The following is a 55,085-nucleotide window of genomic DNA, read 5'->3' on the forward strand; positions in this document are numbered from 1 at the left end:
CGAAATTCACACCGTAATCGGCGCTGGAGCGACTTCGGGTGGAGCCATGGATGCATCGAACCTGCTGAAGCCGGCGCTTCAGGGCGGCAAACTGCGCACCATGGGCTCGACCACTTACAAGGAGTTCCGTCAGCATTTCGAAAAAGACCGTGCGCTTAGCCGCCGGTTCCAGAAGATTGATGTGAACGAGCCTTCGGTCGAAGACAGCGTGAAGATTCTGCGTGGTCTGAAACCGTATTTTGAAGAGCATCACTCGATCAAGTACACGGCGGATGCGATCAAGACGGCTGTCGAACTGTCGGCCCGCTACATCAATGACCGCAAACTGCCCGACAAGGCCATCGACGTGATCGATGAGGCCGGGGCGGCACAGCATCTACTGGCCGAAAGCAAGCGGCGCAAAACCATTGGTGTCAAAGAGATCGAGGCGGTGGTTGCGAAGATTGCGCGCATCCCACCCAAGAACGTTACCAAGGACGATGCCGAAGTTCTGAAAGATCTCGAAACCTCGCTGAAACGCGTGGTGTTTGGTCAGGATGAAGCCATCGAAGCGCTGTCCAGCGCCATCAAACTGGCCCGTGCCGGTCTGCGGGAACCAGAGAAACCCATCGGCAACTATCTGTTTGCTGGTCCAACCGGTGTGGGTAAAACCGAGGTGGCGAAACAACTGGCGGATACGCTGGGTGTGGAACTGCTGCGCTTTGACATGTCGGAATACATGGAGAAGCACGCGGTCAGCCGCCTGATTGGTGCGCCTCCGGGCTATGTCGGGTTTGATCAGGGTGGTCTGCTGACCGATGGCGTCGACCAGCATCCGCATTGTGTGCTGTTGCTTGATGAAATCGAAAAGGCACACCCGGATGTGTTCAATATCCTGCTGCAGGTGATGGATCATGGCGAGTTGACCGATCACAACGGTCGTACGGTGAACTTCCGCAACGTCGTGCTGATCATGACCTCGAATGCTGGGGCTCAGGAACAAGCCAAGGCCGCCATCGGCTTTGCCCGCGACCGTCGTGAAGGCGAGGACACTGCAGCGATCGAACGCATGTTCACGCCGGAATTCCGCAACCGCCTAGACGCCGTGATCTCATTTGCGCCGCTGCCTAAAGAGGTCATCTTGCAAGTCGTCGAAAAGTTCGTCTTGCAGCTTGAAGCTCAATTGCTGGATCGTGGCGTGACCATCGATCTGACCCCCCGTGCTGCCGAATGGCTGGCCGACAAGGGCTATGATGACAAGATGGGCGCACGTCCGCTGGGACGTGTCATTCAGGAGCACATCAAGAAGCCTCTGGCCGAGGAGCTGCTGTTCGGTAAATTGGCCAAAGGTGGCGTGGTCCGTGTTTCGGTCAAAAAAAGCGAATTGAGCCTTGAAATCCTGGGGCCCGATCAGCCACGTATACCCGGTGACAAGCCCCCGCTGCTGACAGCAGACTGACCTTAATCTTGAAACCTGCTTGAACGCCTGCCAACTTCATTTGGCAGGCGTTTTTCATCTGCATAAGTCGGCTGAGAACAGGTGCAGAATTGCGTAGAATCGGTGCGTTGATATTTCCCGGGTTTGAATTGCTGGATGTCTTTGGCCCGATGGAGATGTTCGGTCTTCTGGAGGACGATTTCCAATTGGAACTTGTCGCTGAAACCCCAGGGCCAATTCAAAGCAACCAAAAGCTGAAAGCGATCGCCGAACACTCGATCAGCGACGATACTCACTATGATATCCTCTTCGTCCCCGGTGGTGCCGGAACGCGCCGCGAGGTAGGGAATCACCGCCTGCTGGACTGGATCTCGACCAGCGCCGAGAAGGTGGAGTTCACCCTGAGTGTTTGCACCGGCAGCGCTCTTCTTGCCAAAGCTGGTGTTTTGGACAATCGGCGCGCCACCACGAATAAGGCTGCGTATTCGTGGGTCCGCACGCAGGGGCCAAATGTCAACTGGGTGCCTCAGGCGCGATGGGTCGAAGATGGCCCCTTCCTGACGTCATCCGGAGTTTCTGCCGGTATGGACATGACGCTGGGCGCTATCGCCTTGATGCACGGAGAAGACAGAGCCGAGGAAGTTGCCAAGTGGTGCGAGTATTCGTGGCACAAGGACAAGAGCCACGATCCCTTTGCCCGAATTCACGGGTTGGTCTGATACTCGTTTGCTGCTTACCGCTCAGTCAGTTTCAACTCGATCCGACGATTCTGCGCACGGGCCTCGGGGGTGTCCGCTGGGTTAACGGGCTGGAATTCCCCGAACCCATTTGCTGCAAGCCGATCCGGAGGAATACCCAGCGCATCAACCATATAGCGCACCACAGACAAAGCGCGGCCCTGGCTGAGTTCCCAATTGTCGCGATACCGTCCAGTGCTCACAAGCGGTACATTGTCGGTATGCCCATCGACCCGGATGACCCAATTCAATCCATCAGGGATTTCTGCGGCGACACTACGCAGAATATTGGCGACCTTGGCGACCTCTTGGCGACCTTCGACGGACAACTCAGCCGAGCCTGTGGCAAAAAGAACCTCGGACGAGAATACGAATCTGTCACCCTCGATCCGAACACCTTCCTGATCGCCCAGCACATCCCGCAATCGCCCGAAGAACTCCGAGCGGTAACGTTGCAGATCTTCCGCCTGTGCTGTCAGCTCCTGGTTTTGACCGGCGAGTTCCTCGGCTTCGGCCTCAAGACGGATACGCTCGGCCTCTTCCAGCAACCTTCGGCGGCGCTCTTCCGAGGCGGCACGCGCGAGGGCCGCATTCAAATCCTGTCCCAGCGTCTGAATCTGAATTTCGGCTGCCGCATTTCGATCTTCATAATCATCCAAAAGCGCCTGCAATGATCCGAGCTGGCTGCGCAACGCCGACATCTGCTGATTCAACAAGGCGGTCTGCCGCTGTGCCTCTGCCGATATCTCTTTCTCAGACGCAAGTGTATCTTGTGCCAAAGCCAAGAGCGCAGCACGCTCGTCTGCGAGTGACTTTTGTTCGTCGACCTGTGCCTGAGCTCGCGTTTGTGCCTCTAGCGCAGCCTGAAGCTGAGCTCTTAACTCTTCGGCATTGATTTCGCCAAATTTCTGCTCCAACTCTGCCTGTGCGGCCCGCGCTGCGGCCAGCAAGGTCAGTGTTTCTTCGGCTTCCTTGCGTTGTGCTTCTAATGCGAGTGTCATCGCCGTCAGCTCGGCATCTGCATCCTGCAAACGATTGCGCAAGGTTTCCGCCGCAGCCGCCTCGGCAAGACGCGCGGCTTCTTCTTCGGTCAGTTGTTGCTCAAGCTCAGTGATTTGAAGGGCTTGAGCATCTTTGTTGGTTTCAAGGTCGGCAATCAAGGCCTCAAGCGCTTCGCGCCGTGCAGCGGCCAGACGCGCGGCTTCGGCTTGCGCGTCGATTTCCTGCCGACTTTGGGCAAGCGCCAGATTGAGGGCCTCTTGTTCAGTCAGCAGTTCATCGCGCTGAGTTTCCAGCGCCGTAATATCTCCCTGTGCCCGTTCCTGATCAGCAAGCAATGCGGCGACCTGCGCCTCGAAGTCGGTGATGCGTCCTTGTGCTTGCGCCAAATCATCTTCGACCCGGTTCAGGGTCGTGTTCAGCGTCCCCAACCGAGCTTGAAGGCGGCTGTTTTCCCGCTCTTCCAGCCCCAACGCCCCAGCCAGTGCTGCGATTTCGTCGGACAGCGCGGTCAGTTCATCCTCTTGGCCTGAAATGGTCTCGCGCAACACAAACTGGACTACCATGAAGATGGTCAACACAAAGGTCAAAACCATCAGCAAGCCGGTCATTGCGTCCACGAAACCGGGCCAGACCGAGCCCGAGAACCGTTGACCTGTGCGGCGAGACAGCGCCATCCGTTACTCTCCTTCCGGAGAGCTACGCACTGCGCCGCGTGGAAGAGTGAGTGCTTTGACCAGTAGCTCGAAGTCCTTGCGCAGCTCGTTCATGCTGTCCTGACGACCGGCGGAAATCTCTTCGAGAATACGCAGTAGCTGTACATCCATCGATCGCAGGCGCATCCGGCTTTCGGCATCGATCCCCTCACCCGCGCCGTGTTCGCGCATATGATCCAGCAGTGCATCTTGCCCCAGCGCCACACGTTCCAATGCCGCCGTAACACCTTCGGTCTGGGCCTGCCGTTGGTTCATTTCCCCGATCACATCAACCAATTGACCCAGTTTGGTTGAGACATTGATCCGGTCAACTTCTTGCGCCGAGAACATATCCTGCAGGGCATCCATCTGCTCGGACATCGCATCAAGAATCGGTGTCAGTACGGCCAATTCGGCGCCCCCTTCATCACCCGCCGCAAATCCGACGCGGGTAATTGATGACAGCCATTCCTCCAACTCACGGTAAAAGCGGTTCTGGCCATGACCTGCAAATAATTCCAGCAAGCCGACGATAAGTGATCCAGCCAGGCCCAGCAGAGACGAGCCAAAGGCAACACCCATTCCCTGCAGCTGTGATTCCAGTCCCGTCATCAGACGATTGAAGACGGCCAAGCCCTCCTCGCCTTCCTGAGGGTTCAGGCTGCGGATTGTGTCGACGATGGCCGGAACCGTTGTAGCCAGTCCAAAGAAGGTACCCAAAAGACCAAGGTAGATCAGCACGTTGGTGATATAACGCGTGATCTCACGCTCCTCCTCCACCCGTTCGGCGACGGAATCGAGGATTGACCGGGTTGAGCTGGAACTGATCTGAGACCGCGCACCCCGTTCACGTAGAAGCGACGCCAGTGGAGCCAACAATTGCGGCGGGCGCACATCGTCCCGCTCGACCCCACCGATGAAAGCTTCAATCCAACGAACCGAGCCGATCAACTGCGTAACTTGCAGAAAACAGGCGGCAACACCGATGACAAAGACGAGCAGGATGAACCCGTTAAGATACAGATTGGCTTGAACGACGGGCAGCACATAGGGCAGCGCCATGAACACGCCTAGCCCCGACAGCCCGATTGCAATCAGCATCATTAAGATTTGACGGATCGGTTGTGAGAAATGCGGTCTCACGCCCTGATGTGCCTGCGCCATGCGCGTGGCTCCTGGTATTGTCTGCTCTGGGCTGAACCTAACGAAGTTCGTCCCGCGACGCCAAGAGTTTATGCACTGATTGTCCGCACCCGTTGCGACAACCACTCAAGGTCCGGGTCGTGCAGTCCAATATCTGTCAGATGCGACGCGGTATTATAGAGATACTCGGTATTCGGTCCACGCCCGCCAACCGCATGGGCGATGATCTGGGCTTGCTCTTCCAATGGCAGGCCACCGCAATATTGAACATGATGCGCGTCGATTACGTAAGTCACTGCGTTCACGATCGTCCCGCAGTCCAGATGCACATCAAGCATTCGTTCAAGATATGCTGACGAGATCAGCTCGCGCTCGCGCAGCTCCGCCAAGGTGCGATCTTCATGTCCTGCTTCGACGGCCAGAGCCAATCCAGTGCAGAGCGCGTCGGGCTGCTCGTCTAGCGCCAGCACCAGGCCAGGATCTTCCTCGGTGCCGCGATGGTGGATCGAACGCATACAAAACGACCGGGCGTAGCCATGCAAAGTGGCACGTTCACTGTGGGCTACCGGGAAACCCGGATTCCACAGCAACGACCCATATCCGAATACCCACATCGTCATTGCACTGGTCCTTGCCTGTTTGGCCCTATAAACATCAAATCCGAGGCAGGAAAAAGGGCCATTCATCATGCGTCGCCTGATACGCGTTTTTGTATTTATCGCCCTTGCGTGGAGCGCGTATTGGTTTGTGGCCGGTTACGGGCTGCGCAACGCACTGACCGGTTGGTTTGACAGGCAGCAAGAACTGGGCTGGCAGGCTGACTTCTCAGACGTGACAACGGCCGGATATCCGTTTCAACACATCACGCGCCTAGACAACCCCGCTTTGGCCGATCCAGTTAACGGAACGGCATGGAGCGCGGATTGGATCGAATTCCAAAGCCCAGCAATCTGGCCTGGCCGTCAGATGCTGCGCTTTGCTAGCACACCACAGCGCCTGTCCTATTTCGACCAGACCACAACCGTTCAGGCTGAGGAGCTACAAGCCGAACTGCACCTCCAACCTGGCGTCGCACTGGTGCTTGAGAAAATGGCGCTGACTTCTGAACGCTGGTTGCTGACCACCGAAGGTGATCCGCAGGCTGGTGGTCAAACGCTGGGTCTTGTGATGGAACAATCCGGAGCACCCGAAAGCTATGGGATTACGGCAAATGTCGACGGATTTACACCCGGTGATGATCTGAGGCGTCTGATGCGTTCAGCCTCGACCCTACCGCAATCGTTCGAAACACTTGAGCTGGATATGTTTGTCACTTTCGACAAACCTTGGGATCGCTCGGCGCTTGAGCAGCGTCGCCCTCAACCCGTCGAGATCGACCTGCGTTTGGCAGAGGTGAAATGGGGAGAGTTGCGCCTGTTCGCCACCGGAGAATTGGATGTAGACGAACAAGGCATCCCAACCGGTGAAATCGCGATGAAGGCGGAAAACTGGCGCGATATGATCGCGATGGCAAATGCTGCAGGCGCACTTCCTGATCAGGCAGTTGATGCGGTGACCCGCGCTTTGGGGTTCATGGCCGGTTTGGGCGGCAATCCGAATGCGCTGGATTTACAACTGAATTTTCGCGACGGGTTCGTCGCCTTGGGGCCTTTGCCACTGGGCCCTGCACCCCGGCTGGTTCTCCGTTAACGGCAATAAGTACCGTTGCGATACCGCGCAGTATCAAGGTGGAAATGATCCCGATGATAGCGATCCGAGTTTGGCCCCAGAACCGTGCCAAACGGCCCACAAGCGCCGCGCCAGACTTTGGTTAGTTGTTTCTTGGACGGATTCTTGCGCCAACCATCCAGGACTGTCACCACCTCACCATCCGCCATCTTGAAACCCGATATGTCGATGGCGCGCCCCTTGCCGTGTTCGGATATTCGCGCCCCTTTGCGGTTGTTCCGCGTTCGACAAGCGTAGTGCGCGGCGACCTGCAGTTCGACCACCGGACCACGTCGTTTGAATGTGGGTATAACGGCTTTGTCGACCCATTTGTTCAGAGCCTGCGCTGTTCCGCAATCCATCGTTGAAGGGCGGCTTAATTTGACCCCTGAAACCGACGTGATCTGAACCGCGTCTTTGATCCCACAGGCTTTGATCTTGCCATTAACACGCCCGACCGCCTTGCCCTGTATGTCGATGTCACCGCACACCGAGGTTTTGCGCAGCTTGCGTTTCTTGAAGAGAACTTGCTGTTCCAATTGTTCTGGTCGAACAAATGGCCGGATCGAATTCTCTGGCCCCAAAAATGGGAGATCAACGGGTCGGGCCGCCGCGGCTGTTACCTGAGGTGAAGAAGGCCTTAGGATGGGACGGATGTTGGAAGTGACAACGGTTTTAACCACCTCGGAGTTCACTGGGCGTGTCAGCGGAACAAGAGAGGCTTCAGGCGCAGCGGAATGTGAAGTCGTTGCCGTCAATACGACGAAACCTATCAATAAGCTGCTGCTCAAGCCTCTCATGTCGATGTCTTTCCCCGCCCAAAATCTGGTGCATCCGTGTCCTGCCCAGCATCGATAATGCCTCGGCGGATTGCCCGAGTGCGCGTAAAGTAGTCGAACAATTGCTCTCCGTCACCTGTGCGGATAGCCCGTTGAAGTGCAAAGAGTTCTTCGGTGAAACGCCCTAGAATCTCCAGCGTCGCGTCCTTGTTGGTCAGAAAAACATCGCGCCACATGGTCGGATCTGAGGCCGCGATTCGCGTAAAGTCGCGGAAACCGGCGGCCGAGTATTTGATGACTTCCGTGTCTGTAACCCGCCGAAGATCATCTGCGACACCTACCATCGTGTAGGCGATCAGGTGCGGAGCATGCGAGGTAACGGCAAGAACCAAATCATGGTGATCAGCGTCCATCTCATCGACATTCGAACCCATGCCTTCCCAGAAAGCGCGCAGTTGCGCGATTGCGCCTATATCTGAACCTTCTACCGGCACCAGCAGACACCAGCGGTTGTCAAACAGCTCGGCGAAACCAGCTTCGGGGCCGGAATGTTCGGTTCCGGCTAGAGGGTGGGCAGGAATGAAATGGACCCCATCGGGGACGTGCGGCGAGACAGCCTTGATCACATGACGCTTGACCGACCCGACATCCGAAACTGTTGCACCCGGCTTCAGAACTGGTGCGATATCTTCTGCCACGGCTCCCATCGCCCCAACAGGAACACAAAGGACCACCAGGTCAGCATCTTCGACTGCCTCTTGCGCGGTATCGCATACCCGGTCGCAAAGTCCGATACGACGCGCAGTCTCACGTGTCGCTTCAGATCGGGCATAACCCGTAACTTCGCCTGCAAGCCCGGCGCGTTTGATCGCCCAGAACATGGAGGAAGCGATTAGGCCCAGCCCAATCAGCGCCACACGGTCGTATATCTGGGTCATGCAGCGCCCCCTTTGAACGCGGTAATGGCTGCAACCACGCGGCGGCAGGCGTTTTCGTCACCTACGGTAATCCGCAGAGCGTTTGGCAGGTTGTAGCCCGCAACCCGCCGAACGATCAAACCCTGAGTTTTCAGGAAATCGTCACAAGCCTCAGCCTCGTTCCGATCAGCAAAGCGGGCGAGTACGAAATTGGTGCAGGAGGCATCTGAAGCCACTCCAACCTTGGCCAGTTCCTCAGACAACCAAATGCGAAGGCGCGCATTCTCTGACTGGCAAAACCGCAGATATTCTTCGTCGCCTACAGCGGCTTCTGCGGCTGCCAGTGCGGTCAAAGATAGGTTGAAGGGCTGCCGGACGCGGTTCAGCACGTCGATTATCTCTTTCGCTGCATAGCCCCAGCCAACGCGCATGCCCCCAAGACCGTACACCTTGGAGAATGTTCGGGTCATGATGACGTTGCTAAACTTGTCAACCAGCCAAGCCCCACCATCGAAGCCGTCGACAAATTCTGCATAGGCGCCATCCAGCACCATTAGGCAATCGTTGGGCAAACCCTGCGCCAACCGTACCAACTCTGCGTCAGAAACCATTGTTGAAGTCGGGTTCCCTGGATTGGTTACAAAGACAATCCGTGTCCGGCCTGTGACCGCAGCAAGGATGTTATCCACGTCCACTCGGCGATCCCGCTCGGAAACCATGACCGGGGTCGCCCCAGCCATGCGCGCGATGATTGGGTACATGGAAAACCCATGCTCGGTATAAATCACCTCATCGCCCGGCCCGGCATAGGCCTGCGCTACGAATTGCAGCACCTCGTCACTGCCGACGCCGCATATAATACGGTCCGGGTTCAACCCATGCTTTTCAGCAATCGCGTTGCGCAGGCTGGCGTGATCGGTGCTGGGATAACGATGCAACGAAGCTGCGCTATCGCGCACGGCCTCGATTGCCTTGGGGCTTGGTCCGAAAGGGTTTTCATTGGAACTCAGCTTGATGACTTCAGCCACGCCCTCAACATGTGACTGCCCGCCCTGATACAGTGCGATGTCCATAATGCCGGGTTGTGGGGTGATCTGGTTCATGAGGGGCTCCAATAACGTGGCCCCTCTTACCCTTCTCATCGCATTGAGAAAAGCGGCAATTCCTTCAGACCGCCTCGAAGCAGGTCATCGCCGGTTCAGCAGAATGAAATGCCCGGATATCCTCGGCTCAGCCCTTGCGATATCGCAACGCTCACCGATGGGTGCCTCCTCGGATCCGCCTCTTCATCTGGCTCAAAATATCTCGGGGGAGTCGCAAAGCGACGGGGGCAGAGCCCCCCAAATAAAAAAGACCGCGCTGTAAGCGCGGCCCCTAAACTCTACAGGTCGGCGAAGATTAGTTCTTCGCGTAGAATTCGACGACCAGGTTCGGTTCCATCATAACCGGGTAAGGCACATCACTCAGGCTAGGTGCGCGCACAAACGTTGCAGTCATTTTCGAGTGATCCGCATCGATGTAGTCTGGGACATCACGCTCGGCCAGAGCAGCCGCTTCCAGAACAACAGCCAGTTGCTTGGACTTGTCACGTACTTCGATCACGTCGCCTTCTTTGACGCGGTAGCTGGGGATGTTGACCCGCTTGCCGTTCACTTTGACGTGGCCGTGGTTCACGAATTGACGCGCGGCAAACACGGTTGCAACAAACTTGGCACGATAGACAACAGCGTCCAGACGACGTTCCAGCAGACCGATCAGGTTTTCACCGGTGTCACCGTTCACACGAACAGCTTCGGCGTAGATGCGGCGGAACTGCTTCTCGGTCAGGTCGCCATAATAGCCTTTCAGCTTCTGCTTGGCACGCAGCTGCAGACCAAAGTCCGACAGTTTGCCCTTGCGGCGCTGACCGTGCTGGCCGGGGCCGTATTCACGACGGTTGACCGGGGATTTCGGACGACCCCAGATGTTTTCGCCCATCCGGCGGTCGATTTTGTACTTGGCAGACGTGCGTTTGGTCACGGCTGATCTCCTTCGTTTGGTCGAGGCCACATTGGCCACTATGAAGGGCGTTGTCCTCTTGAGGTTTCCCCCATGACAGGCATCCCCTTGCGGGGGCCACCAACACCAATGAAGCCGCGCTTATATCTGCAGTTTTACCAGAGTCAACATGCCGAACCGAACAGTCGGGCCGTTTTTCGTATTATTCATACAATTTTCAGCGGTGCGGCCTGCTATTCAGCGGCAACACCCACGATTTTTGACATATCTGCGGGAATTGCGATCACCCCAGCCGCAGAACCGGGGAAGGCAATCACCTTACTGTCATCGATAAATCCAATATCGGCGGGCACCACATTCTCAGCCGCCTCACTGACCCAAAACTCCTGATCCGCTTCGGGGCATCCGTCCTTGAAAATCAACATCAGAGAAGAACCACCGACAATTTGCACAAGCTCGGCAGTGAATTTCTGCGCTCCATTTGTCAGCTCGACGAGCGAGCCCTGAGCTACAGCAAGCGGGTCAAAAGCAACATCCGCTCGTGCCGCCAGCGCTGATACAACATTTGAGTATGCATCGTTCTGAACATAAACATCAGCATCTGCCGACAATTCGATCTTGCGGCCCCGCCAAGACCAAGCTGCACCGACAACCATATGGGCAAGAGGCGCCGCCTCAAGCCCGTCAATCTCTGTCTGCGACCAAGATATCGCTACCTGACCGTTAAACCCGGTTCCCATATACCCGCCCGTACATTTACTCGCCTACTTTTTATGTTGCATGTGTATCAGTGAAAAAATGGGCGGAAAAGAGACCGAAATGCAGCATTCACAAAAATGTTGCCAAAGAACAAAGTCACTTTGAGACTTAACCCGTTTCGCCGCCAGGCTACATGACTGCAGCCCTACAAATATCAAATAACTCGAGTACCACAGTCGGCCGATCTTGTGATTGAAATTCCCGATGGGCGCGTTGAAGCAATTGGCAAGGGTATCCGGTCCTAAGGCCTCAGCGAAAGCACTATCAATGAATTGTCATTGCTGTGGAATCGCCCCTAGTGCGTGGAAGTAGCATAGACGAGACCTGAATTCGGAAAGCAAGCGCGACAGGTCTAACTGGAACATTCCCTTTGACGAAAGCATGCATTTTGCCCAGCGACGACCAGCTGAGGTACATCGTTGGCTATAAGGTCAAAGGTTTTCACCGGCATACACGCACAGGTTGGTTTAAACGTTCAATTTGATACCATATTTTTTAGAAAGAACTCTTGGCTTCACGAATAATCCATTTCAAGGGAACTTCTGTTGATGATCAGTCGCATTTTAGTCGTCGGAGCACTAACCGTTGCCGGCGCAGGAAGTGCCAGAAATGAAGAGGCCCTTGGGCTACCCCGGGTTCAATGGCACGATCGAACTGAATGTCAGGGATTCTGAATCCGATTGGGCTCGGGTCGCGCCAAAGGCTTCCGCGGAAGGTGTCCCGAATATCCTCTTTGTGCTATACGATGATACCGAACTGAGTGCCTGGTCCACTTATTGCCCGTCCAAAGATCTGGCTGATCAGGCAATCCAGATGTTGCGGGATCAGAACTCAACCAACCTGTACATGGCAGCAGCCTTGAGAATCCGATGGGCTGGCAATGAGCCCTATCCACGAAACGATCCAGTGGAGTGGGAAAGCTACCCAGAAACCCTGCAGTGGATAGTTTCACTTCCTATCAAGCGGTACTCTCAAGGCCGGACGGCAGGTACCTCACCGCGCGCGACGCCGCGCTGAAGGTCCGCGAGATCCAGATGACCCGTGCCGAGGAACGCCGCATTCTCGAACGCGGGAGTCTGGACCCTGTCGCGGGCGGCGAGATTGCCGCCCGGCCCGTCTCCTCCCTGTGGAGACGATTGTTGATGAGAAGCGCTCCGACCTGAACGGGGTACCTACTACTCCTGCCGCAGTCACAAATCTCAGCGGCATTAACCCCCTTTAACATCCTATCGGGCCGGAAACGCTTCAGTTCACCTGACGTTCCAGAACGGTGCTGTAGGTCGTTCCGTTCCGCAGGCTACGGAAATCGGCAAAGATCTTGCCGTCCTCGTACCGCGCATCGATCAACGCATTCGCGCCAATCACCAGTGGCGAAGTTTCAACGATGCCGATCGTGCCCGACCCATCGAGGCTGATGGCTCCGGTGGCCTCGTATTCGTTCCATTCGGTATCACCCTCGCGACGCCACTTGCTGGGGCCCCAGAAGACATTGTCTTCTTGCATCTGGACGTCGAGCATCCATTCGGCTTGATTAAAGCGGGGCTGATCACCCTTGTAATAGTGGCTGGGCTGCACGGTCGTATAAGACCCGACCCATGTGCCACGCAGGTCCGGCGTGGTATCGGCCAGTGCTGCGGTTCCGAGGGTGAGGCTGGTGGCCAGAGCGGCTGCTCCGGCAGTCATGTATCTGGTCATGGGGATCTCCTCCTGAAAGCGACCCATTGGAGTTCAAATGCGAACATCCTTGCTGTGGCCTACAGATTGGGCGGAGGTGTGCCGGTTACAACTTACCTAAGGGAAACTTCATAAACCGGTAATGTTTGCGTCAGGCCCAGGCCAGCGCAGTGCCGAGGATGACAAGGCCGATGCCTGCCGCCTCGCGATACGAGAAGTTCTCGCCAAACAGAAAGAATGAGGCGATGGCGATCAAAACAACCTCGGCCCCCAGAATGCCGGTATAGATGATCCCCAGCCGTTCCTCACGCAGCGCGGCAAGCTCCAGTGTCGCCCCGGCCAGCAGGGTTGCGACGATCAGCAGACCGAGACCCACACCGGGGAGTTTCCACCAGAACTTCATCGCGATCATGGCAACGGAATAGAGACCCGCCGATCCGAGGGCGATGATGGGGATCATGGATGTGGACATCTGCGCCTCCTGCCGAGGGTTCCGTTGGGTCGAGTGTAGCAGGTGGGTGAGGTTGGGGCTGTGAGGTGGGTCACAGTGTGGGTGATGGGTTAAAAACCCATCCTACGTAGGGTGGGTTTTCAACCCACCTATACGTCCATAGGGCGGGCTTTAGCCCGCCAATCCGAGCGTTCGATATCTCGCGCCTTGGGTTTGAGCCGGAGGGGTGGCGGGCTGAAGCCCGCCTTGCGATTGGTCAGTAGAACCGAGGGCACCGACCGACCCGAGGGGAGGCGCAAACGCGCCGCCCGTTTTACCGGAGGCAAACCTTCGGTTTGACGGAGGCGGGTCGGCGCAGCCCGACGGTGCCGCCGGGCGGGTGGGTTGATTTAACCTCAACGTTTTTTGATGAGGTTATTCGATTGAATTAAGTCACACCACACCATTCAGGCGAACTATCGACAATTGCGCACACCTAAAAAGAGAATTACTTAGGGGAAAACTCTGTGAGGAATCTTGCGAATGCCCAATATGTCTTGGAAAGACGCTATCGAGCAAGTTCTAGCCAACGCTGGCGAGGCCATGCACTATAAAACCGTCGCTGAAGAAATTGACAAACAGAATCTCCGGAATCAACTAGGGGCAACTCCAGCAAACTCAGTTTATGCAACGATTCACCTCTCAATTAAAAACGACGGTGAAGCAAGTCCATTCATAAAAACAAATCCGGGCACATTCATGTTAAAAAAGTTGCCCTCACAAATGGCTGTGGAACACTCCGAAACAAGCGAAGATGAAGATGCTGAACCGAGGAAAGTTGTCAAATGCGCCGGTATGTTTTGGCATGCAGACAAGGTTAACTGGAAATCCAAACCGAAAATCCTTGGCCAACAGCAACAGGGCGCCAAGGAAATCAACTTTAGCGACCAAGTAGGTATCTACCTTCTACATGATCGATCCAGAGTAATTTATGTAGGACGCTCAACGGACCGTCCTTTAGGGCAGAGACTTTATGAGCACACGCGTGACAGGCTCAATGGTCGGTGGGATCGCTTCTCTTGGTTTGGTTTGAAAGGAGTTCAGGACTCAGGGAAACTGACAGAACCGCACTTCTCCACAAACCAGAATGAGATCATTTCATTGATGGAAGCTATCTTAATTGAAGCACTTGAGCCGCCTCAAAACAGGAAAAGAGGCGACGACTTTTCTGACATCGAATATCTACAAGTTGCTGACACCGAGAAAAAGAAGCAAAGGAAAGAAGCTCTAGCCAAGATGCTTTTGTCAGATATCGACGAAGATTGAAGCAAAGCTAAGTCAACGAAATGTGCCTCATTATTCCACCGTGTGGGCACGCTAATAGGCTGCGCCAACCGCTTTCGCGCACTCGCACTTAAAATGAACTAAGAGTCCATCTTCAGCGCTGAAATAAACGCCTCCTGCGGGATATCCACCTTCCCGAACTGACGCATCTTCTTCTTACCCGCCTTCTGCTTGTCCAGCAGTTTGCGTTTCCGCGTGGCGTCGCCTCCGTAGCATTTGGCGGTCACGTCCTTGCGCAGCGCCGAGAGGGTCTCGCGCGCGATGACCTTGCCTCCAATGGCGGCCTGGATCGGGATTTTGAACATGTGGCGCGGGATCAGGTCTTTGAGTTTTTCGCACATCGCCCGGCCCCGCATCTCGGCCCGGTCGCGGTGAACCATGGTCGAGAGCGCGTCGACGGGTTCGTCATTCACCAGCACCGACATCTTGACCAGATTATCCTCGGTATAACCGGTCATCTGGTAGTCGAACGAGGCATAGCCCTTGGTCACCGATTTCAGGCGGTCGTAGAAGTCAAAGACGACCTCGTTCAGCGGCAGGTCATAGACGACCATGGCGCGGGTGCCCGCATAGGTCAGGTCCAGTTGGATGCCGCGGCGGTCCTGGCAGAGTTTCAGCACGTCGCCGAGGTATTCATCCGGAACCAAGATGGTCGCCTTGATGCGCGGCTCCTCGATATGGTCGACCTTGGACGGGTCAGGCATGTCGGCGGGGTTGTGCAGCTCGATCATCTCGCCGTCTTTCATGTAGACGTGATAGATCACCGAGGGCGCGGTCGTGATGAGCTCGATATCGTATTCGCGTTCGATGCGGTCGCGGATGACCTCAAGGTGCAGAAGGCCCAGGAAGCCGCAACGGAAGCCAAAGCCCAGCGCTGCCGAGGTTTCCATTTCAAAGCTAAAGCTGGCATCGTTCAGCGCCAGCTTGTCGATCGCATCGCGCAGGTCTTCGAATTCGGAACTGTCGACGGGGAAGAGGCCGCAGAACACCACCGGCTGCGCGGGTTTGAAGCCGTCCAGCGCGTCCTCGGTGCCGTTGCGGTCATTGGTGATGGTGTCACCAACTCGGGTGTCGCGGACCTGTTTGATTGAGGCGGTGAGAAAGCCGATCTCACCGGGGCCAAGGCTGTCGACCATCTCCATCTCGGGGCGGAAGACGCCAACGCGGTCGACATGGTGCAGGGTGTTGTTTGACATGAACTTGACCCGCATCCCCTTTTTCAGCGTGCCGTCCATGATGCGGACCAGAACGATAACGCCGAGATAGGCGTCGTACCATGAATCCACCAGCATCGCCTTGAGCGGCGCATCCAGATTGCCCTGTGGCGCAGGCAGTTGCTGCACGATGGCTTCCAGCGTCTCGTGGATGCCCTGCCCCGTCTTGGCAGAGACCTGAATGGCATCGGTTGCGTCGATACCGATCACATCCTCGATCTGTTCGGCCACACGATCACAGTCGGACGCGGGCAGGTCGATCTTGTTCAGCACCGGCACGATCTCATGATCGGCGTCGATGGCTTGGTACACATTTGCCAGCGTCTGCGCCTCGACCCCCTGGGTGGAGTCGACGACCAGCAGCGAGCCCTCGACCGCGCGCATGGAACGGCTGACCTCATAGGCAAAGTCCACGTGGCCGGGGGTGTCGATCAGGTTCAGCACGTATGCCTCGCCATTGTCGGCGGTATAGTCGATGCGAACCGTGTTGGCCTTGATGGTGATGCCGCGTTCACGCTCGATATCCATGCTGTCGAGCAGCTGTTCCTTCATGTCGCGATCCTTGACCGTTCCGGTCTCTTGGATGAGCCGGTCAGCAAGGGTGGATTTGCCATGGTCGATATGCGCGACGATGGAGAAATTGCGGATATGAGCGAGGTCTGTCATGGGTTCGGGATATGGCCATGTTTTTTCGGGTTGTCGAGACCTTTATCATCCTCAGGGTCTGAGGATCCGCAGCCGGAAACCAACGGAATCCGCGCGTTCCAGCAACGGCAGAGATACGGTGATAACCGGTCAAGTTGCCCCCAGAAATACCTGTGAATTTGACTCGCACGGCGCGTTTAGGGTCAAATTGAAAATGCCCGCCGCTGATGGATAGTGCGACCTGGCATTAAAAACATCTTATATTTCAATATTTAGGAGACTTCAAAATGAGTTTCATGGAATGGGTTCAACGCCGACTGCTGGCGCATGATTTCAACCCCGGCGTAGTTGATGGCGTTTGGGGGCGCAACACGCGCAACGCCGTGGTCGCGTTTCAGATGGCGCGCGGCATCTCGCCTAGCGGGCAGTTGGACAATTCAACCGTCGCCGCGCTAAGGCTGGACCCTAGCCTGCCGGACGGAACGCCCTTGCCGCCATCCACGAAAAAGGCCGTTAAAGAACCCGGTCGAGACCTGCTGGATTACTTTCCCTGGATGACCTTGGCGATCAGCAAGAAAGGCTTGCACGAGGGGCACGATAATGTGGAATTGCGCAAATTCCTAAAATGCGACGGACCAACCCTTGGAGACCCGGCGAAACTGCCGTGGTGTGGGGATTTTGTGGAAACCTGCGTCGCGGTTTCTGTTCCCAACGCACCGCTGCCGAACAATCCCTATCTTGCGCGCAACTGGTTGAAATTTGGTATGACCGTCGATGCTTGCTTTGGCTCGATTCTGGTCTTTTGGCGCAGCAGTATTGCGGGCATAAAAGGCCATGTGGGGTTTTATTATTCCGAAGACAGCACCCACTACCACGTTCTGGGCGGCAATCAGTCCAACAGTGTTTCAGTTTCGAAAATCGCCCGAAACCGGTTGCTGGGTGCCCGACTACCATCGCTCGGAGGCCCCTATCCCCGAAAGGTGATAAAGGGCAAAGCTGATTGGAAAATCACGGATGACGAATTCTGACAATGACTGATGGCTTTGTAATTAATGGGCGAGGCCGTTCTGAACGGCACTGACAGAATTTGATCTGATTGCAGGTCTGATGCGATCAGATCGAACGCTTTTGGCACCATGCTGCTGTGCGGCTCGCGCCAAGCAGGTGGATCTTGTTATGCATAAGGCCTTTTGCTCCCGGCACTCAGTTGATGGATGGTTTTTGCGCGCGACGCGCCGATCCAAAAATTGTTATGGTTGGCGGCATTGAACGGTGCCGGGCTGAAGCCCGGCCTACGGGGTGGGGTGTTTCCGACTCGTGTATTCACTTTTTCGAACCACCCAATTGATCCCGAATCCACTTTGATTCATAATTCGCCGCAGACCGAGAGGGGCATAAGACCCGTCCGGGCAGGCAAAAAAACGAGGCGAGTATGAAACAGTTCCTCTTAATCGCATTTTGTGCGGCATCGGTGACGGCGGTGGCCCACACAGTGGACGCGGCGCAGATCAAGCGGGCGTGTTTGGCATCAGACCGTGAGGCGGCGACGCGGGCGCGATGCACTTGCATTCAGCGCGTGGCGGATCAGGCGTTGACGCGTGGCGATCAGAAGACCGTGGCCAAATGGTTCGAAGACCCCCATCAGGCGCAGGAGTTGAAGATGTCGCAGACCGCGCGCGATGATGCGCTGTGGGATCGGTATCAGAACTTTGGCCAGATGGCGCAGGCGATCTGCAGCTGAGCCAGAGGCAATCCTTGACCTGATGCACGCTGCGCCTCAAAAAAGGCGCAGCGAAAGGTATGTGCGATGGTGATGAAAGGGCTGACCCTGCGGGGCCTTGAGGTGTTCGAGGCACTGGCACGGACGGGATCGGTGGCGCAGGCGGCCGAGATCACGGGGCTCAGCCAGCCGTCGGTGTCTCAGCAGTTGCGCAATCTGGAAAAGGCTTTAGGCACCGATCTTGTCGATCACGGACGGCGACCGATGCGGCTGACGCAGGCCGGGCGCAGTTTTCTGGCGCGCACTCAAGCGGTGCTGGGTGAGCTGCAAGTGGCGCAGAGCGAACTGGCGGTCATGGATCTGGGGCATCTGACCACTCTGTCCATCGGATTGATCGACGATTTCGACAATGATCTGACGCCCAGGCTGGCCACCCTGCTAGCCGATAGTCTGACTCGGTCGAAATTCAAGCTGATCACGCTGTCGAGCCTCGATCTGTTCGAAGCACTGGAGGCGCAGCGGTTACACATGGCTGTCTCGGCCCATTCTGGTGAAGTATTGGAAGGTGTCGTCGAATACCCTCTGGTCCAAGACCCCTTCATTTTGGTCGCGCCCAAGGGCGCCGAGCAGCCGATGCAGGACCTGCCCTTCCTGCGCTACGCCCGCGAACAGTTGATCAGCCGCCAGATCGAAGGTCATCTAGCCCGGCAGCAAATGGAGTTTGAAGAACGGTTCGAAATCGGCTCGCATCTGGCATTAATGGCGATGGTAGCGCGGGGCTTGGGCTGGGCAATCACCACACCGCTGGGCTATATGCGCGCCGCGCGGTTCCATGACGGGCTGGAGGCGCACCCTGCTCCGTTTGGCGAGTTCGCGCGCAGAATCTCACTGATTACTCGCTCCGACTGGTCGGATCAGGTGCCGCAGGAAGTGGCGGATATGATTAAGCGACTAATGCAGAGCCAGATTGTTGACCCTGCTTTGGCGCAGTTGCCGTGGCTGGACGGGCAGCTGAAGGTGATAAGTTAATCAAGCATGAATGGATCGCACCGCCGCCTGAACTGCATTTTTTGTCAGCTCAAGGTCCATCTCGGAAATCGCCAGTGAAGGATAGAGTTTGCCGGGCGACTTGAAGATGCCGTGGCGTCGAAGCGTCGCATTATAGGCTTCGTTACGCTTTGGGTCGTCATGCTTGGCGGTCCGATAGTCTCTGCAAACACTGGTTGTAAAAAAGATGTCAAACAAGGTCTCATCACCACAGATTAGATGCGGAATATCAGCCTTGCTCAACTCCTCACTTTGCATGTCTTGCAGCTCTTTTCCGATGGCGCGCAGGCGGTCATAGCTGCCCTCGCGGCGTAGGATGTCCATCGTCTTAAGGCCGGCTGCGGCAGCGATCGGATTGCCTGACAGTGTGCCAAGCTGCATTAGCCATTTGTTCGCGCCGACAATAGATTTGTCGAAATGCTGCATGATCTCGGTATTGGCCCCAATGGCGGCCAGAGGAAAACCGCCGCCGATGATCTTGCCCAAGGTGCAGATGTCTGGAGTCACTCCATAGCGTTCCTGTGCGCCGCCATAGGCCAGCCGGAAGCCCGTAACGATTTCGTCAAAGATCAAGAGGACACTGTATTTGTCGCACAGGTCGCGCAGCCCTTGCAAATAGCCGGGCAAGGCGGGAATTATCCGCTGCAGTGGCTCTACGATAATCGCGGCAACGTCCTTGTTTTCGGCCAGCAGCGCCTCGACCGCGGTCAGATCGTTAAACGGGGCGATCAACATCTGATCAGCGACCCCTTGCGGGATGCCCGCGCTGTCGGGAATAGCTTGGGGGAAGTTGATGCGGACTTCGGGCGCAAGGCTCATCTGTGCTTCGGCGCTCATCCCGTGGTATCCGCCTTCGAACTTCAGGACCTTGTCGCGACCGGTATAGGCGCGGGCAAGACGGATGGCGTACATGTCGGCCTCGCCACCCGAGGCCACAAACCGGACCTGTTCGCAGCACGGCACCGCCTCAACAATCGCCTCGGCCAGTTCGATGCCCTTGGCATTGTTAGCAAAGAAGGTCATGCCCTTGGGGAGTTGCTCAAGAACGGCCTCTATGACTTCAGGATGGCCATGCCCCAGAAGCATCGGGCCAGAGCCGATCAGATAGTCGACATATTCGTTCCCATCCTCGTCCCAGACACGGCTGCCTTCACCGCGCGCGATGACTATGCCGGGATCGAAATTGCCGAAGCCTCCGGCAGGCAACACGGTGCGGGCACGGGCGATCCAATCGGCTTGAGAGGTCAGTTTATGCATAGGTCAGTCCAGTTCAAGAATTGGGGTACCAAGGATGTCCGGATCGGGCCTCACCCCAAGCCCGGGGCCTTCTGGTGGTGCAATACGCCCATCCTTGCGGGACGGACAATCCGGCGCAATGCGTGGCCCTACATAGGACGACAGATCGCAGGTGTTCAGTAGGGCATCTCGCGGTGTCGAGGCGGCGAAATGCAGCGATGCGGCGGTGACTATGTCTGATCCCCAAGTGCATTCCGCGCAGATCTCGGCCCCCAGATGAACAGTCAGATCACGCGCGCGGCGCATCGCGGACAGCCCGCCGAATTTCGACAGTTTCAAGGCGACTGCGTCCAGCACGCCCAGTTCATGCGCGTGCATGAGCGACGCCTGATCATAGGCATTTTCGTCGATTTTCATAGGCAGACCAGTTGCCTGTCTTACAGCTGCACAATCTTCCAGCGTTTTGCAGGGCTGCTCCAGCATAACATCCAGATGTGCCACCGCGCGTCCCGTCCGAGTGGCCTGAAGTTTTGTCGCCCCGCAGTTCCAGTCGCCATAGACCAGTGGGCCGTCGCCCACGGCCTCGCGTACCTTGGCCAACCGTTCGGCATCTGCTTGCCAGTCGGCGTCGGCCCCAAGCTTGACCTGAAACTGTCGGATACCCGTCGCATAAGCCTGACGCGCGATCCGCGCCATGTCGTCGGGTGCGATGCAGGTGATCGAGTGATAGAGCGGCATGTCAGCTTGGGTGCGGCCACCAAGCAGTGCGTAAAGGGGCTGCCCGCTCGCTCTGCCGAACAGATCCCACAACGCCATGTCGACGATAGATTTCGCATAGAAATGTCCTTGCAGGAACGCATCCAGTTTGCGCATTGGGGCATCAATGCCGAACGGTTCGACTCCAAGGATTTCGGGTGCCATTTCCTCGATCGCACCGGGGACACCATTGGCGAAGGCGGGCAGGTAATGCGGGATCGGGCAGACCTCACCCCAGCCTTTCTTTCCGTTATCGGCCTCCAGACACAGGACATGGCTTTTGACCGTGTCGCAGGTCTTGCCCTCGGCCATGTAGTAAGTCTCATGGCTGGTCAGATCGACAGACCATAACGAAATGCGAGAGATTTTCATGATATGTCATTTCCATCAGTCAGTTGCGGCCCGGACTCGAACTGATTGCGCCAGAACACCAGACATAGAACCGAGTCTGCGCCCGTCGTCATCGCGTGAGGCTGGTTAGAGGCGTGGAACGCAGTGTCGCCAGAGCTCAGCCAGCGCTTAGCTTGTCCGGCGCGTAGAAACTCTGCCTGCCCGGCAAGCACTAGATAAAGCTCTTCCGCGGGGTGATGATGCCACGGATAGTGCAGATGTGGCGGCACATAAACCAGCCAGACACGCAGTTGGTCTGATGCAAAGCCGCCCTGATCGCCGACCAGACAGAAGCAGCCAAACCGATCCATGAAATCATCGCCTATCCCGCTATCTCGATAATGCTCGAGCCAGTGCGCGTCGCAGGCAAGCGCAAGCACAGCGTCACGCAAGGTCGAGACTGTCCCAGACCGCAACGCTTGGTCAGTTGCCAGCAAATCAAGCGGGGGCAAGGCCCGCGCCGTGACCTTTTGTGGCACAAGATCAGTCGGAAATGAACTGAACTCCGCAAGAGTGGGGTGGGTACGAAAGCAGCGGGCAAGCTCGACTGCTGCGTGTGTCCAGAACTGTGCTTGTGTCACGCGATCTCCCTTGCGTCGGTTCTGGGCTTTTCGGATTTGGGATCGTAGGCGGGATCGCCCAGCACACGGGCTGCGCGGCGGATGCCGTGGATCACCACTTCAAGCGCCGTGCCGGGAGTGGCGGCGTGAGGTTTGACATAGGCAAAGGCCAAAATCTTCCCGACTGTTGGGCCAAAGGCCACCGACGCTGTGGCTCCGACCACCTGCCCGTTCAAAATCACCGCCTCACCGCCGTGGCCGTCCGCTTTACCGTCGGGCTCGATTTCCAGATAGGCGCAAACCCACGGCAAGTCGGTGTTCAGCGTCTTGTCCCGGCCCAGAAATTCCTTGTCCGTTTGGGCAAAGCGCAGCAGGTCGGCCTCGGCCAGTGTAACCTCGTTGGTCAATTCGCCAGCGCCCTTGAAGCCCTTCTCCATACGCATCGCATTCATCGCGAAGCTGCCGTAATCGGCAATGCCGTGTATCTCACCCGCAGCCCACAGCGTAGTGTAGACATCAAGGCTGGCGTCATTAGGCATGTGGAATTCCCAGCCGAGCTCGCCCGCGTAAGACATACGGAATGCCCAGATATTGTGACCTGCAACCGTGATTTCCCGCGCAGACAGCCAGCGGAACCCGGCATTGGACAAGTCGGCATCAGTGCAGGCGGCCAACACGTCACGTGACTTGGGACCGTTCAGGGACAGGGCACTCCACTCGGACGACTGTGCCGTTATCGTCACATCTTCCTCTGCACGCTGATGGTTCAAGTGGTCCAGCAGGCGTTGTTCGAAGAAAGCGGCGCAGACCAGATAGAAGCTGTCTTCAGCCATCCGCACAATCGTCGTTTCCAGCTCGATCCGGCCAGCGCGGTTCAGCATGTAGGTCAGGGTGATCGAGCCGATCTTCTGCGGCATTCGGTTGGCGGTCAGCCGGTCCAGCAATGCGTATGCATCCGGCCCTTCGACCAGCACCTTTGCGAAGGCGGTAACATCCATGATGCCGACGCCGGTGCGCACCGCATTCACCTCGGCCGCGACCATATCGTCGACGGGGGAACGGTTGAAGGAATAGTGGTCGCACTGTTCGATCCCCTTGGCGAAAAAGCGTGGGCGTTCAAAGCCATAGACCTCTTCATGCACGGCACCTTTGCTTTTCAGCAGATCGTGCAAAGGGGACGGCTTGATCGGGCGTCCGGCCAGACGGTTGAAATGTGGGAAGGGGATTTCGTGGCGCAGGCAGTAATCCTCTTCGGCCTTCACTACCTGCCAGTCCTTCGTGGCATAACTGCCAAACCGGCGCGGGTCGAATTCGCGCATCGAAATGTCGGCCGCCCCATGCACCATCCAGCGCGCCAGCTCGCGGGTCAGGCCGGGCCCCCATCCAATGCCGATCTGAGTGCCGCAGCAGCACCAGTAATTGCGCACACCGGGTGCCGGGCCGATCAGCGGGTTGCCGTCTGGGGGATGGCTGATCGCGCCGTGCACGACGCGTTGAATGCCCATATCGGCAAAGATCGGCATCCGGTTCAGGCTTTCTTCCAAATACGGCATGACACGGTCATAATCCGCGTCAAACAGCCAATTCTCGTAATGCCACGGGCATTCATCGTGCCAGACCGAGTTCGGGTTTTCTTTCTCGTAAATCCCGATCAGGCCCTTTTTTTGCTCCATCCGGATATAGCCCGAAACTTTCTTGTCGTCGCGAATGACAGGTAGCTCTACGCCGAGGTCCTGGAACTCGGGCACCTCGTCGGTCACGAAGTAATGGTGCGTCATCGAGGTCATGGGCAATTGCAGCCCCGACCATTCGCCCATCTGCCGCGCATAGGTGCCGCCGGCATTGACGACATGCTCGCAGGTGATTGTGCCCTTCCCGGTCTCAGCCACCCATTCGCCATTGTCAGCTTGCGTGATGTTGGCGGCGCGGCATTGGCGGATGATACGCACGCCCATTTGACGGGCCCCGGCGGCCATCGCCATCGTGACATTCGTCGGGTCCACGTGACCGTCATCCGGCGTGTGAAGTGCGCCCAGAACACCACTGAGGTTATAGAACGGGTGCAACTCGGCCACCTTTTCCGGCCCAACCAGTTCGATGTTGAAACCCAGCGAACGACCCACCGATAGCGTATGGCGCAACCAGTCCATTTCGTCTTCCGTATAGGCTAGGCGAAACGACCCGCAGCCGTGCCATGTCACCGGCTGGCCTGTTTCCGCTTCCAATCCACCGGAATAGAGGCCGATATTATAGTCCACGCACTTCCCCAACCCAAAGGACGAGGTCGAATGTGTGATCTGTCCGGCGGCGTGCCATGTGCTGCCCGAGGTCAGCTCGGCCTTTTCAAGCAACACCGTTTCCTCACCCCAGCCTTCATGCCCAAGATGATAGGCCAGCCCGACGCCCATGATGCCTCCGCCGACGATGACCACGCGTGCGTGGGATGGAAACTCACTTGCCACGACAACATCCTTTTCGAGTCGTTTTCCTCTCGACAGGCTAAGCAAACAAAAATACCATCGTCAATCATGAATGGGACAAATGTATCAAATACGATTCTCGAGCGTCTGGCCGATGAGCTTTCCGAGCTGACGCCCGAGGCACGCAAGGCAGCAACCTATGTCTTGGAAAACCCCCGTGATGTGGGGGTGTCGACGGTGCGCGAAATCGCAGAGGCTGCGAATGTCAAACCCAACACCGTCGTGCGCATGGCCCGTCAGGTCGGGTTCGAAGGCTACGAAGATTTCCGCGCGCCCTTCCGCGATGCCATCCGACGCGGCGCCGCCGACTTCCCGGACCGCGCGCGCTGGCTTCAGGACATTCGCAAATCGGACGATCTGGGCGGGCTGTATGCCGACATAGTGCAGGACGTGCTGCGCAACGTCGAAGAGACCTTTGCGGGTATCTTGACCGACGACCTGAAGACGGCGGCCGAGGCGATCTGGGCCTCGCGCAATGTGTTTACCCTTGGCGTGGGCGTCAACAACTCGATCGCGCGCAATTTCACCTATCTGGCCTCGACCGGTATGAAGGAGTTTCACGCCATCCCGCGTCCGGGCTCGACCCCTGTCGATGATCTGGCGTGGGCAGATGAAAGTGACGTGCTGATCGCGATCACCTGCAAACCCTACCGGTCCGAGGTGGTCAAAGCCGTCGAGATAGCGCGCGAACAGGGCATGATCATCGTCGCTCTGTCCGACAGTCCCGCCAGCCCGATCCTGCGTCTGGCCGATCATGACTTCGTGGTATCGGTCGATACACCGCAATTCTTCCCGTCCTCGGTCAGCATCATCGCGCTGCTCGAGACGCTTTTGTCATTCGTCATCGCCGTTGCCAGCGACGAGATCGTCGAACGGGTCGAGAAATTCCACAACCGTCGCCACCAGCTGGGACTGTATCACGAGGAGAAGACATGACCGAACCCATCAGGTCTTTGGCCGCGCGTTATTACACCGATCCCGATATTTATGCGCAAGAAATGTCCGGCCTGCTTGCCCGGACATGGCAATTCGCGGGCCATGTCAGCCAGCTTCCCAATGTCGGCGACTATTTCACTTTTGAAATTGCGGGCCAAAGCCTGTTCTCGATCCGTGGCCGGGACGAGGTGATCCGCACCTTCTATAACGTCTGCCAACACCGTGCCCACGAAATGGTCACCGGGACTGGTAACACTCGTGTGGTGGTCTGCCCCTATCACGCCTGGACCTACGAACTGACTGGACATTTGCGCGCGGGTCCAAACATCAAATCCGTTCCGGGCTTTGACCGCTCTGAGATCTGCCTGACCGAAGTCCGGACCGAAGATTTCCATGGCTTTCTTTTCGTCAACCTCGATGACGATGCGGCGCCGATGGACGATTGGTTCCCCGGTGTCCGCGAAGAGATCGCCGAATTCGTTCCCAATGTCGTCAGGCTTGCCCCTCTGGAATGGGTCGAGGTGCCTGAGAACTGCAACTGGAAGGTCTCGGTCGAGAATTACTCAGAGTGCTACCACTGTCCCATTAACCATGCGACCTTCGCCGAGGGTGTAATTAAGCCGGAAACCTATGACATCCAACCGGATGCGGACGGCGGATATGTTCTGCGCCATACGACCGAATGTCAGCCAATGGAAAAGATGACCTATCCCGTGGACATGTCGGTGCCCCATGCAGGGGATTATCAAAGCTGGTTCCTATGGCCCATGTTCTCATTCCAATGCTATCCGAGCAATGTTCTGAACACCTACCACTGGCGTGCCCACGGCCATGAAAACTGCACCGTCTGGCGCGGCTGGTTTACGCCGGAAGGTGCTGAAAGTGAGGTAATCCGGGGTCTTGCCGCTCAAGATCGCGAGACAACAGTAAAAGAGGACATCAACCTCGTGGAAAGCGTGCAACGTGGGTTGAAATCTCGTGGTTATCGCCCCGGTCCCCTTGTGCTGGACCCCAACTGCGGGGTCAGTTCAGAGCATTCCATCGCTGCATTGCAGCGCTGGATGCGTGAGGCTGTAGATGGTCAAGAACATTGACGCACAATGCACCAACATATTGATCGATCTGTAATGAAGGCCTACTGGCTAAGCTACATTGATCGCGCGTTGGTCAACGGCATAGCCAGCCGGATCGACGCGTTGAACCCTGGCACCGACAAAAAGCTGGCCGAGTGTGCGCTTACGGATGCGGGCAACGTTGTCAGCGCCGATATGGCTGCAAAACGCGCGCATCTATCAGGTGCCTGTCCGATCTGCGCCCAATCGAACATGGTCACATGGTACAGGCCATGGGAGACTATATGCTGACCCAAATTATTGCCAATGGCACATCTTATAGTTGGTCGGCGGTGTTTTCACCTGCAACCTCGACTGCACAACGACGCCGCCCCCCAAGATGCGCGAAGCCTTGTGGAACTATGTACAAACCAAAAACGTCGCCATCAATCTGAAGGACTAGACCATGAGCGTATTTGACGAAGATCTGTTTCTGAAAGGGCTCGAACAGCGTAAAAGTACGCTGGGGGCCGAATATGTCGAAAAGAACTTGGCTGCAGCAGATGATTTCACTCGCCCGTTTCAGGAGGCCATGACCGCGTGGTGTTGGGGCTTTGGCTGGGGGGATGACGTGATCGACGCCAAGACCCGGTCGATGATGAACCTCTCGATGATTGGCGCACTAGGCAAAATGAATGAATGGGAGACCCACTGCCGCGGGGCCATCAATAATGGCGTCACCAAAGAAGAAATCCGCGCGATTATTCACGTGATTGGAATTTATTGCGGCGTGCCGCAGGCGTTGGAGTGCTTCCGTGTGGCCAAGACGGTGCTGGAGGAGAGTTAGAAAGCGCAAGCGCTGAACCTTACACTTGGCGGTCTCGCGCCACAACGCCGCAGACTAAATCGCACAGACAGTTTCCGAAGTAGTGCCCGGATGTGTTGTGCCGCAAGCAAAGAAGTTCACTGTTTAAGAAACGATCCTCCTCTGGGCGTGCGAGTCGATAGAACATTGGACTTGGTTTAGTGACAGTTCTAGAAGGCGCCGCGAAGCAGTAAAATCGCGGAAGGGATGATCAACTTCGGCCGCCTTCGATCCACACTGGGTCCGCAATAGGGATAATTGCTGCCTTCCAGAGCGACAGCGACATTCTGCACTCCGGCCTCTTCTGGCGCTTTCGCTGACTGATGCGCCAATGACCGAGGTTGGACGCCGCTACTGTACACTTGGTCTGCATCCAAATGGGGAAGACGCGGGACAAAGGGTCAATACGCTGCGGCTGATCGAGCGTCGGCTGCAAAGTACTGCTTCGGTTCTTTCCATACCAACTATCAACTGCCACTTGTGCGCGCCGATAACGGAATTGCGACATGACGCCTTAAGAGTACTCCTGACCGGGCACATCCCACTCGCGCTTAAACCGGCGCTTCCGTCAGTATTGCGACTGCAACCCCAGCAGAAATGCGGAAACCATGTCGGCTATCTCGGCTTCCCGTTCCTCGTCCACTTCTTTTCCGTTCAGCCATGTGATGCTTAGAAATACTAAAATCATCGAGCGGCGCGCGATTGCAATCTGACCCAGCGTTTTTCGCCCAAGCTTGCTCAGTCCGAGATGGCCGCCGATCAGTTCTGCTTCGATATCCAGACCGTGGACGATAATGGCTTCGTTTTCATCAAAAGCATCGCGGGTAGGATCATGTGCCTTCGCGAAGTCGTCCAATGAAAGGCTTACGATTCCCTTTCTGGCGGCCAAAAAGCGAGTCGTTCGCCTGTTGAGTTCCCGGATTGCGGCTTCTCCGCCCAGTTCCTCGGGCAGCTTTAACAACTGGTGTTCCTCGGTGAGAGATTCACCAATAAGCGCCGTTAATATGGCGCCCAAACCTTTGAAGTGCTTGTATATGGACGCAGGCTCGATCCCGACAAGCCGGGCAATTTCCCTTATTTTCAAACCAGATGCGCCTCTCTCACCGGCCAGCTTTTCGGCTGCGGCAAGAATGGCATCGCGCGTCGCGAACCCCTCGTATTCCTGAGCAATGTCTTTTGGCCGTCCCACCATGGCTTGGCGTCTTCTCCTGAATTTTGAGCACTCCTATTGACTTCTTTGCTAACGTTGTTAGCTAAGGCAAACAACGTTAGCTTTGAGGAGCCGATATGAGACTATCAACCTCGCTTACCGCTGCTGCGCTGATCGCACTGGCGACAACCACAAATGCGCAGACCAGTCCGATGACTGAGATCGCGGACGGTGTTTATCACTACTTCTCCATGGGTTACTCCAGCATGGTTGTCATTGGAGAGAATAGTATTCTCGTGACTGACCCATCCTTCACGCGGCGGGCTGAGGAGTTGAAGTCGGAGATAGCAAAGATCACCGACAAGCCTGTTACGCATATCGCCCTGAGCCACGAGCATTTTGACCACATTGGTGGAACCGAAGTGTTCGAAGGAGCCGAGATCATCATGCAGGAGAACGGCCTCGATATCCTGAAACTGTCGCCGTTGATGCCCATGCCAATGATCACGACGTCGTTTGACAACATCCATACCGTGGATCTTGGCGGTCAAACCATCGAGTTGCATCACCTCGCTGTAGCAGATGGTGTTGCGACTACGGTTGCACGTGTCGCTGACAGCAATGTCGTGTTTTCTGTGGACATGTACATGCCACAAGAATTTTCCCCACATGAGTTCAAGGAAGACACCAATTTCGTGGGGTCAAGCGTTGTATTGAACACCCTGGTGGATTGGGATCCGACTTACGCAATCAACGGGCATTCAAACGGTAACAGTGTCGAGGCTCTCAGAGAAAACGCCGCGTTTCTGAATGAGCTGCAAGCGAAGGTAGAGGCGCGTTTTCAGGAAGCCTTTGCAAGCGGCAACCCGTCAGCCCCCGTTGAGTTTCTCTTTACGATCCCTGACGAAATCGAAATGGCCGAATATTCCACTTGGAAAAACTACGACACAGCGTTCCCCGGCTACGTCCGCCGAATGGCCCTGTCTGTTTTTCACGGCGGTTGAACGGAATTGCTCTGCTCAGGACCGCAACGGAAATCAATCTGTAAAACATAAAAAGGAAACCCGAGATGTCCCTAGGAAAAGAATCCTATCTGCTGTTCAGCTTCACAGAACAAGGAGATATGAAGAATTTTGGCGAATATGCAAAAGCTGCCAATGATGTTCTGGAGACGTCCGAAGGCGAACTCCTCGTTATAGGTGCGCGAGAATCTTCCATATCCAAGTTTGAAGGAGACTGGCCAGAGGGCGCAGGTCTTACCCTGATACGGTTTCCATCTCGCGAAAACCTCGAAGCTTTCTGGAAGAGCGACGAGTACCAATCCATTATTGATCTTCGGACGGCGATACTGCCGGCCAATTTCACCATCGGATTCTCGCACGGGTGGCGGGGTGAAGTTGCCTCATGACAGTCGCAGAAGAATCTTGATGGAAGAAAGCAACATGTTCAATTCAATCGCTAAAATCGCTGCCTTGACTGGTATTCTCGTCAGCACAATCGCTCTATCTGCCAACGCTGAAACGGTAAGAACCTCATATAGAATCGCGTTGGAAGAGGCCGAATTCTTCCAGCCCGAAGGTGCTCCGTTTGAGCTTGCTGTCCTGTGGGGTGATCCCCAAAATGGCCCGTCAGCGGTTTTCATGAAATTCCCGCCAAACTTCCCCGGAACAATGCATTCGCACACCCACGGATACCACGGCCTCGTTGTAACCGGTGCTTCCAAGCACTTCGTTAAAGGCGAAAGTGAAGCCGAGGTGCCGCTGCAAGCGGCCGGAGACTATTGGTATCAACCAGGCGGAGAGCATCACAATGACTCGTTTCCCACCGACGAACCAACAATTCTGTTGATTCAATGGGAAGGTCCAATGGACGTGCACTTTCACCCGAATGAATAGAACCAAGATTCAAATGGCGGGATACATGCCCCTCCATATTTGTTGCTCACCTCTGTTCGGACATTGGTACGCAGTACAGCATCGATCTAAATGAGCTCTGAGCAGGCATCGGTGCGTTCAGTGCCCTGAATGCAGGGCGTACTCCAGCTTCTATAGCTCAGCGCTCAGGTACGCCTGCAAGCCATCAACAGCAATCTCGATCAGGTCCAGCGTTCCATCGAAATCGCGGGTGTAATACGGATCGGGCACGTGATCGGCGCCGGAATGTGGCGCGAAATCGGTTAGCAGGCGGACAGGAGTATCGCTGCCATCGGGGCGCAGGTCCTCGATATTGGCGATATTGTCCGCATCCATACCGATGATCAGATCGAAGCGGTGGAAATCCTCGGCCACGAACTGGCGCGCGCGCAGGTCGCTGAGGTTAATATCCCGGGCGCCGGCGGCTTTTTGCATTGGGCTATAGGGCGGATCACCAATGTGCCAACCCGAGGTTCCGGCGCTGTCGATTTGGTGATGGGGCGCCCGGGCGCGAAAAACGCCCTCGGCTGCCGGAGAGCGGCAGATATTGCCCAGGCAGACGAAAAGGATACGGTGTGTCATGGGAATGGGTGTAGCGCGTGAGGCGGCCATGGAAAAGATCGTCATTCTGACTGGAGCCGGAATTTCCGCCGAAAGCGGGCTGGGCACGTTCCGCGACAAAGGCGGTCTGTGGGCGCAGCACCGGATCGAGGATGTCGCAACGCCCGAAGGCTTCGCCCGCAATCCGGCACTGGTGCACGGGTTTTACAATGCCCGCCGGGTGCAGGCCGCCAAGGCACAGCCTAATGCCGCACATCGGGCGCTTGCCCAGCTGCAGAAGCGATGGCCCGGTGAAGTGGTCATCGTCACGCAGAATGTCGACAGCCTGCATGAGGCAGGCGGGGCTGCACGGGTGCTCCATATGCATGGCACGCTGGCCGGTGCCATATGTGGAGTTTGCGGGCACCGCTGGACCTCGCCTTCCGAGATGGAGGTACACGAGCCTTGCCCAGCCTGCTTTCAACCGACGGCCCGACCCGATGTGGTGTGGTTTGGTGAGATGCCCTATTTTATGGATGAAATTTACGATCACCTGGCTGAAGCAGCACTGTTTGCCTCAATCGGCACTTCGGGTCAGGTTTATCCGGCGGCGGGTTTTGCGCAAGAGGCACGGGCCGGAGGTGCGCGAACGATAGAATTGAACCTTGAACCTTCCGCTGGGGCGTCCGTCTTTGATGAGACACACCTCGGGCCCGCCACCGAGGTGATCCCGCGTTGGGTCAATGAAATGTTGGTACGGGGCCGCACGCGATAGGGGCAGACAGAGCAGCGCTTTCGCGTCTATGGTGCTGAAAACAATAAAGCTGAGTGAGTTCATGACAGATCTACCACCCAAAGACGGAGAAATCCTTGACGATAGCAGCATCAACGCGCGTGACACACTAAGCGAGAATCTGGCCAACCTGTGGTGGACCTTCTTGCTGCGCGGAATTCTGGCCGGTCTGATCGGGATTGCGGCGCTGTTCTGGCCCACCAGCAGTATCTCAGTATTGCTGCGGCTGGTGGGGGCGTTGCTTATTTTGGATGGTGCGCTCACTTGGCTTGGGTTTGGGCGACGTGGGCTGATTGGAGGCTTTGGCATCGGGGCTGCTCTGATCGGGTTGATACTATTGATCTGGCCGCAGGGAGTGGCGTGGCTGGCATTTACGCTGATGGGGGCGATGGCGTTATTCGTGGCCATAGGCTCCTTCATGGCCCTGCCTCAGATGCACCCACAGGATCCCGAGCGTGCAACGGTGCGAAATTCAGGTATCTTTGCCCTCATCATCGGGCTGGTGCTTATCTTCTGGCCCGGCAGCGGAATGGTGGCTTTGGGTTGGGCAATTGCTTTCTTTGCATTGACCTCGGCCATCGTAATGTTCTTTCTAGCCGCACGGTTCAAAAATGCGGGTGATCGGTTGGGAATGAAAACTGTCAACCGCTAGCAATGCAGGCCGGGCATTGTCCGGCCTGATGCCTTGATGATGGCTGATGAAACGTCGGATTAGTTCGAATGCGTGTGGTCGTGTGAACCGTGCCCGCCCTGATCCTTCCGCTCCAAATCTACGGGGATTTCTACATCAACCTCTCCGGCCTGTTCAAAAATCAGCGTCACCGGCACAGAAGATCCCTGTTCAAATGGCGCATTGAGTCCCATGAACATGACATGGTCACCGCCACGTTTCAGCAGGTGGGCTTCACCTGCCGGTATGGAAAATCCTTCCTCGACATGGATCATCTGGGCAACGCCGTTTTCATCAACCTTGTGGGTGTGAAGCTCGACACGACCTGCCACATCCGATTTGACGCCGATCAAGCGGTCATCGGTATCGCTGTGGTTTTCGATTACCATGAAGGCGGCACCGGCCTTGGCCGATTTACCTGAGGACCGCGCGTAGGCATCGTCAACAACGATAGCATCGGCAGCCATGGCGCCTGAGGTGAACGAAAGCGCAGCCAAAGTTGCGAGCAAAGTGGATTTGAGGGTCATTGCGACTCTCCTTACGTAAATGTCTGATTTTGTTAGATGTCTAATTCAGACAGAGATCGGAGGAGCGCGGGCAGGATGCCGTGGCAAGGGGGCCGAAATCAAATCCGCCGAGCGTAGTGGTGGAGCGGGCAACGCCCTAGACGGAGCCAAAGGCAGGGCAGCGCGCGCGTCGTGCACAGCGCCCAGCAGGCTAAGCGCATAGTCCGGACAGTAATGCGGCGCACGTGTCGGTTGACCTTCGTCATCCATATACACAACCACAGGCCCGGTTCCGGTGCACAGAACCATCTGTCCCACCGCACGATCAATACCGCGCGATGCAGCAAGGCCCTGCCCCGTGACAATTACGAGCAGGGACAGCGCATAAGGCAGTATCTGGCGGAAAATGTCTTTCATCCTAGCCCGAGATATACGCCTGAGTTTCTATCCGCTTCAAGCGAGAAGGCCGGGCTGAGACAGAATGGCCCGGTTCAGGATTTGGGTGGTTTTGCCGGGTCGGCGTTCATACTCGTATGTAGACGATTCACCCGACGTTGCATCCGCGTGCATCGAACCACTGCCGCCGCAAGTGAAGCTGGCAAAAAAGACAATAAATTTGTTACTCGAAACTGCATGATGACCCCCCAGAATCAACAATATGCATAAACATATATTGATCTCATCAAGGCTTCTGTGAACAAAGTCACGGAAAGGCTCGCTTTGTTGGCTTTTTGAAAACAAAAGACAGGTCCACTGCAATCATCACCGACAAAAAAGCCCCGCATCCAAGGATGCAGGGCTGAATATTTGTGTGTCGGTAAGACTTACGCCGAAGCTTGCGCTTTGGCGATTTCCTTCTTCACTTTCAAGGCGTTCGCCGACAGTTCGTCATCCTTGGCTTTCGCCAGAAATGCATCCAGACCACCGCGGTGGTCTACCGAACGCAGGGCTGCTGCCGAGATGCGCAGCTTGACGCCACGACCCAGGGTTTCGGACTGCAGGGTAACGTCGTTCAGGTTGGGCAGAAAACGACGACGAGTTCTGTTTTTGGCGTGGCTGACATTGTTGCCAGTCATCGGGCCTTTTCCGGTCAGTTCGCAACGGCGCGACATGGTTTCTTCCTTTGTTTCTGGAGGCCGGGTACAAGACCCGCGGCCAAATCACAAGGGGCGCAACCCGAAGTCGCGCCCGAAAACTGGTTGGATGCGTTTAGTGGGAATCGCGCGAAGGGTCAAGACGGCTGCGGCGAAATCTTTGCCCCCTTGTTGAATTCCTTGGAAGTTCAGATCGGAGGCATCCGCAACAGCGGCTTTTTATTCTTCAAATGCCGTGTGATCAACTGCGCTTGCAGCCGCCCTCGCGGGATCAGGCGGGCCGGATCAGCCCGGTAATCAAGTTCGGCCAGCTCGGGAAATATCTCGAATATCTCGCGGCGCGATGCAGCGCTGAGCGCCTTCAGCGCTTCGGGGCCGGTATAGAGGCTTTCGGTCGGCGCGTTCTCGGCAAAGATCACCTGATGGCGGTCAAACAGCAGGTGAAAATACTCAACGCTTTTTACGCTTTCATCGACGTAGATATCCGGCATCGCAGTGAGTTTGATGGCCGGAATCAAAACCTCGTTCGTGCCGAACATACGTTGGGCGATCTTTGAGTGCACCAGCATCCGGTGCTGGCGCGAGACCAGCAGATCACGATGCGGCAACCCCTCGCCCAATGCGCCTTCAAGGATACGAACGGGCCAAAGTCTGGGGTTCGCCTCAAGCTGGGGGCGGTCAAATTCGCGCCGTCCGATCCAGCGGATCGGGTGCAGGCCCTGCCCCAGCGTGGGGATCAGGTCACCGGTGCGCAGCGACTGGATCGGTGTTTGGCCGTGCTGCGTCGTGATCAATGTATCGCGCGTGAAACAGGGCATGCCTGATCCGTTCTCAAACGCCGAATAGGTGACAGTTATTCCGGATGGCAGGGTGAATGTGCCGCTTGAGATTGAGTATCCAACCCCATCTTCAACCGTAATCACCCCGAAGGTATCGTCCGTGATAACCGTGCCCTCAGGCAGGTTCAGCGTATCGGTTCCGCTGCCGCCTCGAATGTCGCCTGTCACCGTGGTGCTGATGAAATTCAGCGTGTCATTGCCGCCGCCGAGCCGGATATTGCCCACGGTTGACCCGCTGACATCAACCGTGTCCGCATCGGACCCGCTGGCGATGCGCCCGCCAACCGTGCTGTTGGTGACTGTGATCGTGTCGATACCTGCGTTGCCCAGGACATTGTTGGCAATGGTACTGTCGGTGATGGTGATATCGTCATTGCCGCCGCGGCCCCGGATATTATCAATCGGGGCCCCCTGCGGCGTGCCATTCAACGTACCGTTGTCATTTGTGACATCGATATCGTCATCGCCGTTGGTGCCATTGATATTGGGCATTCTGACGTGTCCCGTTCCTCGGAGCATCCAGGCACGATCCGAGCTGATCAAGCCCTTTCTCAACCCGGTTCAAACGCAGCAACTCACACTCAAACACAGCAATATATGCAACGATAATACACTATTAGCGGTCAGCGCACCAGCCGCGCACGCATCAATCCGCCAGAGTGTTACGCTTCGGACAGCCCGGCGAGGATTTGTTCGGCCGCCGCCGATGGGCTGAGGCGGCCCGCGCTAACCTGCGTGCCCAAGTCGCTCATGCGGTCGCGCATCTGTGGCGTTTCGAGTCGCGCCAGCAAGGCGTGGCGCACCTCTTGTTTGAACCAGTATTGCGCCTGTGTGGCGCGGTTCGACGCCCAATGCCCGGCGTCGCGCCGCCATGTGGTCAGGGTCTGCATCTCGTCCCAGGCCTGTTCCAACCCTTGCTCTTCAACCGCTGAAACGGTCATGGCCTTGGGAAAGCCTTCGGGGTCTTGCGGGCGTTTGCGCAGCAGACGCAGCGCGCCCGCGTAATCAGCGCAGGTGCGGGTGGCAGTCGCTTTCAGGTCGCCATCAGCCTTGTTGATCAGAATCATGTCGGCCATTTCCATGATGCCGCGCTTGACGCCCTGCAACTCATCACCGCCCGCCGGGGCCAGCAGCAGCAGGAACAGGTCAGACATCTCGGCCACCACGGTTTCCGATTGGCCCACACCCACAGTTTCAATCAACACGACGTCAAATCCCGCCGCCTCGCAGAGCGCAATCGCTTCACGCGTGCGGCGCGCCACGCCGCCAAGGTGGCTCTGGCTGGGGGACGGGCGGATAAAGGCGTTTTTCTCGCGGCTCAGCCGCTCCATGCGGGTCTTGTCGCCTAGAATCGAGCCGCCCGAACGGGCCGAACTGGGGTCAACTGCCAGAACCGCAACACGTAGCCCCTGCCCCGTCAGCATCATTCCGAAGCTTTCGATAAAGGTCGATTTGCCGACACCTGGCGTGCCGGACAGGCCAATTCGCAGCGCCTGCCGCCCGACACCAGCCAACCGATCGAGCAAGGCCGTAGCTTGCGTTCGGTGGTCATCACGCCCGCTTTCGACCAGCGTGATCGCTCTGGCCAGTGCCCTGCGCTCTCCGTTCAAGATCCTGTCGCCAAGCTCGGCAATGTTCATCGGTCAGTCCCCGGCTGGAATTTGCCATAGATGAGAGGGGATGACCCGGTTTGTCCAGCCCCAACTCGGGCCCGGATCGGCGATGCTGGACCTTGGTCGAGGCTTTGGCGATAAGGCGATATGACCCGGTTGCCCATTGATGACGCCATTCCCGACCTTCTGAACGCCTTGCAAATGCATGGGCGCGCGGTACTGCAAGCGCCTCCGGGTGCGGGTAAAACGACCCGCGTGCCGCTTGAGATGCTGCATGCAGGCCTTGGCAATGGTCGAATCGTGATGCTTGAGCCGCGTCGACTGGCCGCGCGGGCCGCTGCAGAGCGCATGGCTGAGACTCTGGGTGAACCTGTGGGTCAGACCGTCGGCTACCGCGTACGCGGTGATACGAAGGTTTCAAATTCCACACAGATCGAAGTGGTGACCGAGGGCATTTTGACCCGCATGCTGCAATCCGAACCGGATTTACCAGGCGTGGGGGCAGTAATTTTCGATGAATTCCACGAGCGTTCGCTGAACGCCGATCTGGGGCTGGCCTTATGCCTTGAGGTGGCAGGAGCGCTTCGGGACGATCTTATCCTGCTTGCAATGTCTGCGACACTGGATGCCGAACCGGTGGGGCGGCTGATGGATGCGCCGCTCATCACTTCCGAGGGGCGCAGCTATCCGGTTGAAACCCGTTGGCTTGACCGACCTCTGGGTGCGCAGGCTCGACGTTTGGATGCGCTTGTTGATCTGGTTGTTCAGGCCGAGCGGGAAACTACAGGTGGAATGCTGGTTTTTCTGCCCGGCGAAGGGGAAATCAGGCGCGCCGAGGCTGCTTTGAGACGCCGCCTGCCCCACGACTGCACGGTACACCCTCTTTTTGGTGCCCTGCCATTTGCCGCCCAACGCGCAGCAATTGCGCCAGTGACGACAGGCCGCAAGGTCGTGCTGGCGACATCGATTGCTGAGACCTCGTTGACCATACCCGATATCCGCGTGGTGGTGGATATGGGCCAAGCGCGCCGCGCACGGTTCGATCCGGGTTCTGGCATGTCGCGGCTGGTGACCGAACGGGTAACGCGGGCCGAGGCCACTCAACGTGCGGGCCGTGCAGGCCGGGTAGCCGAAGGTGTGTGCTACCGGCTGTGGTCCAAGGGCGAAGAAGGCGCGATGCTCGCATACCCACCCGCTGAAATCGAAGCCGCCGACTTGACCGGAATGGCGCTGGAGCTCGCGCTCTGGGGCGCGGAGCCGGGTGATCTTGCGTTCCTGACTTCGCCACCTGAGGGCGCATTGACCGAGGCACGATCCTTGCTAACCATGCTCGACGCCTTGGACAGCAAGGGCCGGATTACGGAACACGGACGCGCGTTGGCTGCGTTGCCGCTGCATCCACGTCTCGCGCATATGTTGGTGCGTGCGGGCCGCGAGGCCGCGCCCTTAGCGGCGCTGATGGCAGATCGAGATCCACTGCGTGGCGCGCCGGTTGATCTGTCGTTGCGGCTCGAGGCGTTGCGGGATATCCGCAAGTTTCGGCAAAATCGCGTTTGGCAAGTCAACGAGGGCGCGCTGGACCGGATCAATACCGAGGGAAAACGATTGCGTGCGCAAGCGCAGGGCTCTGGCGATCTGAGCCCTGCGGCGACGGCAGCCCTGGCCTATCCGGACCGCATCGCGCAACGGCGCAGGGGTGATACCCCCCGCTATGTCCTCTCGGGCGGTAAGGGCGTGGTACTGGAGGCTGACGACACCTTGGCAACAGCTCCTTATCTGATAGTCACCGACACAGACGGCAACACGCGCGAGGCCCGCGTACGCATGGCCGCGCAGATTTCCGAGGGCGAAATCCGCGATTTATTCGGCGATCAGATTGAATGGGTCGATAGTTGCGAATGGTCCAAGCGCGAACGCCGTGTCGTGGCCCGACAGCAGGAACGCTTCGGGGCGATCACCCTGGATAACCGCATTTGGAAAGACGTACCCGAGGACGCTGTGGCTCAGGCAATGCTGGTCGGGGTGCGTGATCTGGGAATACGGCTTCAGGGGGCCTCGGCAAGGTTGGCAGCGCGGGTCGAGTTGGTTCGAGCTGAAGGTGTTGACCTACCCGATTGTTCGGAAGGGGGTCTTATGGACGCGCTGGAGGACTGGCTGCTGCCTACGCTCTCGGGCGTACGCAGCGCCGAAGACTGGAAGCGTTTTGACCTGTTACCAGCACTGCGCGCCCGGCTGGATTGGGCACAGACGCAAGAGCTGGACCGCCGCGCGCCAGGGTCGTTTGTAACTCCGCTGGGACGCAAGCTGCCAATCGACTATGGCGGTGCGGTGCCCGAGATTTCGGTGCGATTGCAAGAGGTGTTCGGTGTGACCCAACACCCGGTGATCGGTGGTGAACCCTTAAAGATCACACTACTGTCACCGGCGCAGAGACCGATCCAGATCACCCGCGATCTACCGGGGTTTTGGGCGGGCTCTTATGCCGATGTGCGGAAGGATATGCGGGCGCAATATCCCAAACATCCCTGGCCTGAAGATCCAACTCGGGCTGACCCAACTCTGCGTGCGAAACGCCGAAAGACCTGAGGTTGAAGTCGAAATTCATGTGAAATTTAAAAATCTATCCTGAATTCGCCCCATAAAACGGCAAAAAACACACAAAATGAACTGCAATTCGGCCAAAACTGCTCAGCAAGGTAGGAACGTATTGTTTAATCTGCGGTACATAATTATGTAATCTTTTCTGACAACATTGAGGGACGCCCATTTAAACGTCCAAAAAGGTCGAGCATGACGAAATGGATACGCAACATCTGGGAAGAGGTCGCGCGACCGTTATTCCAGCGCCCGAACCGGGTGCAGGTTGCGGCGCTATGCACGCGGGGCACAGAGACCGGCGATGATGTATTACTGATCACCAGCCGCGGAACCGGACGTTGGATTATTCCCAAAGGCTGGCCCATTGATGGCCTTAACGGCCCCGAGACTGCGTTGCAGGAAGCATGGGAGGAAGCTGGCGTTCAAGCGACGGATGTTCCAAAGGAACCGATCGGCCAATACTCTTATGACAAGACATTGAACGACGGCACGGCGCAGCATGTGGTCACCAGCGTATATCGTGTTCAGGTGACGAATCTGGCCGACGACTATCCTGAGGCCAATCAGCGCGAACGCTGCTGGGTTTCGCCCAAAGTGGCGGCTGGACGGGTGCAGGAGCCTGAATTGCGCGATCTGCTGCTGCAAATGTAACAATTACGTATATTTCTCATGACAAAGGTTGCCGCTTTCGACGGAACAGGGTAGCGGCGGGCGTCAAATCGAACGGCCTGTGAAAACCGATGTCTGATCTACCACCCAAAGCTCGCTGGCACGCGCTCGACAGCGACCTCCACCGCATTTCTCGTCTTGAGTATGCCAATGCACATGTGGCGCGCCCGCTGCTGGCGCCCGGTATCGCGCTCGTCTTTATCGCTCTGGCAGGTTTGGCCGCCGCAGTTATGTTTGGTCGCGCCGATGGCGGATTAATCGTTGTCGCCGCTGCAGCCTTCGGGGCCTATATGGCGATCAACATCGGGGCCAACGACGTCGCCAACAACATGGGACCGGCGGTTGGTGCAAATGCACTGACAATGGGGGGCGCGATTCTGATCGCCGCAATTGCCGAAAGTGCTGGCGCACTGCTCGCGGGTGGAGACGTGGTTTCGACCATCTCCAAAGGGATCATCGATCCAATGTCGGTGCAAAACAGTGATGTCTTCATTTGGGCGATGATGGCTGCACTGATATCTTCCGCGTTGTGGGTAAACCTAGCCACCTGGGTGGGCGCGCCTGTTTCAACCACGCATTCGGTCGTAGGGGGCGTTATGGGCGCCGGCATCGCTGCTGCCGGGCTTGGTGCCGTAAGCTGGGGCACGATGAGCGCAATTGCCGCGAGCTGGGTTATCTCACCCGTGTTGGGTGGCGTGATCGCTGCGGGATTTCTGGCGCTGATCAAACACAAGATTCAATACCAGGACGATAAAATCGCAGCTGCACGTCGCTGGGTTCCCATTCTGGTCGCCGTGATGGCCGGGGCTTTTGCCACCTACCTTTCGGTCAAGGGCCTGAAACGCATCGTCAAAATCGATATTGAGTTCGCCCTGCTGATCGGGCTAGCCTCGGGCGGATTGATCTGGGCCGCGACCGTGCCTTGGGTGCGACGGAAATCCGAAGGCCTTGAGAACAGAACCCGGTCGTTGAAAACGCTGTTTGGTTTGCCATTGGTGATCTCCGCAGGGTTTTTGAGCTTCGCCCATGGCGCAAACGATGTGGCCAATGCGGTGGGCCCGCTTGCCGCGATCGTCCATGCCGCCGAATTCGGAGATTTTGCATCGAAAGTGTCAATCCCGACATGGGTCATGGTAATCGGAGCCTTTGGCATATCTTTCGGTTTGTTCCTGTTTGGGCCCAAGCTGATCCGCATGGTAGGCAGCCAGATCACCAAACTGAACCCGATGCGCGCGTTCTGTGTTGCGCTTTCAGCAGCGATTACAGTTATCCTAGCCAGTTGGCTGGGCTTACCCGTCAGCTCAACCCATATCGCAGTTGGGGCCGTGTTTGGCGTGGGATTCTATCGGGAATGGCATGCAGAACGGCGCTGGAAATATTCGAACCTGCAACGACCCGCTGAGCTGCGTCTTGCACGGGAAGAGCGTCGGCGGCGTAAGTTGGTACGGCGATCCCATTTTATGACGATCGTAGCTGCGTGGGTAATTACGGTTCCTGCAGCCGCAGCCCTGTCGGCAGTTATCTTCTGGCTACTGACCGCATTTGGTTGATCGGGGGTATTACCTGATCGACCGCAAGTGGCCCGCGCGGTGCTTGATGAATAAGGTCGCAGATGTGGCTGTTGATCGGGGTTGGAATCGCGTGAATTTGCCCGAGCTTGATGATTTCGCCTTGCAGATTGTCGATTTCGGTCGGGCGACCCTCCATCAGATCGTAGGCCATCGAGGTACGCGCGTTAGGGTCGATGGTAAGCATTTTTGCTGCAATCCGCGAAAAGATTGGTGTTGGCAACCGCAGTAGATGCGGGGTCGTCCATGCTGGCAGTGGCGTAGTTGAGGCGACTTCGATTCCCGCGGCTTTCAATACGCGCAAAGCCTCGGCCATTTGATCGGCCATCAAGCAACGCCAGCTTCGATCAAGCAGTTGGTTTTGCAGGGTCAGACCTGATAACGCGTTCAGTGCATTGTTGAGATTGATCACCAATTTGCCCCATTGCACCGCCTCGATCCGGTCGCTTTCGGTGACGGGCAAATCCGGGGCGCTGAGATGTCGGGCGAGATTACCCGGACCTTGTTCGATGACGATATCGCCGGAAGTGGCGCGATGGTAGGACGCGATATCGGTTGGCACCACATTGAAGGGCACCATTCCGGCCCGCACGTCGCGGCCGTCAAGCATTGTGCGTAGTGTGCGGGTGTTTTCCAGACCGTTTTGCCAGGACAGAACCGGGGCATTCGCCGGCGCGTGCGCTGCAATCAACGCTGCCATCTCGGCTGTTGCGCCAGATTTAACCGTGACGATGACCAATTCAGCGCCCACTAGACAGGCGGGATCTTCGCTGAGCATCAATTTCGCGGTGGGCACATGGCAGTCCAGATCTGCGAAATCGGTGACGGTCAGTCCCTGATCGCGGATCGGCTGCAGCACGCGGGCGCGGCCCAGCAGCGTGACTGCGTGGCCCGCATCTGCCAACAATGCACCGCAATAACAGCCTATGCTGCCTGCGCCCGCGATGACGATCCTCATTGAACTCCTCCGCTGTGGCTCAATGATCACCGGGATGGTTCAGTGGCACCAGAGTGACGTCAAGTCATACACGCGCCAACCGTGGCCGGGTACGTTCAAGCTCGTCTGGGATGGTAATGAACTCCTGATCGTCTCCGGGCGGAAGATGGAACGCACCGTTGGCCCAGTCGGCGGTGTTCCATTCGCGCGTTGCGGTTTCGATCTTTTCCTTTGAGGACGAGACGAAATTCCACCAGATGTAGCGATCCTCGCTCAGGGTTGCGCCGCCCAGCAGCATCAATCGCGCGCCCAAAGGCCCCGCCCTGACCGAGAGCTTGTCACCGGGCCTAAACACCATCATACGCCCTTCGTCAAAGGTATCACCGGCTACCTCGACCGAGCCTTGCGTGACATAAACACCCCGATCCTCGTGATCGTCGGGCAATGGGAAAGATGCGCCGGGGTCCAGTTGCACGTCGACATAGAAAGTCTCGGACAACATGGTCACCGGGCTGGTTTCACCATAGGCGGTGCCAAGGATCAGGCGGGCGCTGACACCCTTGTCTTCGATATGGGGCAGCGCGCCCTGCTTGTGATGCTCGAAGTCAGGGGCCATGTCCTCATGGGCTTCTGGCAGCGCGAGCCAGGTCTGGATGCCGAACAGGTTGTGACGATTGCCGCGCGTTTCTGCGCTCGTGCGTTCGGAATGAGTTACACCACGGCCCGCGACCATCCAGTTGACCTCACCGGGGTGAATCATCTGATGGGTGCCGAGGCTGTCGCGATGTTCGAACTCTCCCTGATACAGATAGGTTACGGTGCCCAGCCCGATATGAGGATGCGGGCGAACATCAATGCCACCCTCGGTGATGAATTCGGCAGGACCCATCTGGTCAAAGAAGATGAATGGGCCAACGAGCTGACGCTTGACCGAGGGCAGCGCGCGGCGCACCTCGAACCCGCCGAGATCTCGGGCACGTGGGATGATCAAGGTTTCGAGAGCATCTTTTTCGGAGGCGCATTCGGGGTTATGGGTGGGGTTCCAACTCATTCCTGATCTCCGTTTTTTCGGTCCCATAAGACGCGTTCATGTTTGCCAATGCTGAATGTATTGGAAAAATATCGCAAGAAAAGTGCATTTTCGCACAATGATCGTGAAGTCCTTGGAACGACTTGCGGTTACTCACCAAGGCGTGGAACGGAGCACCTGAAGCTCACCTTCGCCGACTCTCGGAATCATAAACAATCGTGCTATCCTTAGACATCGGGTGTCGCCGGATCAGGGAAGCCGGTCAAAGATGAGGTTCAGCCGACAGGAGTGGATGCAATGACTCGACTCGAAATCAATCGCCGTAAGTTAATTGCTACAGGGGTTGGCACAATTGTAGCCGGTTTGACCGGCGTGATCACACCTGCGCACGCCTCTGGTCTTGCGCCGACACCGTCGATGCGGGGCGGGTCGAACAATTATCGACCCGGCGCCCCGATCGTGGAGCGAATCGGCGGTGGCGGGTTTTGGATGACCGGCACCGTACGACGTGCGGGTGACGGAGCCCCCCTGCCCGGTCAACGCATCCAGATCTGGGCCCATACAACCGAAGGGCATGAACGCGATCAGCGCAGCCATGGGGCGACACTCACCGATGCGAAAGGAGTGTTCCGGTTGGAAATGCCTCAGATTGTGCCCGCCTTTGGTCAACCACACGGGCATTTGGCCTATGACAGCGGTGAATTTGAGACGGTATTCCTGCGCCCAGTGATGTCGAGCGCGAAGGACAAGACCCTTGCCGCACATTTTGTATTGCAGCCTGTCTGACGGGTGTTAAGGCAAGCTGCGATCTGGGCGGCATTGGTTGCCACACTTCTTATACCGGTGATAGCAGCGGCTTTCAGCCCGTATCTGGCGTGGCGTGAGCCGATTTACATCCTCGCCGGTTTTGCGGGCATCATCGGGATGTGCCTTCTTCTGCTGCAACCCTTGTTGGCCGGGCGTTGGTTGCCCGGGCTTTCTCCGGTTAACAGTCGCCATTGGCACAGGCAGTGTGGCTTGGCCCTTGTCGTAAGCATTGTGATCCATGTGATCGGCTTGTGGATCACAAGCCCGCCTGACGTCGTGGACGCATTGCTTTTTGTGTCTGCAACACCTTTTTCGGCATGGGGAGTCATCGCCATGTGGGCGGGTTTTGCGGCCGCGGCAATGGGGATTTTTCGGCAACGCCTAAGCTTGCGGTTTCGGGTCTGGCGCCTGGGCCATGCAGGGTTGGCCATAGTGACCATTCTGGGTAGCGTCATTCACGCACTGCTGATTGAGGGCACGATGGAGGCCATGACCAAATTCGCATTGTGCGTTCTGGTGGTTCTGGCGAGCCTCGCAACGCTTGTCAGATTGCGGGTTTGGGATGTGAAACAGCGCGCCTAGACGCCGCATGCGCGTGCCGGGGTTGCATCAGGCTGATAGGCGCTTGGCATATGTGGTGCGGTTCATTTCGACATCTTGCACGGTGATGCTGCCGACCGTGGGCGCAGCCTCGGCCAGAACATTCATGATGATAGCATTCAACTCGGCTCGCGTCGCCTCATCCCGGCCCTGCATCAGCAAAAGCATGGCATGGATGAAGGTCTGCGGTTCGGTTCCAATATGAGAAAACGGAACCGGGGTGGCGCGGATTTTGAGCGTTGGCGGGTCAAACTCTTCATGCCCGGCGAGAACCGAGTAAAGCTGCTCGCAGACGGCTTGAAAATCATGAGACTGCTCAAGACCAGCAGAGAATTCAAGGGTGACGTGCGGCATTGGAAGCTCCGTGATTTGAGAGAGCCATGTGGCTCTCTCGGTACTTTCTGTGAATCTCAGACGCCCAGGCACCAGCGCATGACCGCCTTTTGCGCATGCAGACGGTTCTCGGCCTCATCGAAGATCACCGAGTTCGGGCCATCCATGACTTCTGAGGTGGCCTCCTCCTCGCGGTGGGCGGGCAGACAGTGCATAAACAGCGCGTCGGGTTTGGCATGCGCCATCAGCTCGGCGTTGACCTGATAGGGGCGTAGCATGTTGTGGCGGCGCTCCTTGGCGGACTGGCTGTCGTGCATCGACACCCAGGTATCGGCGACCACCAGATCGGCGCCCTCAACCGCTTTGTGCGGGTCCCGTTCGATCACGATCTTCGAGCCCTGCTGGCGGGCGAGCCCCATGAACTCTTCTTCCGGGTCTAGCTGGGCTGGGCCGGTGAAGGTGAAATCGAACCCGAATTGACCGGCAGCATGCAGGAAAGAGGCGCAGACATTGTTGCCATCACCGGTCCAGACGACCTTTTTGCCTTTGATCGGACCGCGATGTTCCTCGAACGTCAGTACGTCAGCCATGATCTGGCAGGGATGGGTGCGATCGGTCAGGCCGTTGATGACGGGCACGTCCGAATATTCCGCCATCTCGGTCAGGATGGTTTCATCGAAGGTCCGGATCATGATCATGTCAACATAGCGTGACAGTACGCGGGCGGTATCGGCAATGGTCTCCCCGTGACCCAGTTGCATGTCCTTGCCCGACAGCACCATGGTCTGCCCGCCCATCTGGCGCACGCCCACATCAAAGGATACGCGGGTGCGGGTTGAGGGCTTTTCGAAGATCAGAGCCACCATGCGATCCTTCAGCGGCTGCTCATCATCCGGCGCGGCTTTGGGACGGCCAAGGCGGGCCTGTTTCATGGCACCAGCCTGATCGATCATGCCCCGCAAGGCGGTTGCGTCGGTTTTGTGGATATCAAGGAAGTGGTTCATTTTATTTCACTTTTCAATCAGGCACATTCAGGCCGAAGCCATTGCGTTTTCAACTTGCACCGCAGCCTTGTCGAGGCGGATCATGGCCTGGGCGATATCATCCTCAGTCAGGGTTAGCGGAGGCAGCAAGCGGATCACATTGTCGGCAGCAGGAACGGTGATGACTTCGTTGTCATAGCCTGCGTTGACAACATCGATATTGGTCGGCTTACATTTCAAACCGAGCATCAGACCGGAACCGCGCACCTCTTCGAACACCTCGGGGTGATCGGCGATCAGGCCTTCGAGTTTCTGGCGCAACAGGCCTGCCTTGCGGTTGACACCTTCGAGGAAAGCGGGTGTCGCGACCTGATCGATTACTGCGCAGCCGACGGCGCAACCGAGAGGATTGCCCCCGTAGGTCGAGCCGTGGGTGCCTGCGGTCATACCGCTGGCAGCCTCTTCTGTAGCGAGAACAGCACCCAGAGGGAAGCCACCGCCGATACCCTTGGCGACCATCATGATATCCGGTGTGATACCGGCCCATTCATGGGCAAACAGCTTTCCGGTGCGGCCCACGCCACACTGCACCTCGTCGAGGATCAGCAGCAGGTCGTTTTCGTCGCAAATATGGCGCAGGGCTTTGAGTTCGGCGTCGGGGACTGGGCGAATGCCGCCTTCGCCCTGAACCGGCTCGATCATTATCGCGGCAGTATTCTCGTTGATCGCATTGGTGATCCCATCGAGATCTCCGAATGCCAGGTGCACGAAGCCGGGCAGTAGCGGGCCAAAGCCTTTGGTCATCTTCTCGGACCCTGCGGCAGCGATACCTGCCGAGGAACGGCCATGGAATGAGCCATCGAAGGTGATGATCTCGACCCGGTCGGGCTGACCTTTGTCATAGAAATACTTGCGGGCCATTTTCACCGCCAGTTCGCAGGCTTCCGTGCCCGAATTGGTGAAGAACACCGTGTCGGCAAAGGTATGTTCGACCAGCTTGTCCGCCAACGCCTGCTGCTGCGGGATGTTGTAGAGGTTCGAGACATGCCACAGCGCATGCGCCTGCTCGGTCAGCGCGGCCACCAGTGCCGGATGCGTATGGCCCAGCGCGTTCACCGCGATGCCCGCGCCAAGGTCCAGAAAACGTCGGCCATCCGCCTCGGTCAGCCAGGCGCCTTCGCCCTTCACGAAAGTCAGGGGCGCACGATTATAGGTCGGCAGAACGGACGGGATCATCGGATCATCCTTTTCGAATAGCTTGAGCCCTGTGAGTGATACACTGGGGCCATGGTCGTCAACTGATTTGGTGGGGATTGCGCGGATTTAGTCAGCGCAAACAGATCAAACGGGCCGGTTACGCGGTCAGGCGTCGGCGTCGGGGTCGCAGGATATGTGCGTTTTTGATCATGGCGGGTCGTATAGCGGCGTGCGTTTAGTCTGAAAACCCCGTTTTTGCGAATGAGGCAAAAAATCATTCTGAGACCGGGATTTGTTGCTTGCCATTTGTCCTGCGCTAACGCACGGGTGGGCTATGACTCCGATACGCCAGAACCCTGCCCTTGCAGCCCTGTTGATTCTTGTGGCCAGCGCCATTCTGGCAGGCACCACATTACTAGCCAAGGCGCTGGGCACAGATGTTCTTGGACCTGCGCTGAATCCAATGCAGATCAGCCACGGGCGGTTTCTGTTTGCCTTTCTCGTAATCGTCACGACCGTTGGAATCCTGCGCCCGCGCCTCGGGCGTGTCCATTGGGGCCTGCATGTCGGGCGGACAAGTTTTGGTTGGCTTGGGATTACGTTGATGTTCGCCTCGGTTGCGTTCATCCCGATTGCGGATGCGACGGCAATATCCTTCCTGAACCCGGTCTTTGCGATGGTGCTGGCGATCCCGCTGCTGAAAGAAGGCGTCGGCCCGTGGCGCTGGATGGCAGCCATTGTAGCGCTGATCGGTGCACTGGTGCTGTTGCGCCCAACACCCGCGAGTTTTCAACCCGCCGCCTTGCTAGCCCTAACCGCGGCAGCAGTGATTGGGATGGAGCTGATTTTCATCAAGAAACTCTCTGGCCGCGAAATTCCAATTCAGATCTTGCTGATCAACAACGCGATGGGGCTGACCATTGCAACGGTCGCGGTCAGCTTTGTGTTTCAGGTGCCGACCCCGCAGCAATGGGCGGCCTTGGCGGCGATCGGCGTGCTGATGGCTTGTGCACAGGCCTGTTTCGTCAACGGAATGGCGCGGGCGGATGCGTCCTTTGTGGCGCCGATCAGCTATGCCACGCTGATATTCGCCGCGTTTTATGATTTCGTCGTGTTTCAGGTTGTCCCGGACAGCGTCAGCATGATCGGATCGACCATCATCCTAACTGGTGGCCTAATCCTAGTCTGGCGTGAGGCGCGACAGCGTCAGGCCTTGAGCCGATAGCCGGTACGCAACATTTGCCAGGTCAGCGCGCCAACCAGCACGGTCGCGCTCGTGCAAATCAACATCCCCAGCCAAGGCGAACTGTCAGAGACACCAATCATGCCATATCGCAACCCGTCGATCAGGTAGAAGACCGGGTTCACATGGCTGAGCCCGTTCAGCACCGGCGGCAGGGCCTCGACCGAATAGAAAGTGCCCGACAGGAAGGCCAGTGGCGTGACGATAAAGTTAGTAATCGCAGCCATCTGGTCGAACTTATTGGCAAATATGCCGGCAAAAAGGCCCAGAGCGCCCATGAAGGCCCCGCCCAGAACCACGAAGGTCAGTGCGATTAACGGGTTTTTCGGCACGATACCCAGAACCAGCGCCAGTGCAGTCGCAACGACAAGGGCGATCAGGACACCGCGAACGATGCCGCCAGCCAGATAACCCAGCAGGATTTCCAGCGGCGATAGCGGCGGCATCAGCGTGTCCACGATATTGCCCTGCACCTTGGCGATCACCATCGAGGACGAAGTATTGGCAAAGGCGTTCTGGATCACCGTCATCATCATGATGCCGGGAGCCAGAAAGGTCAGGAACGGCACCCCCATCACGTCCGACCGGCTGGGGCCGATGGCAATGTTGAAGATCAGCAGGAACAAGCCCGCCGTCACCAGCGGGGCCAGCAGGGTTTGTGTCCACACCGCCAAAAATCGCAGGGTTTCGCGCTGCGCCAGTGTATAGAGGCCCATCCAGTTCACCGCTCCAAAGCGGCGCGCATCCTGATCCATGAGATTCTGCATGTCTGCCCCATACCTGATTCGAAGACCGCTTGTAACTCGGGCCGCAGTGTTTAGAATAGGGGGCTGAGACGAATTCCCAAGGCGGCCCGAATCCGGGGCCGCTTTCCGCTTTTGAAAGGCAAATGATGTCCTGGACTGACGAGCGCGTAGAACTGCTGAAAAAGATGTGGGGCGAGGGCCAGTCGGCCAGCCAGATCGCCAAGGAACTGGGCGGCGTGACCCGCAATGCGGTGATTGGTAAGGTTCACCGTCTGGGCCTGTCGAACCGTGCCACCGGTGCCAGCCCGGCCAAGGCCGAGCCCAAGGAAAAACCGGCCCCCACACCCAAGGCCGAAGCCAAGCCAAAACCGGCGCCCAAAACAGAACCGGCCCGACCGGCGCCTGCTCCGGAGGCGAAACCGGCTATCCCTGCCCGCCGTCAAATCATTCCGGCCGGTCAGCCGCTGCCGCCGCAACCGTCGGCCAATGAAATCAGCCCCGAGGCGCTGGCCAAGGTCAACGAGGTTGAGAAGAAAGCCAAGAAGCTGACCTTGATGGAGCTGACCGAGAAAACCTGTAAATGGCCCGTCGGCGACCCCGCGACCGAAGATTTCTGGTTCTGCGGCCTTCCGGTTGAGGCGGGCAAGCCTTATTGCGAGGCGCATGTGGGCGTGGCGTTCCAGCCGATGAGTTCGCGCCGGGATCGTCGGCGGTAATTGGGAACACCAGAACCTAAATCATTACTATAGAACGTGAAAAGGGCGCAGGCGTTTCGCCACGCCTCTTACCGGAAGCGCTGCATAGTCGGGGACGACACAAGGCTTAACGAGCTCTTACAAAGAAAACACCCTCGCTGAAAACTGCGAGGGTGTTTTAGACTGGAGCGTCGGCTGTGCGGACTTTGCTACCGAAGGACAAAGTCAACTGAAGGTCCACTTTCCTTCGGCTCGTGATCTCATTAGAACGTTCCGCCGAGGCATAACATTTGTGGGGAAACAAATTGCGGAAGATCTTAGTAACAGGCTCCTCGGGCCGGATCGGTCAGGCATTTTTTACCGCTTATCGGGAGCACTACCAGTTTGTGCTGACTGATATGAAGGAACCCACGAAACCTGTTTCGGGTCCGCATCGCTTTGTACAATCTGATCTTTCTGATGCAAATACAGCAGAAGGTTTGTGCCAAGGCGTGGATGCCGTCGTGCATCTCGCAGGCATACCTGACCCAAACGCAGAGTTTGACGATGTGCTGCCCGCCAACATATTGGCGACAACTTATTTGATTGAAGCAGCTCGTAAAGCAAACGTCAGTCGCTTCGTCTTCGCCAGCAGCGCGCAAACAATAGAAGGATACCCTGTAGACCGGCAAATCGTGCCGGGGATGGCGGTTGCTCCGGCTAATCTCTACGGTGTCTCCAAGTGTTATGGAGAAGCATTGTGTTCACTCTATGCTATGCGACACGGCATGTCCTGCGTGTCATTACGAATTGGAGCGTTCGAGCCTGCTGACGGCCCGCCGCTTGAAACCAAGCGCGATCTCAGCGCGTGGCTTAGTCATCGTGATGCAACTCACCTGATTGATCGAGCCATTCAAGCTGAGATCAACGGGAGTTTCATTGCACATGGCATCTCCAACAATCGATTTAAGCGACTTGATTTGACTGAAACCTGCAAGGTTCTGGGATACGCGCCGCAGGACGATGCGTTCTCAACCTTCCCGATACCCTCCGCCTAAAGCCGATACCCGTCGGCGGCGCGGAAACGGTCGAAAAGGGCTCGAACTTGACATTGAATTGTCGGTGATCTTGGAGCCGCTGGCACACGATCAGCCTTTCACTGCGCCGGGTGTGACGGCAAATCCGGCATCGGCACCCATCGGGGCAGTTCATCGGGTGAGACCGAAACATGCAGCTTCTCTGACCGGTCACGCCCCACTTTGCGATGTTTGCGCAGCAGGAAGATCTTGCCCCAGCCGCGCCACGTGCCGACCGAACGGGCGTGGGGGTCGGTGGCAAAACGGTCGCGCCACCCTTCGGGCAAGGGCAGGCCGTGCAGCTCGGCCTTATCCAACATCCAGATCAGGGAGATGTTGCTGAGCGGGCGGGCTTCTTCGAAACCGTTCAGCTGACCTCCGACATCGCCGTGGGTGCCGCGGAACCAAACCTGCTCGATATGACCCTTAAAATCGGGGGTACATTTCCACAATACCGGCTCGAACACCTCGCGGGTCTCGTCCAGACCCATGGCGTGATAACCGTGGCGGGTGGCGGGGCCAAGCTGGTGGTTGTGGAAGGCGTGGCGTTCCTCGGCCCAGCGCCAGAGCAGCGGCAGGCGCAGGCCCAGCGCTTTGACCGTATCCCAGACACCGACCATCTCGATGGCGACATCCTCGTGACAGAAGGCTTGCCGGAATTCAGCCGCCGCCTTGCCATTGGCGGTGCATTCGTAATGTCGGTAGGCCTGTTTGATATTGCGAACAGTAGCGTGTTCGGCCTTGAGCAGCCCGATCGCGTCAATCACACCCGCAAGGCTGCGCACCCCGTAGGCGCCGCGTGAATAGCCGATGAAAAATATCTTGTCGCCGGGCTTATAGCGAGATGCGAGGTAGCCATAGGCGCGTCTGATCTGGCGGTTGATGCCCCGACCCATCATCACGTCCATAGTGGATTTCCAGCTTTCCCACTGCACACCGGCTTCGTAGAAGACCGAAACCTCGCTGCCCATCTCGCAGCACAGACGCAGGGTCTGGCCGGCGTGAGTCTCATAACCCGGTTCAAGTGTCGACATGGTGCCATCAAGGATGATGACATGGCTGATCGGTTCGCGATGGCGTGTTTCGGCCGAGTGCTCGGATCGCAGAGGCCGCCCGAGCCATCCCAGTACCTTTCTACTCAGCCGCGACAGAACCATGCGTCAACAATTCCCAAACTCTATGAGGTGTGAAAGGCATATCCGCCTGCCGCACCCCGTGATCCCAGAGCGCATCCTGAACCGCGTTTGCCACAGCGGCCAATGCGCCCACGGTGCCGGCCTCGCCACAGCCTTTCATCCCCATCGGGTTGGCGGTTGATGGAACTGGCACCGAGGTAAACTCTATCATGGGTATCCCCGCCGCACGGGGCAAGGCGTAGTCCATGAACGATGCCGTGAGCAGTTGCCCCTCGGCATCATGCACAACATGTTCATTCAGCGCCTGACCGATGCCCTGCACCACTCCTCCATGCACTTGCCCTTCGGCGAGCATCGGATTGATAAGGTTACCGAAATCATCCACGACCGTGTAGCGATCGACCCATGTTTCACCAGTGAAAGAATCAATAACAACTTCAGCAACATGTGCGCCGTTGGGATAGCTGCGCGCCTCTAACTTGGCGCGCGCCTCGTGTTGCAACAGATCGGTGCGCCCGTCTGCGCGCGCCATCTCAGCCGCCTCGGTCAGCGTGGGGGTCAGGTTGGACCCTGGCGCGCGGAAGGTTTCATGGTCGAAGGTCACATCGCTTTCCTCGACCCCCATCTTATCCGCAAGATAGGGCGTGAATGCGGCGATCATCGTATCAACTGTGACCAGCGTGGCATTGCTTTGGGTCGTGACCGAGCGTGACCCACCGGTTCCGCCCCCCTGCGCCAGCCGGTCCGTGTCGCCCTGAACCACATTGATGAGATGCGCCGGAATGCCCGTCTGATCTGACAGGAACTGGGCATAGACTGTTTCATGCCCCTGCCCGTTGGACTGCGTGCCGACATAGAGGTTCACCGTTCCATCCTCGCAAAACTCGACCTTTGCCCCCTCGGAAGGATCCCCCAAAATACTTTCGATATAGTAACAAAGCCCCTGCCCCCGGATCAGGCCGTTTTCGGCATCCGCCGCTTTGCGGGCCTCAAAACCGGCGGTCTGTTCGGCGGCGCGGCTGAGGACCATGTCGAACTCACCCACATCATAGGTTTCACCGGTTGCGGTCTTGTAGGGGAAAGCTTCGGGTCGGATGAAATTCTTGCGCCGCAGTTCCCACGGGTCGACGCCCAACTCACGCGCAGCACGGTCCATGGCGCGTTCCAGCACATAGATCGCCTCGGGTCGACCTGCGCCGCGGTAGGCATCAACCTGAGTGGTATTGGTGTAGAAGCCCTCGACCCGCAAATAGGTGGTTTGCACATCGTAGACGCCCATCAGAACGCGGCTGAACAATTGGGTTTGGATGGCCTGCGCGAAGTGGCTGTTATAGGCACCAAGGTTGATCTTGCTGTGGACCCGGTAAGCGGTGATTTTGTGATCCGCATCAAATGCGAGTTCCGCCAGCGAGGTCAGGTCACGGCCATGTTGATCCGACAACATCGCTTCGGACCGGTCCGACATCCAGTGCACGGGCTGGCCCAGTTTCATAGCAGCAACAGCAACTATGAAATACTCGGGATAAGGCATCGCCTTCATACCGAACCCGCCGCCGACATCGGGTGTGGTGACGCGGATCGCCTCGGGATCCAGTTTCAACTTATGTGCCAGTTGCGCTTTCATCCCCCAGACGCCCTGACCGCCATAGGAGAAATGCAAACGGCTACCCGACCAATCGGCCTGACAGCCACGCGGTTCGATCGAGCTCACGATGACCCGGTTGTCATGCACGTTCAGCGCGACGGCGCGCGCCGCAGACTGAAAGGCCGCATTGGTCGCCTTCTCATCACCCAAGCCCCAGTCAAAGGCGCGGTTGTCGGGGGCTTGTGGATGCAAAGGTTCCCCACCCGCAGCGACATCCATCTTGACCGGCAGGTCTTCGGTTTCCATCCAGATCAATTCGACTGCATCGCGCGCCTGCAACAATGAGTCGGCAATGATGACCGCAACGGGTTCCCCGACGAAACGCACGCGATCCTTGGCCAACATGTTCCGTTCGGACGCAGCACCTTGAGTGCCGTCGCGGTTGGCAACCGTGGTGGCATTCATCACTGTATCGATCCCGGCATCGGTCAGATCCCCGAGTGCCATGACCAGACGCACCCCATCAGCCGCACGCGCCTCTTCAAGGTCCAGCGCAGTTATCGTGGCATGCGCCACAGAGCTTCGAAAGAAAGCAGCAAACAGGGCATTCTCGGGCACCGCATCATCCATGTACCGCCCCTGCCCGGTCAGAAACCGCTGATCTTCGGTTCGTTTGACGGGCTGGCTTTTGCCGAATTTTTCCATGGGATGATCCTTTGGCTGCCTGAATGCGCGACCCTAGCGTGAAGCTGCTCCTTGTCCAGAGGCTGAAAATTTCCCTGCGCGCGGTCTGAAAGCGACATTCATGTCTGGAAACCGCGTTGCGCGCCCAACTTGGGCACGCCTAGGCTGAACCCATATTCAGTCTTGCGGAGGTTCCCGTGACCACAGAAATCAAGCTGACGAATGGCCGATTGAAGAGCCAAGCTGTCGAGGCCTATTGGGATGAGGGGTTTATCTTTCCGATCCCCGTGTTCTCTGCCGCAGAAGCCGCTGGGTTCCGTGCCGAGTTGGAAGATGTCGAAGCCAATTGGCGCGAGGCGGACCTGCCACTGCCAATGAACATGTACAAACGCATCAACGCGCATGTGGTGATGCCTCTGGCCACGCGCATTTCTCTGGACCCGCGCGTTCTGGACGTGGTCGAAGGCGTGCTGGGTCCCGATCTGCTGCTGTGGTCGGCTGAACTGTTCATCAAGGAACCACGTACAACGCAGGTGGTGGGCATGCATCAGGACCTGACCTATTGGGGGATGGGTGAAACCTCGGACCAGTTGACCGCATG

At 57.3% G+C, this 55,085-nt stretch carries 56 protein-coding genes (2 of these 56 running past the window's edge); 26 read left to right on the forward strand and 30 right to left on the reverse strand.

The features are described from left to right. Nucleotides 1–1,438 carry the 3' portion of an ATP-dependent Clp protease ATP-binding subunit ClpA gene (gene clpA / locus ACRZ91_RS13380; protein WP_480906122.1) on the forward strand. It extends 887 nt beyond the left edge of the window, so 1,438 of the gene's 2,325 nt are visible here — the last part of the coding sequence; its start codon lies beyond the left edge, outside the window; it ends in the stop codon at nucleotides 1,436–1,438. Between the two features lie 89 nt (nucleotides 1,439–1,527). Then, entirely contained in the window at nucleotides 1,528–2,136 is a 609-nt protein-coding gene (locus ACRZ91_RS13385; RefSeq protein ID WP_480906125.1) for a DJ-1/PfpI family protein, read from the forward strand. Between the two features lie 14 nt (nucleotides 2,137–2,150). On the opposite strand, the gene ACRZ91_RS13390 is transcribed toward ACRZ91_RS13385, so the two are convergent. From ACRZ91_RS13390 to ACRZ91_RS13400, 3 genes are all read right to left on the reverse strand, one after another. Then, nucleotides 2,151–3,830: a peptidoglycan -binding protein gene (locus tag ACRZ91_RS13390; protein WP_480906128.1), complete on the reverse strand. Its 1,680-nt coding sequence runs from the start codon at nucleotides 3,828–3,830 to the stop codon at nucleotides 2,151–2,153. Nucleotides 3,831–3,833: 3 nt separating this feature from the next. Beyond that, on the reverse strand, nucleotides 3,834–5,012 hold the full coding sequence (locus ACRZ91_RS13395) for a biopolymer transporter ExbB (RefSeq protein WP_480906130.1): 1,179 nt from the start codon (nucleotides 5,010–5,012) through the stop codon (nucleotides 3,834–3,836). A gap of 68 nt (nucleotides 5,013–5,080) precedes the next feature. Then, nucleotides 5,081–5,611 (reverse strand): gamma-glutamylcyclotransferase, encoded by a 531-nt coding sequence (locus ACRZ91_RS13400; protein WP_480716768.1) that lies wholly within the window; start codon nucleotides 5,609–5,611, stop codon nucleotides 5,081–5,083. A gap of 67 nt (nucleotides 5,612–5,678) precedes the next feature. On the opposite strand from ACRZ91_RS13400, the gene ACRZ91_RS13405 reads away from it, so the two are divergent. Further along, nucleotides 5,679–6,680 (forward strand): DUF2125 domain-containing protein, encoded by a 1,002-nt coding sequence (locus ACRZ91_RS13405; RefSeq protein ID WP_170541397.1) that lies wholly within the window; start codon nucleotides 5,679–5,681, stop codon nucleotides 6,678–6,680. Here the strand turns inward: ACRZ91_RS13405 and ACRZ91_RS13410 are convergent. The 5 genes from ACRZ91_RS13410 to ACRZ91_RS13430 form a co-directional block, all read right to left on the reverse strand. Beyond that, the gene (locus ACRZ91_RS13410; protein WP_480906134.1) at nucleotides 6,677–7,498 is read right to left on the reverse strand and encodes an extensin-like domain-containing protein; all 822 of its coding nucleotides are present in this window, start codon (nucleotides 7,496–7,498) and stop codon (nucleotides 6,677–6,679) included. The two genes, ACRZ91_RS13405 and ACRZ91_RS13410, sit on opposite strands and share 4 nt — an antisense overlap. Then, a complete protein-coding gene (locus tag ACRZ91_RS13415; RefSeq protein ID WP_480906137.1) occupies nucleotides 7,495–8,415 on the reverse strand; it encodes a prephenate/arogenate dehydrogenase family protein in 921 nt (306 codons plus the stop codon). The genes ACRZ91_RS13410 and ACRZ91_RS13415 overlap by 4 nt, the downstream gene beginning before the upstream one ends. After that, the gene (gene hisC, locus ACRZ91_RS13420; RefSeq protein WP_480906140.1) at nucleotides 8,412–9,497 is read right to left on the reverse strand and encodes a histidinol-phosphate transaminase; all 1,086 of its coding nucleotides are present in this window, start codon (nucleotides 9,495–9,497) and stop codon (nucleotides 8,412–8,414) included. Before hisC ends, ACRZ91_RS13415 begins: the two co-directional genes overlap by 4 nt. A gap of 295 nt (nucleotides 9,498–9,792) precedes the next feature. Next, a complete protein-coding gene (gene rpsD / locus ACRZ91_RS13425) occupies nucleotides 9,793–10,413 on the reverse strand; it encodes a 30S ribosomal protein S4 (RefSeq protein ID WP_480906143.1) in 621 nt (206 codons plus the stop codon). A gap of 212 nt (nucleotides 10,414–10,625) precedes the next feature. Continuing rightward, nucleotides 10,626–11,132, reverse strand: a complete 507-nt coding sequence (locus ACRZ91_RS13430) for a hypothetical protein (RefSeq protein ID WP_170541409.1) — start codon at nucleotides 11,130–11,132, stop codon at nucleotides 10,626–10,628. Nucleotides 11,133–11,760: 628 nt separating this feature from the next. On the opposite strand from ACRZ91_RS13430, the gene ACRZ91_RS13435 reads away from it, so the two are divergent. After that, on the forward strand, nucleotides 11,761–12,168 hold the full coding sequence (locus ACRZ91_RS13435; RefSeq protein ID WP_480906146.1) for a hypothetical protein: 408 nt from the start codon (nucleotides 11,761–11,763) through the stop codon (nucleotides 12,166–12,168). Nucleotides 12,169–12,396: 228 nt separating this feature from the next. On the opposite strand, the gene ACRZ91_RS13440 is transcribed toward ACRZ91_RS13435, so the two are convergent. Both ACRZ91_RS13440 and ACRZ91_RS13445 read right to left on the reverse strand, forming a co-directional pair. Beyond that, entirely contained in the window at nucleotides 12,397–12,846 is a 450-nt protein-coding gene (locus ACRZ91_RS13440; protein ID WP_480906149.1) for a hypothetical protein, read from the reverse strand. Nucleotides 12,847–12,976: 130 nt separating this feature from the next. Beyond that, nucleotides 12,977–13,297 (reverse strand): hypothetical protein, encoded by a 321-nt coding sequence (locus tag ACRZ91_RS13445; protein ID WP_058277004.1) that lies wholly within the window; start codon nucleotides 13,295–13,297, stop codon nucleotides 12,977–12,979. Between the two features lie 501 nt (nucleotides 13,298–13,798). Between ACRZ91_RS13445 and ACRZ91_RS13450 the strand changes: the two genes are divergently transcribed. Further along, nucleotides 13,799–14,581: an HTH domain-containing protein gene (locus ACRZ91_RS13450; RefSeq protein ID WP_480906152.1), complete on the forward strand. Its 783-nt coding sequence runs from the start codon at nucleotides 13,799–13,801 to the stop codon at nucleotides 14,579–14,581. A gap of 98 nt (nucleotides 14,582–14,679) precedes the next feature. Here ACRZ91_RS13450 and lepA read toward each other — a convergent pair whose 3' ends face one another. Beyond that, the gene (gene lepA, locus ACRZ91_RS13455) at nucleotides 14,680–16,479 is read right to left on the reverse strand and encodes a translation elongation factor 4 (protein ID WP_170511302.1); all 1,800 of its coding nucleotides are present in this window, start codon (nucleotides 16,477–16,479) and stop codon (nucleotides 14,680–14,682) included. A 266-nt stretch (nucleotides 16,480–16,745) separates the two neighbouring features. Between lepA and ACRZ91_RS13460 the strand changes: the two genes are divergently transcribed. From ACRZ91_RS13460 to ACRZ91_RS13470, 3 genes are all read left to right on the forward strand, one after another. Further along, a complete protein-coding gene (locus ACRZ91_RS13460) occupies nucleotides 16,746–17,486 on the forward strand; it encodes an NlpC/P60 family protein (RefSeq protein ID WP_480906156.1) in 741 nt (246 codons plus the stop codon). A 404-nt stretch (nucleotides 17,487–17,890) separates the two neighbouring features. Then, complete coding sequence (locus tag ACRZ91_RS13465; protein WP_170473067.1) at nucleotides 17,891–18,199, forward strand: hypothetical protein; 309 nt, start codon at nucleotides 17,891–17,893, stop codon at nucleotides 18,197–18,199. A gap of 66 nt (nucleotides 18,200–18,265) precedes the next feature. Further along, entirely contained in the window at nucleotides 18,266–19,207 is a 942-nt protein-coding gene (locus tag ACRZ91_RS13470) for a LysR family transcriptional regulator (protein WP_170541429.1), read from the forward strand. Here ACRZ91_RS13470 and ACRZ91_RS13475 read toward each other — a convergent pair whose 3' ends face one another. The 4 genes from ACRZ91_RS13475 to ACRZ91_RS13490 are packed head-to-tail and all read right to left on the reverse strand — an operon-like array spanning nucleotide 19,208 to nucleotide 24,629. Next, entirely contained in the window at nucleotides 19,208–20,482 is a 1,275-nt protein-coding gene (locus tag ACRZ91_RS13475) for an aspartate aminotransferase family protein (RefSeq protein ID WP_480906159.1), read from the reverse strand. Between the two features lie 3 nt (nucleotides 20,483–20,485). Further along, entirely contained in the window at nucleotides 20,486–21,589 is a 1,104-nt protein-coding gene (locus tag ACRZ91_RS13480) for a mandelate racemase/muconate lactonizing enzyme family protein (protein WP_480906162.1), read from the reverse strand. Further along, nucleotides 21,586–22,188 (reverse strand): dimethylsulfonioproprionate lyase family protein, encoded by a 603-nt coding sequence (locus ACRZ91_RS13485; protein WP_170703349.1) that lies wholly within the window; start codon nucleotides 22,186–22,188, stop codon nucleotides 21,586–21,588. The genes ACRZ91_RS13480 and ACRZ91_RS13485 overlap by 4 nt, the downstream gene beginning before the upstream one ends. After that, on the reverse strand, nucleotides 22,185–24,629 hold the full coding sequence (locus tag ACRZ91_RS13490; RefSeq protein WP_480906166.1) for an FAD-dependent oxidoreductase: 2,445 nt from the start codon (nucleotides 24,627–24,629) through the stop codon (nucleotides 22,185–22,187). The genes ACRZ91_RS13485 and ACRZ91_RS13490 overlap by 4 nt, the downstream gene beginning before the upstream one ends. Before the next feature lie 66 nt (nucleotides 24,630–24,695). Here ACRZ91_RS13490 and ACRZ91_RS13495 point away from each other — a divergent pair, with 66 nt between their 5' ends. The 4 genes from ACRZ91_RS13495 (at nucleotide 24,696) to ACRZ91_RS13510 (ending at nucleotide 27,482) form a co-directional block, all read left to right on the forward strand. Beyond that, nucleotides 24,696–25,583, forward strand: a complete 888-nt coding sequence (locus tag ACRZ91_RS13495; protein ID WP_480653044.1) for a MurR/RpiR family transcriptional regulator — start codon at nucleotides 24,696–24,698, stop codon at nucleotides 25,581–25,583. Beyond that, a complete protein-coding gene (locus ACRZ91_RS13500; RefSeq protein ID WP_480906170.1) occupies nucleotides 25,580–26,677 on the forward strand; it encodes an aromatic ring-hydroxylating oxygenase subunit alpha in 1,098 nt (365 codons plus the stop codon). The genes ACRZ91_RS13495 and ACRZ91_RS13500 overlap by 4 nt, the downstream gene beginning before the upstream one ends. Nucleotides 26,678–26,683: 6 nt before the next feature. After that, the gene (locus tag ACRZ91_RS13505; protein ID WP_480906172.1) at nucleotides 26,684–26,947 is read left to right on the forward strand and encodes a hypothetical protein; all 264 of its coding nucleotides are present in this window, start codon (nucleotides 26,684–26,686) and stop codon (nucleotides 26,945–26,947) included. Nucleotides 26,948–27,101: 154 nt separating this feature from the next. Then, nucleotides 27,102–27,482 (forward strand): carboxymuconolactone decarboxylase family protein, encoded by a 381-nt coding sequence (locus ACRZ91_RS13510; RefSeq protein WP_480906175.1) that lies wholly within the window; start codon nucleotides 27,102–27,104, stop codon nucleotides 27,480–27,482. Nucleotides 27,483–28,068: 586 nt separating this feature from the next. Here ACRZ91_RS13510 and ACRZ91_RS13515 read toward each other — a convergent pair. Next, nucleotides 28,069–28,692: a TetR/AcrR family transcriptional regulator gene (locus ACRZ91_RS13515; protein ID WP_480906178.1), complete on the reverse strand. Its 624-nt coding sequence runs from the start codon at nucleotides 28,690–28,692 to the stop codon at nucleotides 28,069–28,071. 95 nt (nucleotides 28,693–28,787) lie between these two features. Here ACRZ91_RS13515 and ACRZ91_RS13520 point away from each other — a divergent pair, with 95 nt between their 5' ends. From ACRZ91_RS13520 to ACRZ91_RS13530, 3 genes are all read left to right on the forward strand, one after another. Further along, nucleotides 28,788–29,654 carry an MBL fold metallo-hydrolase gene (locus tag ACRZ91_RS13520; protein WP_480906181.1) on the forward strand — a complete coding sequence of 289 codons (867 nt, stop codon included), beginning with the start codon at nucleotides 28,788–28,790 and terminating at the stop codon, nucleotides 29,652–29,654. A gap of 65 nt (nucleotides 29,655–29,719) precedes the next feature. Beyond that, entirely contained in the window at nucleotides 29,720–30,058 is a 339-nt protein-coding gene (locus ACRZ91_RS13525) for a DUF1330 domain-containing protein (protein WP_480906184.1), read from the forward strand. A 19-nt stretch (nucleotides 30,059–30,077) separates the two neighbouring features. Beyond that, nucleotides 30,078–30,545, forward strand: coding sequence for a DUF4437 domain-containing protein (locus tag ACRZ91_RS13530; protein ID WP_480906187.1), 468 nt, complete (start codon nucleotides 30,078–30,080; stop codon nucleotides 30,543–30,545). A gap of 150 nt (nucleotides 30,546–30,695) precedes the next feature. Here the strand turns inward: ACRZ91_RS13530 and ACRZ91_RS13535 are convergent, their stop codons facing one another. Further along, nucleotides 30,696–31,145, reverse strand: a complete 450-nt coding sequence (locus ACRZ91_RS13535; protein WP_170772821.1) for a low molecular weight protein-tyrosine-phosphatase — start codon at nucleotides 31,143–31,145, stop codon at nucleotides 30,696–30,698. A 28-nt stretch (nucleotides 31,146–31,173) separates the two neighbouring features. Here ACRZ91_RS13535 and ACRZ91_RS13540 point away from each other — a divergent pair, with 28 nt between their 5' ends. After that, nucleotides 31,174–31,878, forward strand: coding sequence for an NAD-dependent deacylase (locus tag ACRZ91_RS13540; protein ID WP_480906189.1), 705 nt, complete (start codon nucleotides 31,174–31,176; stop codon nucleotides 31,876–31,878). 61 nt (nucleotides 31,879–31,939) lie between these two features. Then, entirely contained in the window at nucleotides 31,940–32,548 is a 609-nt protein-coding gene (locus tag ACRZ91_RS13545; protein ID WP_480906192.1) for an HdeD family acid-resistance protein, read from the forward strand. A 59-nt stretch (nucleotides 32,549–32,607) separates the two neighbouring features. On the opposite strand, the gene ACRZ91_RS13550 is transcribed toward ACRZ91_RS13545, so the two are convergent. From ACRZ91_RS13550 to meaB, 5 genes are all read right to left on the reverse strand, one after another. Next, nucleotides 32,608–33,093: a copper chaperone PCu(A)C gene (locus tag ACRZ91_RS13550; RefSeq protein WP_480906195.1), complete on the reverse strand. Its 486-nt coding sequence runs from the start codon at nucleotides 33,091–33,093 to the stop codon at nucleotides 32,608–32,610. Between the two features lie 45 nt (nucleotides 33,094–33,138). Beyond that, nucleotides 33,139–33,489 (reverse strand): hypothetical protein, encoded by a 351-nt coding sequence (locus ACRZ91_RS13555; protein WP_170779438.1) that lies wholly within the window; start codon nucleotides 33,487–33,489, stop codon nucleotides 33,139–33,141. 407 nt (nucleotides 33,490–33,896) lie between these two features. Beyond that, entirely contained in the window at nucleotides 33,897–34,184 is a 288-nt protein-coding gene (gene rpmB, locus ACRZ91_RS13560; RefSeq protein WP_008756960.1) for a 50S ribosomal protein L28, read from the reverse strand. A 170-nt stretch (nucleotides 34,185–34,354) separates the two neighbouring features. Continuing rightward, nucleotides 34,355–35,497, reverse strand: a complete 1,143-nt coding sequence (locus ACRZ91_RS13565) for a Hint domain-containing protein (protein WP_480906198.1) — start codon at nucleotides 35,495–35,497, stop codon at nucleotides 34,355–34,357. A 170-nt stretch (nucleotides 35,498–35,667) separates the two neighbouring features. Further along, nucleotides 35,668–36,645 carry a methylmalonyl Co-A mutase-associated GTPase MeaB gene (gene meaB, locus ACRZ91_RS13570; protein ID WP_480906201.1) on the reverse strand — a complete coding sequence of 326 codons (978 nt, stop codon included), beginning with the start codon at nucleotides 36,643–36,645 and terminating at the stop codon, nucleotides 35,668–35,670. A gap of 120 nt (nucleotides 36,646–36,765) precedes the next feature. On the opposite strand from meaB, the gene hrpB reads away from it, so the two are divergent. The 3 genes from hrpB to ACRZ91_RS13585 all read left to right on the forward strand — a co-directional run bounded on the left by hrpB (nucleotide 36,766) and on the right by ACRZ91_RS13585 (nucleotide 41,435). Further along, nucleotides 36,766–39,204 carry an ATP-dependent helicase HrpB gene (gene hrpB / locus ACRZ91_RS13575; protein ID WP_480906204.1) on the forward strand — a complete coding sequence of 813 codons (2,439 nt, stop codon included), beginning with the start codon at nucleotides 36,766–36,768 and terminating at the stop codon, nucleotides 39,202–39,204. 204 nt (nucleotides 39,205–39,408) lie between these two features. Beyond that, nucleotides 39,409–39,867 carry an NUDIX hydrolase gene (locus ACRZ91_RS13580; RefSeq protein ID WP_170541471.1) on the forward strand — a complete coding sequence of 153 codons (459 nt, stop codon included), beginning with the start codon at nucleotides 39,409–39,411 and terminating at the stop codon, nucleotides 39,865–39,867. Nucleotides 39,868–39,956: 89 nt separating this feature from the next. Further along, entirely contained in the window at nucleotides 39,957–41,435 is a 1,479-nt protein-coding gene (locus tag ACRZ91_RS13585) for an inorganic phosphate transporter (protein WP_480906207.1), read from the forward strand. Here ACRZ91_RS13585 and ACRZ91_RS13590 read toward each other — a convergent pair. Together ACRZ91_RS13590 and ACRZ91_RS13595 are read right to left on the reverse strand one after the other, a co-directional pair. Continuing rightward, complete coding sequence (locus tag ACRZ91_RS13590; RefSeq protein ID WP_480906210.1) at nucleotides 41,404–42,411, reverse strand: 2-dehydropantoate 2-reductase; 1,008 nt, start codon at nucleotides 42,409–42,411, stop codon at nucleotides 41,404–41,406. The genes ACRZ91_RS13585 and ACRZ91_RS13590 overlap by 32 nt on opposite strands. A gap of 64 nt (nucleotides 42,412–42,475) precedes the next feature. Next, entirely contained in the window at nucleotides 42,476–43,441 is a 966-nt protein-coding gene (locus ACRZ91_RS13595; protein ID WP_480906213.1) for a pirin family protein, read from the reverse strand. A gap of 276 nt (nucleotides 43,442–43,717) precedes the next feature. Here ACRZ91_RS13595 and ACRZ91_RS13600 point away from each other — a divergent pair, with 276 nt between their 5' ends. Together ACRZ91_RS13600 and ACRZ91_RS13605 are read left to right on the forward strand one after the other, a co-directional pair. Next, nucleotides 43,718–44,206 carry a peptidase associated/transthyretin-like domain-containing protein gene (locus ACRZ91_RS13600; protein ID WP_170772681.1) on the forward strand — a complete coding sequence of 163 codons (489 nt, stop codon included), beginning with the start codon at nucleotides 43,718–43,720 and terminating at the stop codon, nucleotides 44,204–44,206. Nucleotides 44,207–44,239: 33 nt separating this feature from the next. Further along, nucleotides 44,240–44,809, forward strand: a complete 570-nt coding sequence (locus ACRZ91_RS13605; RefSeq protein ID WP_480906216.1) for a ferric reductase-like transmembrane domain-containing protein — start codon at nucleotides 44,240–44,242, stop codon at nucleotides 44,807–44,809. A 27-nt stretch (nucleotides 44,810–44,836) separates the two neighbouring features. Here the strand turns inward: ACRZ91_RS13605 and ACRZ91_RS13610 are convergent, their stop codons facing one another. Genes ACRZ91_RS13610 through ACRZ91_RS13620 form a run of 3 tightly spaced genes read right to left on the reverse strand, consistent with a single transcriptional unit; the run spans nucleotide 44,837 to nucleotide 47,379 of the window. After that, entirely contained in the window at nucleotides 44,837–45,181 is a 345-nt protein-coding gene (locus ACRZ91_RS13610) for a 5-carboxymethyl-2-hydroxymuconate Delta-isomerase (protein ID WP_480906217.1), read from the reverse strand. 56 nt (nucleotides 45,182–45,237) lie between these two features. Further along, the gene (gene argF, locus ACRZ91_RS13615; RefSeq protein WP_480906219.1) at nucleotides 45,238–46,164 is read right to left on the reverse strand and encodes an ornithine carbamoyltransferase; all 927 of its coding nucleotides are present in this window, start codon (nucleotides 46,162–46,164) and stop codon (nucleotides 45,238–45,240) included. A gap of 27 nt (nucleotides 46,165–46,191) precedes the next feature. Then, nucleotides 46,192–47,379, reverse strand: coding sequence for an acetylornithine transaminase (locus tag ACRZ91_RS13620; RefSeq protein WP_480906222.1), 1,188 nt, complete (start codon nucleotides 47,377–47,379; stop codon nucleotides 46,192–46,194). A 295-nt stretch (nucleotides 47,380–47,674) separates the two neighbouring features. Here ACRZ91_RS13620 and ACRZ91_RS13625 point away from each other — a divergent pair, with 295 nt between their 5' ends. Continuing rightward, on the forward strand, nucleotides 47,675–48,565 hold the full coding sequence (locus ACRZ91_RS13625) for a DMT family transporter (protein ID WP_480906225.1): 891 nt from the start codon (nucleotides 47,675–47,677) through the stop codon (nucleotides 48,563–48,565). Here ACRZ91_RS13625 and ACRZ91_RS13630 read toward each other — a convergent pair. Beyond that, nucleotides 48,547–49,350 (reverse strand): ABC transporter permease, encoded by an 804-nt coding sequence (locus ACRZ91_RS13630; protein WP_480906228.1) that lies wholly within the window; start codon nucleotides 49,348–49,350, stop codon nucleotides 48,547–48,549. The genes ACRZ91_RS13625 and ACRZ91_RS13630 overlap by 19 nt on opposite strands. A gap of 125 nt (nucleotides 49,351–49,475) precedes the next feature. Here ACRZ91_RS13630 and ACRZ91_RS13635 point away from each other — a divergent pair, with 125 nt between their 5' ends. Both ACRZ91_RS13635 and ACRZ91_RS13640 read left to right on the forward strand, forming a co-directional pair. Then, entirely contained in the window at nucleotides 49,476–50,045 is a 570-nt protein-coding gene (locus ACRZ91_RS13635; protein ID WP_480906348.1) for a GcrA family cell cycle regulator, read from the forward strand. Nucleotides 50,046–50,329: 284 nt separating this feature from the next. Next, nucleotides 50,330–51,061 carry an NAD-dependent epimerase/dehydratase family protein gene (locus ACRZ91_RS13640; RefSeq protein ID WP_480906231.1) on the forward strand — a complete coding sequence of 244 codons (732 nt, stop codon included), beginning with the start codon at nucleotides 50,330–50,332 and terminating at the stop codon, nucleotides 51,059–51,061. A 98-nt stretch (nucleotides 51,062–51,159) separates the two neighbouring features. Here the strand turns inward: ACRZ91_RS13640 and ACRZ91_RS13645 are convergent, their stop codons facing one another. Both ACRZ91_RS13645 and ACRZ91_RS13650 read right to left on the reverse strand, forming a co-directional pair. Further along, nucleotides 51,160–52,236, reverse strand: a complete 1,077-nt coding sequence (locus ACRZ91_RS13645; protein ID WP_170473165.1) for a T6SS phospholipase effector Tle1-like catalytic domain-containing protein — start codon at nucleotides 52,234–52,236, stop codon at nucleotides 51,160–51,162. After that, on the reverse strand, nucleotides 52,214–54,505 hold the full coding sequence (locus ACRZ91_RS13650; RefSeq protein WP_480906234.1) for a xanthine dehydrogenase family protein molybdopterin-binding subunit: 2,292 nt from the start codon (nucleotides 54,503–54,505) through the stop codon (nucleotides 52,214–52,216). The genes ACRZ91_RS13645 and ACRZ91_RS13650 overlap by 23 nt, the downstream gene beginning before the upstream one ends. Before the next feature lie 176 nt (nucleotides 54,506–54,681). On the opposite strand from ACRZ91_RS13650, the gene ACRZ91_RS13655 reads away from it, so the two are divergent. Then, nucleotides 54,682–55,085: the start of a phytanoyl-CoA dioxygenase family protein gene (locus ACRZ91_RS13655; protein ID WP_480906237.1), read on the forward strand. The gene runs 496 nt beyond the window's last position; the window shows 404 of its 900 coding nt (coding positions 1–404); it begins with the start codon at nucleotides 54,682–54,684; the stop codon falls past the right edge of the window.

This window comes from Ruegeria sp. O11 (genome assembly GCF_056535285.1).

Excerpts from the sequence above, each read along its gene's own strand:
- ACRZ91_RS13400 (WP_480716768.1), bottom strand. The coding sequence starts at position 5,611 with ATGACGATGTGGGTATTCGGATATGGGTCGTTGCTGTGGAATCCGGGT.
- ACRZ91_RS13440 (WP_480906149.1), bottom strand. The coding sequence starts at position 12,846 with ATGACCAGATACATGACTGCCGGAGCAGCCGCTCTGGCCACCAGCCTC.
- ACRZ91_RS13650 (WP_480906234.1), bottom strand. The coding sequence starts at position 54,505 with ATGGAAAAATTCGGCAAAAGCCAGCCCGTCAAACGAACCGAAGATCAG.
- ACRZ91_RS13450 (WP_480906152.1), top strand. The coding sequence starts at position 13,799 with ATGCCCAATATGTCTTGGAAAGACGCTATCGAGCAAGTTCTAGCCAAC.
- ACRZ91_RS13445 (WP_058277004.1), bottom strand. The coding sequence starts at position 13,297 with ATGTCCACATCCATGATCCCCATCATCGCCCTCGGATCGGCGGGTCTC.
- ACRZ91_RS13405 (WP_170541397.1), top strand. The coding sequence starts at position 5,679 with ATGCGTCGCCTGATACGCGTTTTTGTATTTATCGCCCTTGCGTGGAGC.
- argF (WP_480906219.1), bottom strand. The coding sequence starts at position 46,164 with ATGAACCACTTCCTTGATATCCACAAAACCGACGCAACCGCCTTGCGG.
- ACRZ91_RS13510 (WP_480906175.1), top strand. The coding sequence starts at position 27,102 with ATGAGCGTATTTGACGAAGATCTGTTTCTGAAAGGGCTCGAACAGCGT.
- ACRZ91_RS13495 (WP_480653044.1), top strand. The coding sequence starts at position 24,696 with ATGAATGGGACAAATGTATCAAATACGATTCTCGAGCGTCTGGCCGAT.
- ACRZ91_RS13630 (WP_480906228.1), bottom strand. The coding sequence starts at position 49,350 with ATGCAGAATCTCATGGATCAGGATGCGCGCCGCTTTGGAGCGGTGAAC.
- ACRZ91_RS13475 (WP_480906159.1), bottom strand. The coding sequence starts at position 20,482 with ATGCATAAACTGACCTCTCAAGCCGATTGGATCGCCCGTGCCCGCACC.
- ACRZ91_RS13395 (WP_480906130.1), bottom strand. The coding sequence starts at position 5,012 with ATGGCGCAGGCACATCAGGGCGTGAGACCGCATTTCTCACAACCGATC.
- ACRZ91_RS13620 (WP_480906222.1), bottom strand. The coding sequence starts at position 47,379 with ATGATCCCGTCCGTTCTGCCGACCTATAATCGTGCGCCCCTGACTTTC.
- ACRZ91_RS13535 (WP_170772821.1), bottom strand. The coding sequence starts at position 31,145 with ATGACACACCGTATCCTTTTCGTCTGCCTGGGCAATATCTGCCGCTCT.
- ACRZ91_RS13595 (WP_480906213.1), bottom strand. The coding sequence starts at position 43,441 with ATGAGTTGGAACCCCACCCATAACCCCGAATGCGCCTCCGAAAAAGAT.
- ACRZ91_RS13525 (WP_480906184.1), top strand. The coding sequence starts at position 29,720 with ATGTCCCTAGGAAAAGAATCCTATCTGCTGTTCAGCTTCACAGAACAA.
- rpmB (WP_008756960.1), bottom strand. The coding sequence starts at position 34,184 with ATGTCGCGCCGTTGCGAACTGACCGGAAAAGGCCCGATGACTGGCAAC.
- ACRZ91_RS13585 (WP_480906207.1), top strand. The coding sequence starts at position 39,957 with ATGTCTGATCTACCACCCAAAGCTCGCTGGCACGCGCTCGACAGCGAC.
- ACRZ91_RS13415 (WP_480906137.1), bottom strand. The coding sequence starts at position 8,415 with ATGACCCAGATATACGACCGTGTGGCGCTGATTGGGCTGGGCCTAATC.
- ACRZ91_RS13565 (WP_480906198.1), bottom strand. The coding sequence starts at position 35,497 with ATGCCCAATATCAATGGCACCAACGGCGATGACGATATCGATGTCACA.
- ACRZ91_RS13390 (WP_480906128.1), bottom strand. The coding sequence starts at position 3,830 with ATGGCGCTGTCTCGCCGCACAGGTCAACGGTTCTCGGGCTCGGTCTGG.
- ACRZ91_RS13540 (WP_480906189.1), top strand. The coding sequence starts at position 31,174 with ATGGAAAAGATCGTCATTCTGACTGGAGCCGGAATTTCCGCCGAAAGC.
- ACRZ91_RS13600 (WP_170772681.1), top strand. The coding sequence starts at position 43,718 with ATGACTCGACTCGAAATCAATCGCCGTAAGTTAATTGCTACAGGGGTT.
- hrpB (WP_480906204.1), top strand. The coding sequence starts at position 36,766 with ATGACCCGGTTGCCCATTGATGACGCCATTCCCGACCTTCTGAACGCC.
- ACRZ91_RS13460 (WP_480906156.1), top strand. The coding sequence starts at position 16,746 with ATGAGTTTCATGGAATGGGTTCAACGCCGACTGCTGGCGCATGATTTC.
- ACRZ91_RS13545 (WP_480906192.1), top strand. The coding sequence starts at position 31,940 with ATGACAGATCTACCACCCAAAGACGGAGAAATCCTTGACGATAGCAGC.
- ACRZ91_RS13580 (WP_170541471.1), top strand. The coding sequence starts at position 39,409 with ATGACGAAATGGATACGCAACATCTGGGAAGAGGTCGCGCGACCGTTA.
- ACRZ91_RS13410 (WP_480906134.1), bottom strand. The coding sequence starts at position 7,498 with ATGAGAGGCTTGAGCAGCAGCTTATTGATAGGTTTCGTCGTATTGACG.
- meaB (WP_480906201.1), bottom strand. The coding sequence starts at position 36,645 with ATGAACATTGCCGAGCTTGGCGACAGGATCTTGAACGGAGAGCGCAGG.
- ACRZ91_RS13625 (WP_480906225.1), top strand. The coding sequence starts at position 47,675 with ATGACTCCGATACGCCAGAACCCTGCCCTTGCAGCCCTGTTGATTCTT.
- ACRZ91_RS13435 (WP_480906146.1), top strand. The coding sequence starts at position 11,761 with ATGAAGAGGCCCTTGGGCTACCCCGGGTTCAATGGCACGATCGAACTG.
- ACRZ91_RS13520 (WP_480906181.1), top strand. The coding sequence starts at position 28,788 with ATGAGACTATCAACCTCGCTTACCGCTGCTGCGCTGATCGCACTGGCG.
- ACRZ91_RS13480 (WP_480906162.1), bottom strand. The coding sequence starts at position 21,589 with ATGAAAATCTCTCGCATTTCGTTATGGTCTGTCGATCTGACCAGCCAT.
- ACRZ91_RS13515 (WP_480906178.1), bottom strand. The coding sequence starts at position 28,692 with ATGGTGGGACGGCCAAAAGACATTGCTCAGGAATACGAGGGGTTCGCG.
- ACRZ91_RS13645 (WP_170473165.1), bottom strand. The coding sequence starts at position 52,236 with ATGGTTCTGTCGCGGCTGAGTAGAAAGGTACTGGGATGGCTCGGGCGG.
- ACRZ91_RS13635 (WP_480906348.1), top strand. The coding sequence starts at position 49,476 with ATGTCCTGGACTGACGAGCGCGTAGAACTGCTGAAAAAGATGTGGGGC.
- ACRZ91_RS13555 (WP_170779438.1), bottom strand. The coding sequence starts at position 33,489 with ATGAAAGACATTTTCCGCCAGATACTGCCTTATGCGCTGTCCCTGCTC.
- ACRZ91_RS13430 (WP_170541409.1), bottom strand. The coding sequence starts at position 11,132 with ATGGGAACCGGGTTTAACGGTCAGGTAGCGATATCTTGGTCGCAGACA.
- ACRZ91_RS13530 (WP_480906187.1), top strand. The coding sequence starts at position 30,078 with ATGGAAGAAAGCAACATGTTCAATTCAATCGCTAAAATCGCTGCCTTG.
- ACRZ91_RS13505 (WP_480906172.1), top strand. The coding sequence starts at position 26,684 with ATGCACCAACATATTGATCGATCTGTAATGAAGGCCTACTGGCTAAGC.
- ACRZ91_RS13550 (WP_480906195.1), bottom strand. The coding sequence starts at position 33,093 with ATGACCCTCAAATCCACTTTGCTCGCAACTTTGGCTGCGCTTTCGTTC.
- lepA (WP_170511302.1), bottom strand. The coding sequence starts at position 16,479 with ATGACAGACCTCGCTCATATCCGCAATTTCTCCATCGTCGCGCATATC.
- ACRZ91_RS13465 (WP_170473067.1), top strand. The coding sequence starts at position 17,891 with ATGAAACAGTTCCTCTTAATCGCATTTTGTGCGGCATCGGTGACGGCG.
- ACRZ91_RS13590 (WP_480906210.1), bottom strand. The coding sequence starts at position 42,411 with ATGAGGATCGTCATCGCGGGCGCAGGCAGCATAGGCTGTTATTGCGGT.
- ACRZ91_RS13610 (WP_480906217.1), bottom strand. The coding sequence starts at position 45,181 with ATGCCGCACGTCACCCTTGAATTCTCTGCTGGTCTTGAGCAGTCTCAT.
- ACRZ91_RS13500 (WP_480906170.1), top strand. The coding sequence starts at position 25,580 with ATGACCGAACCCATCAGGTCTTTGGCCGCGCGTTATTACACCGATCCC.
- hisC (WP_480906140.1), bottom strand. The coding sequence starts at position 9,497 with ATGAACCAGATCACCCCACAACCCGGCATTATGGACATCGCACTGTAT.
- ACRZ91_RS13470 (WP_170541429.1), top strand. The coding sequence starts at position 18,266 with ATGGTGATGAAAGGGCTGACCCTGCGGGGCCTTGAGGTGTTCGAGGCA.